At 68.2% G+C, this 55,425-nt stretch carries 53 protein-coding genes and 2 riboswitches (2 of these 55 cut by a window edge); of the genes, 30 read left to right on the top strand and 23 right to left on the bottom strand.

Annotation, left to right across the window (positions count from 1 at the left end; translation table 11 throughout):
• A protein-coding gene (locus tag KW835_RS07500; protein ID WP_218381729.1) for a 3-hydroxyacyl-CoA dehydrogenase crosses the window boundary here: on the bottom strand, positions 1-1,271 show its 5' portion. Its footprint begins 253 nt before the window's first position; the window shows 1,271 of its 1,524 coding nt (coding positions 1-1,271); its start codon is at positions 1,269-1,271; its stop codon lies beyond the left edge, outside the window.
• Between the two features lie 72 nt (positions 1,272-1,343).
• Here KW835_RS07500 and KW835_RS07495 point away from each other — a divergent pair, with 72 nt between their 5' ends.
• Positions 1,344-3,620, top strand: coding sequence for a hypothetical protein (locus KW835_RS07495; RefSeq protein ID WP_339385513.1), 2,277 nt, complete (start codon positions 1,344-1,346; stop codon positions 3,618-3,620).
• A gap of 35 nt (positions 3,621-3,655) precedes the next feature.
• Here the strand turns inward: KW835_RS07495 and thiE are convergent, their stop codons facing one another.
• From thiE to KW835_RS07475, 4 genes are all read right to left on the bottom strand, one after another.
• On the bottom strand, positions 3,656-4,591 hold the full coding sequence (gene thiE / locus KW835_RS07490) for a thiamine phosphate synthase (protein WP_218381728.1): 936 nt from the start codon (positions 4,589-4,591) through the stop codon (positions 3,656-3,658).
• Entirely contained in the window at positions 4,584-5,396 is an 813-nt protein-coding gene (locus KW835_RS07485; RefSeq protein WP_218381727.1) for a thiazole synthase, read from the bottom strand. The genes thiE and KW835_RS07485 overlap by 8 nt, the downstream gene beginning before the upstream one ends.
• Before the next feature lie 232 nt (positions 5,397-5,628).
• Positions 5,629-5,826 (bottom strand): sulfur carrier protein ThiS, encoded by a 198-nt coding sequence (thiS, locus tag KW835_RS07480; RefSeq protein WP_218381726.1) that lies wholly within the window; start codon positions 5,824-5,826, stop codon positions 5,629-5,631.
• Positions 5,823-6,956 (bottom strand): FAD-dependent oxidoreductase, encoded by a 1,134-nt coding sequence (locus KW835_RS07475; RefSeq protein WP_218381725.1) that lies wholly within the window; start codon positions 6,954-6,956, stop codon positions 5,823-5,825. The genes thiS and KW835_RS07475 overlap by 4 nt, the downstream gene beginning before the upstream one ends.
• A gap of 66 nt (positions 6,957-7,022) precedes the next feature.
• Positions 7,023-7,174, bottom strand: a riboswitch (TPP riboswitch).
• Positions 7,175-7,243: 69 nt separating this feature from the next.
• Between KW835_RS07475 and thiD the strand changes: the two genes are divergently transcribed.
• Positions 7,244-8,095, top strand: coding sequence for a bifunctional hydroxymethylpyrimidine kinase/phosphomethylpyrimidine kinase (gene thiD, locus KW835_RS07470; RefSeq protein WP_218381724.1), 852 nt, complete (start codon positions 7,244-7,246; stop codon positions 8,093-8,095).
• 239 nt (positions 8,096-8,334) lie between these two features.
• On the opposite strand, the gene KW835_RS07465 is transcribed toward thiD, so the two are convergent.
• Complete coding sequence (locus KW835_RS07465) at positions 8,335-9,618, bottom strand: cytosine permease (protein WP_218381723.1); 1,284 nt, start codon at positions 9,616-9,618, stop codon at positions 8,335-8,337.
• A gap of 357 nt (positions 9,619-9,975) precedes the next feature.
• Positions 9,976-10,665 (bottom strand): TetR/AcrR family transcriptional regulator, encoded by a 690-nt coding sequence (locus KW835_RS07460; protein WP_218381722.1) that lies wholly within the window; start codon positions 10,663-10,665, stop codon positions 9,976-9,978.
• An 85-nt stretch (positions 10,666-10,750) separates the two neighbouring features.
• Here KW835_RS07460 and KW835_RS07455 point away from each other — a divergent pair, with 85 nt between their 5' ends.
• Positions 10,751-11,773 (top strand): saccharopine dehydrogenase NADP-binding domain-containing protein, encoded by a 1,023-nt coding sequence (locus KW835_RS07455; RefSeq protein WP_218381721.1) that lies wholly within the window; start codon positions 10,751-10,753, stop codon positions 11,771-11,773.
• Between the two features lie 3 nt (positions 11,774-11,776).
• Here KW835_RS07455 and KW835_RS07450 read toward each other — a convergent pair whose 3' ends face one another.
• From KW835_RS07450 to KW835_RS07395, 12 genes are all read right to left on the bottom strand, one after another.
• The gene (locus KW835_RS07450) at positions 11,777-12,658 is read right to left on the bottom strand and encodes a helix-turn-helix domain-containing protein (protein ID WP_218381720.1); all 882 of its coding nucleotides are present in this window, start codon (positions 12,656-12,658) and stop codon (positions 11,777-11,779) included.
• A gap of 15 nt (positions 12,659-12,673) precedes the next feature.
• Positions 12,674-13,030 (bottom strand): nuclear transport factor 2 family protein, encoded by a 357-nt coding sequence (locus KW835_RS07445; RefSeq protein WP_218381719.1) that lies wholly within the window; start codon positions 13,028-13,030, stop codon positions 12,674-12,676.
• A 137-nt stretch (positions 13,031-13,167) separates the two neighbouring features.
• Complete coding sequence (locus KW835_RS07440) at positions 13,168-14,217, bottom strand: NAD(P)/FAD-dependent oxidoreductase (protein WP_218381718.1); 1,050 nt, start codon at positions 14,215-14,217, stop codon at positions 13,168-13,170.
• Positions 14,218-14,347: 130 nt separating this feature from the next.
• Positions 14,348-14,677 carry a ferredoxin FdxA gene (gene fdxA, locus KW835_RS07435; RefSeq protein ID WP_056168144.1) on the bottom strand — a complete coding sequence of 110 codons (330 nt, stop codon included), beginning with the start codon at positions 14,675-14,677 and terminating at the stop codon, positions 14,348-14,350.
• Between the two features lie 113 nt (positions 14,678-14,790).
• Positions 14,791-16,164 (bottom strand): sulfate adenylyltransferase subunit 1, encoded by a 1,374-nt coding sequence (locus KW835_RS07430; protein ID WP_218381717.1) that lies wholly within the window; start codon positions 16,162-16,164, stop codon positions 14,791-14,793.
• Positions 16,164-17,117 carry a sulfate adenylyltransferase subunit CysD gene (cysD, locus tag KW835_RS07425; protein ID WP_218381716.1) on the bottom strand — a complete coding sequence of 318 codons (954 nt, stop codon included), beginning with the start codon at positions 17,115-17,117 and terminating at the stop codon, positions 16,164-16,166. Before cysD ends, KW835_RS07430 begins: the two co-directional genes overlap by 1 nt.
• A gap of 162 nt (positions 17,118-17,279) precedes the next feature.
• The gene (locus tag KW835_RS07420) at positions 17,280-17,903 is read right to left on the bottom strand and encodes a phosphoadenosine phosphosulfate reductase family protein (RefSeq protein WP_218381715.1); all 624 of its coding nucleotides are present in this window, start codon (positions 17,901-17,903) and stop codon (positions 17,280-17,282) included.
• A gap of 42 nt (positions 17,904-17,945) precedes the next feature.
• Positions 17,946-18,335, bottom strand: a complete 390-nt coding sequence (locus KW835_RS07415; protein WP_218381714.1) for a DUF934 domain-containing protein — start codon at positions 18,333-18,335, stop codon at positions 17,946-17,948.
• A gap of 29 nt (positions 18,336-18,364) precedes the next feature.
• Positions 18,365-20,152 (bottom strand): nitrite/sulfite reductase, encoded by a 1,788-nt coding sequence (locus KW835_RS07410; protein ID WP_218381713.1) that lies wholly within the window; start codon positions 20,150-20,152, stop codon positions 18,365-18,367.
• 10 nt (positions 20,153-20,162) lie between these two features.
• Positions 20,163-20,966 carry a sulfite exporter TauE/SafE family protein gene (locus KW835_RS07405; RefSeq protein ID WP_218381712.1) on the bottom strand — a complete coding sequence of 268 codons (804 nt, stop codon included), beginning with the start codon at positions 20,964-20,966 and terminating at the stop codon, positions 20,163-20,165.
• Between the two features lie 158 nt (positions 20,967-21,124).
• A complete protein-coding gene (gene mnmC, locus KW835_RS07400; RefSeq protein WP_218381711.1) occupies positions 21,125-23,164 on the bottom strand; it encodes an FAD-dependent 5-carboxymethylaminomethyl-2-thiouridine(34) oxidoreductase MnmC in 2,040 nt (679 codons plus the stop codon).
• Positions 23,165-23,228: 64 nt separating this feature from the next.
• Entirely contained in the window at positions 23,229-23,501 is a 273-nt protein-coding gene (locus KW835_RS07395) for an oxidative damage protection protein (protein ID WP_218381710.1), read from the bottom strand.
• Positions 23,502-23,669: 168 nt separating this feature from the next.
• Between KW835_RS07395 and KW835_RS07390 the strand changes: the two genes are divergently transcribed.
• The 17 genes from KW835_RS07390 to KW835_RS07310 all read left to right on the top strand — a co-directional run bounded on the left by KW835_RS07390 (position 23,670) and on the right by KW835_RS07310 (position 38,395).
• A complete protein-coding gene (locus KW835_RS07390; RefSeq protein ID WP_218381709.1) occupies positions 23,670-24,695 on the top strand; it encodes a sulfate ABC transporter substrate-binding protein in 1,026 nt (341 codons plus the stop codon).
• 113 nt (positions 24,696-24,808) lie between these two features.
• Positions 24,809-25,399, top strand: a complete 591-nt coding sequence (ssuE, locus tag KW835_RS07385; protein WP_218381708.1) for an NADPH-dependent FMN reductase — start codon at positions 24,809-24,811, stop codon at positions 25,397-25,399.
• A 264-nt stretch (positions 25,400-25,663) separates the two neighbouring features.
• Positions 25,664-26,626 (top strand): sulfonate ABC transporter substrate-binding protein, encoded by a 963-nt coding sequence (locus KW835_RS07380; protein WP_218381865.1) that lies wholly within the window; start codon positions 25,664-25,666, stop codon positions 26,624-26,626.
• Positions 26,627-26,669: 43 nt separating this feature from the next.
• Positions 26,670-27,626, top strand: a complete 957-nt coding sequence (locus KW835_RS07375) for a sulfonate ABC transporter substrate-binding protein (RefSeq protein ID WP_218381707.1) — start codon at positions 26,670-26,672, stop codon at positions 27,624-27,626.
• 176 nt (positions 27,627-27,802) lie between these two features.
• Positions 27,803-28,024 (top strand): hypothetical protein, encoded by a 222-nt coding sequence (locus tag KW835_RS07370; RefSeq protein WP_218381706.1) that lies wholly within the window; start codon positions 27,803-27,805, stop codon positions 28,022-28,024.
• A 35-nt stretch (positions 28,025-28,059) separates the two neighbouring features.
• On the top strand, positions 28,060-29,223 hold the full coding sequence (gene ssuD, locus KW835_RS07365) for an FMNH2-dependent alkanesulfonate monooxygenase (RefSeq protein WP_218381705.1): 1,164 nt from the start codon (positions 28,060-28,062) through the stop codon (positions 29,221-29,223).
• A gap of 23 nt (positions 29,224-29,246) precedes the next feature.
• Positions 29,247-29,621, top strand: coding sequence for a VOC family protein (locus tag KW835_RS07360; RefSeq protein ID WP_218381704.1), 375 nt, complete (start codon positions 29,247-29,249; stop codon positions 29,619-29,621).
• A complete protein-coding gene (gene ssuC / locus KW835_RS07355; RefSeq protein ID WP_218381703.1) occupies positions 29,618-30,490 on the top strand; it encodes an aliphatic sulfonate ABC transporter permease SsuC in 873 nt (290 codons plus the stop codon). Before KW835_RS07360 ends, ssuC begins: the two co-directional genes overlap by 4 nt.
• 45 nt (positions 30,491-30,535) lie before the next feature.
• Complete coding sequence (locus KW835_RS07350) at positions 30,536-31,507, top strand: aliphatic sulfonate ABC transporter substrate-binding protein (RefSeq protein ID WP_218381702.1); 972 nt, start codon at positions 30,536-30,538, stop codon at positions 31,505-31,507.
• 4 nt (positions 31,508-31,511) lie between these two features.
• Positions 31,512-32,324: an ATP-binding cassette domain-containing protein gene (locus KW835_RS07345; RefSeq protein WP_218381701.1), complete on the top strand. Its 813-nt coding sequence runs from the start codon at positions 31,512-31,514 to the stop codon at positions 32,322-32,324.
• Between the two features lie 91 nt (positions 32,325-32,415).
• Positions 32,416-32,631 (top strand): molybdopterin-binding protein, encoded by a 216-nt coding sequence (locus KW835_RS07340; protein WP_218381700.1) that lies wholly within the window; start codon positions 32,416-32,418, stop codon positions 32,629-32,631.
• A gap of 246 nt (positions 32,632-32,877) precedes the next feature.
• Positions 32,878-33,531, top strand: a complete 654-nt coding sequence (locus KW835_RS07335) for a TetR/AcrR family transcriptional regulator (RefSeq protein WP_218381699.1) — start codon at positions 32,878-32,880, stop codon at positions 33,529-33,531.
• Positions 33,532-33,637: 106 nt separating this feature from the next.
• Positions 33,638-34,639, top strand: a complete 1,002-nt coding sequence (locus tag KW835_RS07330) for an NADP-dependent oxidoreductase (protein WP_218381698.1) — start codon at positions 33,638-33,640, stop codon at positions 34,637-34,639.
• 87 nt (positions 34,640-34,726) lie between these two features.
• On the top strand, positions 34,727-35,434 hold the full coding sequence (locus KW835_RS07325; protein ID WP_218381697.1) for an SDR family oxidoreductase: 708 nt from the start codon (positions 34,727-34,729) through the stop codon (positions 35,432-35,434).
• 351 nt (positions 35,435-35,785) lie between these two features.
• Entirely contained in the window at positions 35,786-36,001 is a 216-nt protein-coding gene (locus tag KW835_RS07320; RefSeq protein ID WP_056168199.1) for a molybdopterin-binding protein, read from the top strand.
• Positions 36,002-36,014: 13 nt separating this feature from the next.
• Complete coding sequence (locus tag KW835_RS07315) at positions 36,015-37,055, top strand: Bug family tripartite tricarboxylate transporter substrate binding protein (RefSeq protein WP_218381696.1); 1,041 nt, start codon at positions 36,015-36,017, stop codon at positions 37,053-37,055.
• Positions 37,013-38,395 (top strand): sulfatase, encoded by a 1,383-nt coding sequence (locus KW835_RS07310; RefSeq protein ID WP_218381695.1) that lies wholly within the window; start codon positions 37,013-37,015, stop codon positions 38,393-38,395. Before KW835_RS07315 ends, KW835_RS07310 begins: the two co-directional genes overlap by 43 nt.
• Positions 38,396-38,509: 114 nt before the next feature.
• Here the strand turns inward: KW835_RS07310 and KW835_RS07305 are convergent, their stop codons facing one another.
• The gene (locus KW835_RS07305; RefSeq protein WP_218381694.1) at positions 38,510-38,917 is read right to left on the bottom strand and encodes a Fur family transcriptional regulator; all 408 of its coding nucleotides are present in this window, start codon (positions 38,915-38,917) and stop codon (positions 38,510-38,512) included.
• A 244-nt stretch (positions 38,918-39,161) separates the two neighbouring features.
• On the opposite strand from KW835_RS07305, the gene KW835_RS07300 reads away from it, so the two are divergent.
• The 10 genes from KW835_RS07300 (at position 39,162) to KW835_RS07255 (ending at position 52,992) form a co-directional block, all read left to right on the top strand.
• Positions 39,162-39,872, top strand: coding sequence for an ABC transporter ATP-binding protein (locus KW835_RS07300; protein WP_218381693.1), 711 nt, complete (start codon positions 39,162-39,164; stop codon positions 39,870-39,872).
• Positions 39,869-41,266, top strand: coding sequence for a DUF3526 domain-containing protein (locus KW835_RS07295; RefSeq protein WP_218381692.1), 1,398 nt, complete (start codon positions 39,869-39,871; stop codon positions 41,264-41,266). The genes KW835_RS07300 and KW835_RS07295 overlap by 4 nt, the downstream gene beginning before the upstream one ends.
• 10 nt (positions 41,267-41,276) lie before the next feature.
• Entirely contained in the window at positions 41,277-42,737 is a 1,461-nt protein-coding gene (locus KW835_RS07290; protein ID WP_218381691.1) for an ABC transporter permease subunit, read from the top strand.
• 44 nt (positions 42,738-42,781) lie between these two features.
• Entirely contained in the window at positions 42,782-44,965 is a 2,184-nt protein-coding gene (locus KW835_RS07285) for a TonB-dependent siderophore receptor (RefSeq protein WP_218381690.1), read from the top strand.
• A 19-nt stretch (positions 44,966-44,984) separates the two neighbouring features.
• A riboswitch (cobalamin riboswitch) is annotated at positions 44,985-45,233 on the top strand.
• Positions 45,234-45,306: 73 nt separating this feature from the next.
• The gene (locus tag KW835_RS07280) at positions 45,307-47,505 is read left to right on the top strand and encodes a TonB-dependent siderophore receptor (protein WP_218381689.1); all 2,199 of its coding nucleotides are present in this window, start codon (positions 45,307-45,309) and stop codon (positions 47,503-47,505) included.
• Positions 47,506-47,521: 16 nt separating this feature from the next.
• Complete coding sequence (locus tag KW835_RS07275; protein ID WP_218381688.1) at positions 47,522-48,304, top strand: ABC transporter ATP-binding protein; 783 nt, start codon at positions 47,522-47,524, stop codon at positions 48,302-48,304.
• Positions 48,301-49,287 carry an ABC transporter substrate-binding protein gene (locus KW835_RS07270; RefSeq protein ID WP_255593358.1) on the top strand — a complete coding sequence of 329 codons (987 nt, stop codon included), beginning with the start codon at positions 48,301-48,303 and terminating at the stop codon, positions 49,285-49,287. The genes KW835_RS07275 and KW835_RS07270 overlap by 4 nt, the downstream gene beginning before the upstream one ends.
• Positions 49,284-50,291, top strand: coding sequence for an iron ABC transporter permease (locus tag KW835_RS07265; RefSeq protein ID WP_218381687.1), 1,008 nt, complete (start codon positions 49,284-49,286; stop codon positions 50,289-50,291). The genes KW835_RS07270 and KW835_RS07265 overlap by 4 nt, the downstream gene beginning before the upstream one ends.
• Positions 50,292-50,510: 219 nt before the next feature.
• Positions 50,511-51,488, top strand: coding sequence for a CysB family HTH-type transcriptional regulator (locus tag KW835_RS07260; RefSeq protein WP_218381686.1), 978 nt, complete (start codon positions 50,511-50,513; stop codon positions 51,486-51,488).
• 82 nt (positions 51,489-51,570) lie between these two features.
• Positions 51,571-52,992 (top strand): LLM class flavin-dependent oxidoreductase, encoded by a 1,422-nt coding sequence (locus KW835_RS07255; protein WP_218381685.1) that lies wholly within the window; start codon positions 51,571-51,573, stop codon positions 52,990-52,992.
• A gap of 126 nt (positions 52,993-53,118) precedes the next feature.
• Here KW835_RS07255 and KW835_RS07250 read toward each other — a convergent pair whose 3' ends face one another.
• The 3 genes from KW835_RS07250 to KW835_RS07240 form a co-directional block, all read right to left on the bottom strand.
• A complete protein-coding gene (locus tag KW835_RS07250; protein WP_255593357.1) occupies positions 53,119-53,694 on the bottom strand; it encodes a hypothetical protein in 576 nt (191 codons plus the stop codon).
• Positions 53,695-53,776: 82 nt separating this feature from the next.
• Positions 53,777-55,294, bottom strand: coding sequence for a sensor histidine kinase (locus tag KW835_RS07245; RefSeq protein WP_218381684.1), 1,518 nt, complete (start codon positions 55,292-55,294; stop codon positions 53,777-53,779).
• A gap of 57 nt (positions 55,295-55,351) precedes the next feature.
• Positions 55,352-55,425, bottom strand: partial view of a response regulator transcription factor gene (locus KW835_RS07240; protein WP_218381683.1) — the final stretch only. 613 nt of this gene lie beyond the right edge of the window; 74 of the gene's 687 nt are visible here — the last part of the coding sequence; its start codon lies beyond the right edge, outside the window — the gene reads right to left on this strand; it ends in the stop codon at positions 55,352-55,354.

The following is a 55,425-nucleotide window of genomic DNA, read 5'->3' as shown; positions in this document are numbered from 1 at the left end:
GTGGCCACCACGCGCTGCGTGACAAAGCCGCCGCTGTCGCGGACCACGCTCACGGCCTTGCCGTCGCGGGCGAACAGGGCATGCGCAGCATTGCGGATGTCCACGCGCGTGGCGGGGTTGGTGGCCAGCACGCGGCGCTTGGTGGCGGCATCGTCGATGAGCATGTCGATGCCGATGGTGCGCGCCGGGTCCAGCCGCTCGACCACGGCGACGGTGGTCACGTCAAAGCCCAGCGGGGCCACCAGCGTGATCGCCTGCGGTGAAGGGGACTGGCCGGTTTCGATGTTGGCGCCCAGGTCCTTGAGCAACTGGTACAGCTCGGCCCGCCGCGCAGCGCGGGGCGAGACCCACACGGGGGGGATGTCGGCCACGACGGGCACGGGGGGCTCGGGCGGCACCTGGGCCACGCCATCGGCATACTTATAGAAGCCTTCGCCCACCTTCTTGCCGACAACGCCGCCAGCCAGACGCTGCGCGGTGATCACGCTCGGGCGAAAGCGCGGCTCGTCGTAGTACTGGCGGTAGATGGACTCCATCACCGGGTGCGATACGTCCAGCGCGGTGAGGTCCATGAGCTCGAACGGCCCGAGCTTGAAGCCCACCTGGTCGCGCAGGATGCGGTCGATCGTCGCGAAGTCGGCCACGCCTTCGCCCACGATGCGCAGCGCCTCGGTACCAAAGCCCCGGCCCGCATGGTTCACGATGAAGCCCGGCGTGTCCTGCGCCTGCACGGGGGTGTGGCCCATCTGCTTGGCATAGGCCGCCAGTGCGATGCACACGGCGGCATCGGTCTTGAGTCCGGCAATCACTTCCACCACCTTCATCAGTGGCACGGGATTGAAGAAGTGAAAACCCGCCAGGCGCTCGGGCCGCTGCAGGCCCGCACCGATCGCCGTGACGGACAGCGAAGAGGTGTTGGTGGCCAGCACCGCGTCGCTGCGCACCACGGCTTCGAGCTCGGCAAACAATGTCTTCTTCACATCCAGTCGCTCCACGATGGCTTCCACCACCAGGTCGCAGCCCGCGAGGTCCGCAACCGCCTGCACGGGGTGCAGCCGCGCGGCCAGCGCGCTGGCCTGTTCGGCATCGATGCGGCCCTTGGCCACCAGCTTGGCCCACTGGTCCTGCAGCGCGGCCTGGGCGGCCTGGGCGGCGCCGGGGTTGGCATCGAGCAGGAAAACCTGGCTGCCGGCCTGCGCGGCGATTTGTGCAATGCCCCGACCCATGGCGCCGGTGCCCACGATTCCAACGTTGTCAAACTGAATTTTCATAGCGCCATTATGGCTCTGGCCTTGAGCGGGACTTATGTGCAAGAATGGGCTGCACCATAAATAGAACCTATCGTGAAAATCCGTAACACCATTTTTGGGACCGGGCTGTGGGTGGTAGCTGCTGGCGCCGGGGCACTCTCGCTCGGCGGCAGCCGGGGTGCGGTGGTGTTGGGTGCGCCGGTGGATGTGTCGTTCGATGTGCAGCCCGATGCGGGTTCCGACGTGGCGTCCTCCTGCGTGTCTGCCCAGGTGAGGGCCGGCGATACGCCGATCGGTGATGCGAAGGTGCGCGTCACGCCTCTGCCAGACATGCGGGGGCGGCCCCCCGCCGTGCGGGTGCAGGCCAATATCGCGGTGGACGAGCCGGTGCTGACGGTGGTGCTGGCGGCCGGATGCTCGAGCAAGGTCACGCGGACCTACACATTCCTTTCCGAACTGCCGACCACGGTTGCGCGATCCGGCGGCCCCGTCGATGTTGCCAGACTGGCATCTGCGCTGCCCGGCGCAGCGGATCCCTCACGTGCACCCCCAGGCTTGCCCTCGCAGCGCGCGGCAGCACCCTTGCCCAGCGCCAACGCCCCGACAACTCCCCAGCGCCCCTCGGATGTTCCCGACGAGGGCCGCAGTGGTTCAGCACAGCCCGCGGCTGCCCCGGCGAGCCGGCCTGCGCCGCGCGTTGCCGCTGCGCCACCCCCTGCACGCACCGCGCCTCGCCCGTCTGCTGCGGCTGCACAGGGCAAGGCCGAGACGCCCTTGGCGGCCCAGCGCTCGCGCCTGGTGGTCGAGCCGCTGGAGTTGTGGCTGGACCGCCCCGTGGCGCTGCGCGCCTCGCCAGAGCTGCTGGTCACGCCCTCCGATCAGCCATCGGCACAACGCGCGCAGGCTGCGGCCGTCTGGAAGTCGTTGAACGCACAGCCTGAAGACATCAATCAGGATGCAGACCGCATGAAGGCGCTGGAGGCCGACGTGGCTGCCCTGCGCGCCCAGGCCAGCCGCGACCGCACCAGCGCCACGCAGACGCAGCAGCAACTGGAACAGGCGATGCAAGAGCGCTTCCCCGCCACACTGGTGTACGTGCTGGGCGGGTTGCTGGCGGTTGCATTGCTGCTGGCGGCCTGGGCCTTGTGGCGGCTGCGCTTGGGTTCGGAGAAAGCCATCCGGGCCTGGCGTGATTCCGTAGCCGCCATGGGAGGGCGCGACACGGCGCTGGCCGCACAGGAGCAGGCGTTGGGACTCACCCCCCATCCCGGCGACACTTGGCTGCCGCCGGACACGGCCCCTGCGGCAGTGCCACCGGCGTCGCCCGCCAAGGCTTCGCCGGCACGCCGCAAGGCAGGACTGGGCTCGGGTCTGGCGCCGCTCGTGCCTGATTTTGTCGATACCGCGCCCGGTCCCAAAGTCCAGGCGATTGCTGCCCCCGCAGTGACCGCCACGGCTGCACTGGTGCCTCCGGCTACACCTGCTGCGGCAAGCAAGCCCGCCTTGCACATCGTGAGCCCGGAAGAGCTGTTCGACATCCAGCAGCAGGCCGAATTCTTCATCTCGGTGGGTGAGCACCAGCAGGCCATCGAAGTCCTCAAGAATCACATCGCGGAACGGGGCGATGTCTCGCCGTTGGCTTACCTCGAGCTTCTGCGGCTGTACCACACGCTCAGCCGCGTGGAAGAGTTCTCGCAGCTGCGGACGCAGTTCATGCATTCCTTCAACGCGCAGGTACCCGAGTTCACGGGCTTTCATCGTACCGGGCGCATGCTGTACCACTACACCGATGCGCTCGCCGAGATTGAAGCGCAATGGACATCGTCGTCGGTGCTGGGGCTTCTGGAAGCACTCCTTTTCCGGCGCGACGGCGTCAGCGCGGCTGAGCCCTTCGACATGGCTGCCTACGATGAGTTGCTGCTGTTGCTCGCAATCGCGCAGACCACTCCTGCCAGTGCGCGGGGCGAACCCTCACCGCGCAAGCGAACCACGCCGATGGCGCCCGATCGGGTGGAAACCGTGGTAATGCCCGAGGCCTCGGCCCTGCCTGCCGGAAAGACCGATGACCGGCCGCTCGACTCGCTGGCGGCCAGCCTGGAGTTCGAATTCGACGAGTCGCTGCGCAAGCAGTCCGCTGCAAGCGCCGTGTCCCCATCCCCTGCGCCGCCTGCCTTGGACACGCGTGGGGCACCGCTGGATCTGGACCTCTCCGAGCCGCCCCACCTCACGCTCAGTGACCTGCCGCCCGTGCCAGTGACACCACCCCCCGTCTCCGGTCAGGCAGTGGGCTTTGGCATGGAGAACGACCTGATGGAATTGCGCCTGGAGCTGGAGCAACGGGAATCCAAGACCCACAAGGGCGGGTCCTGAAAGCTGGGTGGGCAGGCAGGTAGGCAGCTGCGTACTTAGGCGCGCGCCGCAGGCTCGACCATGCGAAGCATCAGCCGTGCTGCCGCCGCCTCAGGGTCGTCGGCATTGACGACGGCCCGCACCACGGCGATGGAGCCTACGCCCGTCGCGAGAACCTCCGGGAACTGCTCCGCGCCGATACCGCCGATCGCCACCCGGGGATAGTGGCGCAGCAGACGGGCATACACGCCCAGTCGGCCCACACCCTGTGGCGCGGTGGCCATCTTCTTGAGCGTGGTGGGAAACACAGCGCCCATGGCGATGTAGCTCGGGCCTACCGCGTCGGCCCGCACCATCTCCGCATAGCCGTGCGTGCTCACGCCCAGGCGCAGGCCGGATGCGCGCAGCGCCTGCAGGTCGGCGGGGCTCAGTGCATCCAGGTCTTCCTGACCCAGGTGAATGCCATAGGCGCCTGCTGCGATGGCCGCCTGCCAGTGGTCGTTGATGAACAGCAGCGCAGATGTGCCCTGCACCGCTGCCACCGCCGCACGCACTTCGCGCTCGATGGCGGCCTTGTCGGCGGACTTGTAGCGCAGCTGCACCGTGGGCACGCCCGCGTGGGCCATGCGGCCTACCCATTCGGCGTCGGGCAGCACGGCGTACAGGCCCAGGTCTTGCGGGCACGGGGCGAATGCCTGCGCGCGTGGCACGGGCTGCAGCCGGAAGTCCTGCGGTGCGTCGGGCCACAGTTCGGGCTGGGCAGCGCCGCCGGTGCGCTCGGCGCGGGCCTGCCAGGCCTGTGCCACGCATTCCGCATCGTGGGCGATGAATCCCAGCGCGCTGCAAGCCTGCAGGGCTGCGAGATAGGTCGCGTCCTGGCGGGTGGGGGTAGGGACCGGCTCGGGCGCGAAGCCGGCGAAGGTGGCCGCATGGTGCGCAACGATCTGCTGCGCCAGGTGGCCGGTATCAACGGTTGGGACGGTATCAGGCATGTTGCGCGTGGTGCCAAAAAGGGGTGCCCAGCACCGGCGTGCTGGGCTGGGCCGCCTCTTGTGCGGACATGGCGCCCGCGCGATGGGCCGTGCGGCCCGCGTTCACTGCGTCGGCAAATGCGCCAGCCATGGCCACGGGATCTTGCGCGAGTGCGACGGCCGTGTTCAGCAGCACACCGTCGTAGCCCCATTCCATGACCTGGCAGGCGTGCGATGGCAGGCCGAGACCTGCGTCCACCAGCAGGGGCACGTCAAGGCGTTCGCGCAGCGTCTGCAGCGCGTAGGGGTTCACGGGGCCTCGCCCGGTGCCGATGGGCGCGGCCCAGGGCATCACGGCCTGGCAGCCCACATCCACCAGGCGCTGGCACAGCACCAGGTCTTCGGTGCAGTACGGCAGCACCTGGAAGCCTTCCTTGATGAGGTGCTCGGCCACACCGACCAGGTTGAGCGTGTCGGGCTGCAGGGTGTAGTCGTCGCCGATCAGCTCCAGCTTGATCCACGGCGTGCCGAATACCTCACGCGCCATCTGGGCGGTGGTGATGGCCTCTTGCGCACTGTGGCAACCGGCGGTGTTGGGCAGCACCGGCACGTTGAGCTTGCGCAGCAGCTCCCAGAAGCTGTTGCCGCTTTCGGCCGGGTTGCTGCCCTGGCGGCGCAGCGATGCCGTGACCATGGCCGGCTGCGCGCGCTGCACGGCGGCCTCCAGCACGGCGGGAGAGGGGTAGCGGGAGGTGCCCAGCAGCAGCCGGCTGGCGAACTGCTGGCCGTACAGCACCAGAGGGTCTTGGGGCATCGAAGTGGTCATATGGTTACTATGAATTTGATAGCTGTTGACGCTTGCTGGATGATCGGTAGGGGCCGGTTTTTCTGATTGGCGACGTAGCTCGGACTTCATGTTCCATCATCTGTTCGGGCTGAGCTTGCCGATGCCTTGCACTCTCGGTGCACGCCCTGGCTTCGACAAGCTCAGCCCGAACGGATAGGGTGCGTTGATGCATGTAGCAAATCGGGCCTGTTTGTCTTACGGCGGGTAGAAGTCAGCCCCCGGTCACGGGCGAGATGATTTCCACGCGGTCACCAGCGTGCAGTGCATGGGACGCATAGCGTGTGTTGGGCACGAAGGTGGTGTTCACCGCCACGGCGAAGGGCGGGCGGGCCTCAAGGGCCGCCACGGCGTCCGCCACGGTGGCGCCTTCGGGCAGATCGTGCGGAATCTGGTTGATGGAGATGTTCATGCGAAAGCGCTGGGTGCGGCGGGAGCTGTCGACCCGGGGGCGGGCTCCAGCTGCAGCGCCAGGTCGAAACGTTGCGAAAGCTGCGATTGTCCCGCGTTCAGCACCTCCAGCGTCACATCCAGCATGGCGGGCGCGATCATGAAGCCGTGGCGGTACAGGCCGTTGATCTCCAGCACACCGGGGCGCGGCTGGCGGATGGCGGGCAGGTTGTCGGGCAGGGTGGGGCGGCACTGCGTGGCCATCTCCAGGATGCGGCCTTCGCCAAAGCCCGGGTGCACGGCATAGGCGGCAGACAGCAGCTCCAGCGTGGAGCGGACGCTGGCGGGCGAGAGGTCCTCGGACTCGATCTCGGTGGCGCCGATGACGAACAGGTGGTCTTCCTTGGGCGCGATGTAGATGGGGTAGCGCGGGTGCACCAGCCGCGTGGGGCGCTGCAGTGTCACGTCGGGGGCATGGATGCGTGCCACTTCGCCGCGCACGCCGCGCAGCGCGGCCCACTGGGGCCGGGCGCCCAGGCCGCGGCAGTCGAGCACCCAGTCGGGCTGGCCCGGCTTGCCGGGGGCAAAGGCGTTGGGCGAGCGGGGTGCGTGCCAGTGGGTGCGCACCCCCAGCCGCTGCATCTCCACCACCAGAGCGGCGAGCAGTTGGCGGTTGTCCAGTTGGCCTTCGCCGGGCAGGTACAGTCCCTGCGCAAACCGGTGGGCCAGCGTGGGCTCGGCCTGGGCCAGGCCGGTGGCATCGAGTTTTTGCAGGCTGGGCAGCTCCGGCACGGTGCGCTGGTTGGTCTCCAGCTGGCGGGTCAGGCGCTGGGCTTCGGCGGCATCCTGCCGGTGCCAGACGATGAGCGTGCCCGCCTGCTGAAAAAACACGGGCTCGGCCAGTGGCGCCAGCAGTTGCGGCCAGCGGGTGAGGGCGTGGTGCCCCATGCGCACCACGCCAGGCTCGGTGATGGCCGATTCGGCCAGGGGCGCCAGCATGGCTGCCGCCACGGTGGCGGCCGAGCCTTCGGCGGCCGGGCTGCCGGCGTCGTAGATCTCGACACGGTGCCCCTGGCGGGCCAGCTCCACGGCCAGAAGACGGCCCATGAGGCCTGCGCCCAGGATGGCAAATGAGGAGGGTGAAAGGGGCATGGCGTCGTCGTTCGTCCGTGTGCTGCGCCCCTGCGACAGCAAGGGCCTGGGACAAAACGGGGCTGTGCCGCTTGAAAGGAAACTCCCCACGCCAGCATGACCTGGATCGGGTAGCGGGGCCGTGGCAACCGTGTGCGTTCAGGCCCCAGGGTATTTCTCAGTCCCCCTGCCGGCGCTGCATCGAGCACAGTGCGGGCGGGACACCCCTGTTTCGTCCGGAAAATTCAATTACAGCACATCCCCCTGCCGCCCCTTTTTGATGTGGCGCATAGGCCATAATTTTTGCCATGACATCTTCGACTCAGGCGCCCCACGCGGCGCGGCGCTACGCACGCGTGCTTTCCATTGCCGGCTCGGACAGCGGCGGCGGGGCGGGCATCCAGGCCGACCTCAAGACCTTCAGCGCCCTGGGCTGCTACGGCATGACGGCGATCACCGCCATCACGGCGCAGAACACCTGCGGCGTCACCGGCATCCACGGCATTCCGCCCGAGATGCTCAAGGCCCAGATCGACGCAGTGGTGCAGGACATCGGCGTGGATGCGGTCAAGATCGGCATGCTGCATTCGCCCGAGGTGGTGCGCGTGGTGGCCGACGCCATCCGCACCTACCAATTGCCGCACGTGGTGCTGGACCCGGTCATGGTGGCCACCAGCGGCGACCGGCTGATCGCGCAGGAGACGGTGGGCGTGCTGGTCCAAGAGCTGTTCCCGCTCGCCGAGGTGATCACCCCCAACCTGGACGAGGCCGGCTGGCTGCTGGGCCGCACGATCGAAGGCGTGGATGCGCTGCAGGGCGCGGTGGATGGCCTGCTCGCGCTCGGCGCGCCCGCCGCGCTGCTCAAGGGCGGACACCTGCCCGGCGACTGGGTGGTGGACCTGCTGGGCATGCGCGGCGGCGTGGCGCAGCGGCTGGAGTCCGCGCGCATCGCCACGCACAACGGGCACGGCACGGGCTGCACGCTGTCGTCCGCCATTGCCGCGCACCTGGCGCTGGGCCTGCCCTTGCAGCAAGCCGTGGAGCGTGCCCGCAGCTACATCCTGGGCGCCATTGCCGCTGGTGCCGATGTGCGCACGGGCCGTGGCCACGGGCCGCTGAACCACGGCTATGCGCCGGTGGCGCAGGTCGTGGTTTATTGATTCGGCGTTCTTCAACTTGAACCGTTCACGCTGAGCTTGTCGAAGCGCCGCGCAAGGCTTCGACAAGCTCAGCCCGAACGGTTTGTTCAAGTTAAATAAAAGATGCCGCAGCAATGGGGATGGTGCCGGACTGATGTATGGCTTTTAGGCTGCTACCGCTTGTCCATAAAGCGGTAGAAGCTATAAATTTAGTAGCAACGCCAGGGTGAAGGCGTTGCAGGCTTTGCCAGGGGGGCAGATCACGCGGCGCGCGGCCGCGTGGCCAGCGCCAGCACAAAGCTGAACGCCAGCGCCGGCAGTGCCGACCCGGCCCCGGGTACCACCTGCGGAGCCAGGTGGTACACCGCGATGCCCAGCACCCAGATGGCGACCGGCGCCGCATTCACGCGGCGTGCGTTGGCCAGCAGCGCGGGCGCGTTGGCGCCAAATGCCAGGCGGCCCAGGATCACGCCGAACAGCGGCACGAACACCGAGCTGAGCAGCAGCAGGAAGGGCTCCAGGCTGTGCATGGGCAGCACCAGCGCGAGGGCGGTGCACACGGCCGCCACGCCCAGGCCCCAGCGGCGCACGCTCCAGCGCGGCAGCAGGCTGTGGGCCGACACCGCGCCCGAGTACGTGTCGCCATAGGCGTTGTCCACCTCGTCGATGAGGATCAGCGACAGCGCGATCAGCCCGCCCTGGGCCAGCAGCAGCGCCTGTACCAGGTCCTTGCTGGGCAGCGTCAGCGCCACCAGCACGCCGAGCGTGTAGCACCACATGTTGGCCAGCGCATAGCCCAGCCAGGTACCGCGCAGCGCTGCGCTGCCGCTCTTGCCGTGGCGCGCGTAGTCGGCCACCAGCGGCAGCCACGAGATCGGCATTGCGATCACCAGGTCCAGCGCGGGCAGCACGCCCATGCCGCCTTCGCCCTTGCGCGTCCACAGCGCTTCAAAGCCCTGGGTCTGCGCCAGCGACAAAAACTGCCACGACAGCCACAGCAGCGACAGCACCACCAGCGGCAGCGCCACGCGGGCGATCACCTTGCGCACCAGTTGCACCATCGATCCGCTGATGAGCAGCATCACCACGCCGCCCCACAGCAGTGTGGCCAGCACGGGCCAGTGCGTGCCGGCCATGGCGCCGGACTGCTGGCCGATGGCCACCGTGGCATCGCGCATGACCACCAGCTCGAACGTGCCCCAGCCCACCAGCTGCACGATGTTCAGCAGGATGGGCAGGCTGGCGAACGTGCGGCCGTACACCGCGTGCATCAGTCCGGCGCTGGCCAGGCCGCTATCAGCGCCCAGCTTGGCCACCCAGCCGAGCAGGCCTGCGCCCACGATGGAGCCGCAGACGATGGCGATCAACGCCTCTTGCGTGCCCAGCGCAGGCATCAGGTACGAGCCCACCTGCATGACCAGCAGGCCCACGCCCAGGCTAAACCAGAGCGAGGCATGGTCGTGCCACTGGAAGACACGGCGGTCGGGGGAGACGGGGGCCAGCGCTTCGTTGGTGGCAGCGGGCGCGGCGGTGTGGACAGGCATGGAGAGCTCCGTAGACAGACAGGCGTACAGAGCAGGGGCGGCCCGGGTGGCTGGCGCCCGGCAGCGCAAGGGTGCAGGGCGTGGCGTCGTCGGACTTGGCTTCCCTGCGCGAGGATGATCTCACGCACACCGCCGTCAGACGTTCGGACGGCGGGTGTGCAACAGGTTCAAAGGGTGTGATCTCAGCCCCGCGCTCGGCGGGACACCCCTAGCATTGCCGCCCGAAGGCAGCGGCGCGATTGTGCCACGCGGAAACGGTCGGTTACGACGGCGCGGCAAAGGCGCAGGATGTGGGCGCGGCGCAGGGATTGCCCATCGCACGCGAAGCCCTTCGTGCCCATCAGCCCTTCGATGGCATCAGTCCTTGGCTTGCGCGCCCGCCAGCATGGCCTGCAGTGCGGCACGCAGCACGCCCGTGCCTTCCTCCGCGCTGAGCAAGCCCGCGCTCACGAAGGCGCCGTTGACCAGCACCGCCAGCTGGGCGGCCAGGCGGTCCGGGTCCGCCGCCCCCAGCCGCACGGCGATGGCGCGCAGCTTTTGGCGCAGCGCCTGCATGTGCCGCTGCGATACCAGGCGAGCGGGGTGGTCCTGCTCGGCAAATTCTGCCGCCACGTTGATCTGCGGGCAGCCGCGATAGTTCGAGCGCGCCAGGCGCTCGCCGATCCAGCCCATGTGGGCGTTCAGCTCGCCCGCCGGGTCGTCGCGGAACTGCGCGGCCACACCATCCCAGGTAGCCCAGAAGTCAACATCCTCCCGCTCCAGAAACGCCACGATGAGGTCGTCCTTGGTGGGGAAGTAGCGGTACAGGCTGGTCTTGGCGACCTCGGCCTCCAGCACCACCAGGTCCACCCCCACGGCGCGCACGCCGCGTTCGTAGAACAGCCGGGAGGCCGTGTCCAGGATGCGGCTGCGCACATCGGCGCCGTCGCTGGCCGCGGCCTTGGCAGCGCGTCTCGGTGCTGGAAGGGTGGGGGAGGCTGCGGTGTGGGTGTCCAGCGGCGCGACATCCGGGCCGGACACGGAGTCAGAAATTTTTGCGTTGGGCATGTTGACAATGATACAGACCTGTCTGTAATATTTAAAGAACAGACAGGTCTGTATCTTTTTAAAATCAACCTTATAGAGGACTGCCATGAATCCCACTTATCCCTCTATCGCCGTATTCGGTGCCGCCGGCCATACCGGCCAGTTCGTGGTGCACGAGGCGCTGCGGCGCGGCCTGGCCGTTGTCGCCGTGGGCCGCGACGCGCGCAAGCTGGCCGACACCATGCCGCCGGGCGTGGCCTGCCGCACCGCAGACCTGGCCGATCCGTCCAGCCTGGACCCGGCGTTTGCCGGCTGCGCCGTGGTCATCAATTGCGCCGGGCCGTTCATGGACACCGCGGCACCGGTCGGTGCCGCCGCACTGCGCGCAGGCTGCCACTACCTTGATGTCACAGCCGAGCAGGCCAGCGCCCGGTCCACCCTGGCCGACCTGGATGCACCGGCCCGCGCGGCAGGCCGGGTGGCCATCCCGGCCGCGGCTTTCTACGGCGGCCTGGCCGACCTGCTGGCCACGTCGCTGGCGTCGCCCGGTCCCATCGACGCGATCACGGTCGCCATCGCACTCGACCGCTGGTGGCCCACCGCCGGCACACGCCGCACCGGCGAGCGCAACACCGTGCCCCGCATGGTCGTGAAGAATGGCCGCCTGGAGCCGCTGGTGCCTTCTGCCGATGTGCCGGACTGGACCTTTGTCGCGCCGCTGGGCCGCCAGGCCATGGTGGAGATCCCTTTCAGCGAAGTCATCACGCTGGCGCACCATCTGCCGGTGCAGGGCATCCGCTCGCTGCTCAACCGGTCGGCCCTGCAGGACATCCGCGATGCGGCCACCCCGCCGCCCACCGCGGCGGATGCATCGGGCCGCTCGGCCCAGCAGTTCGAGCTGGTGGTGCAGGTGGAGCAGAACGGCACGGCCCGCACGAGCGGTGTGCGGGGCCAGGACATCTACGCGGTGACCGCGCCCATCGTGATCGCGGTCGCCCTGCGGCTGATGGAGCCCGCGTACCGGCACAGCGGCGCGCTGGCTTTGGCGCAGGCGGTGGACGCGTCGCAGGTGCTGCAGGCGCTGCACGACGCGGCAGCGCTGCAGTGGTGGGGCGCAGGCGCTGCCTGAGCCTCAGACCGCCGGTGCGTGCACCGGCACCGCGTAGTGCATGACCGATTGCTCGGACGTCGGGTGGTACTGTGCACCGTAGATTTCCAGATCGGGCCCGAGGGTGTGCGACCGACCTGCGGACATCAGCCAGCTGCCGTAGATGTAGTTCACCGTCGCGTCCACGTTCTGCGCCGCGCCGCGGTGGGTGAAGCGTGCGTAGGTCGACGCCGGGATCTCCATCGCCGCCATGCCCGGCGGTACATCGCCGGCGCCCTGCACCTCGGTGCAGGCCAGGTAGCGCAGCTGTTCGGTGTGCGGCCCGGCGGGCAGCACCACGCCGTAGCAGACGCCGGGCACAGCGTTCGCGATTTCATGCAGGCGCGGCAGGAACCGGCCCCATAGCGGCGGCAGCTTCTGGCCCAGGTTGTTCTTTTCGGAGTCGATGCCGTAGTAGTCGGTGGGCAGGCCCACCATGCGCATGGCGGGGCGGGCCTCGATCTGCGGCGCCAGCGAGACGTTGTGGCGCAGGTGCGCCAGGTAGCTCTCGTCCAGCCGGATCTTGCGCACGAAGAGCGATCGGTTGCCCATGCGGCGGTACTGTGACGGGGTCAGCCGAAAGCAGTCCTTGAACGCGCGGGTGAAGCTCTCCTGGGTGTCGTAGCCCGCACCCAGCGCAATGTCCAGCACGCTCAGGCGGGTGCCGGCCAGTTGCTCCAGCGCCTTCGCAAAACGGCGCGAGCGGATGTAGGTCTTCAGGGTCTCGTGGGTCAGCGCCTTGAAGATGCGCTGGAAGTGCCACTGGCTCAGGCCTGCGGCCCGCGCCACGTCGGCCAGCTCAATGTCGGATTCGAGGTGGGCTTCGACGTAGTCGATGCCCTCCTGTAGTTGTCGCAGGTGCAGCACGGGCGGGCCTGCGGATCAGGGCGTTTCGAAAAAGCCCGTCATGGCGACCAGGCGGTTGCCGTCGTTGTAGCGCCCGTAGCTCACGCCCTCGCCGATGACCTGGCCGTTGCCGTCCAGCATGTTCCACTTGGCGATGCTTTGCTGGTGGTGGCTGGCGAAGTAGTGCGTCACGAAATGGCCGCCGGGCACCTGGCGGTGAAAATCGTCCATGTAGGCCGTCAGTTGCCCCCAGCCCTGCGTGGCGGCCAGTGGGTCGTCGTAGGTGCAGGCGGGGTCGAGTGACTGCGCGAAGAGGGCATCGCGCTCGGTGGGCGAGTCGGTTTTCCACGACGCGGTGTAGGTGTCCCAGATGGATTGCAGTGGCTGGCTCATGGTGCGGTGCTCCTGTTGGTGGATTGGAGACGCCATCGTGCCGAGCACCTATCCGTCATTTGGACATTTTGTGCTTTTTTCTTCGCTTGCCACAGGCCCGTTGCATCGTGCCAATGATGGCGGGCATGGGCCGCAGGCTATGCGCTGGCGGGCGGCGCTACGGCCACGCCCAGCAGCTGGTGCAGCCGGGGGCTGGTGGTGGTGTACTGCAGCGCCACCTTGTCGCCCTTGAGCGCCTCGGCCGCGCCAAATGCAGCCAGCGTGGCTTCATGAAAGCCGCACAGGATCAGCTTGCGCTTGCCGGGGTAGGTGTTGATGTCGCCCACCGCGTAGATGCCCGGCACGCTGGTGCGGAAGGCCTCGGTATCCACCACCAGCTGCTTGCGGTCCATGGCCAGGCCCCAGTCGGCAATCGGCCCCAGGCGGGGCGAGATGCCGAGCACCGGCACCAGCAGGTCCAGCGCCAGCGCGCGGGTGCTGCCATCTGCATCCACCAGCTGCAGTGCGGCCAGCCGGTCGCCCGCAGTCTCGATGCCCGTGATCTGGGCGGCCTCGACATGGATGCGGCCTGCGTCCCGCAGTTGCTGCAGGCGCTGCAGCAGGGCGTCAGGCGCCTGGAACACATCGCGGCGGTACAGCAGGCTGACCCGCGCCGCCAGTCCTTGCTCGGCCAGCTCCACCGCGATCCCCACGGCAGCCTCTTCGCCCCCGTGCACGACGACATGGCGCACAGCCACCTCGGCGTGGGCCGGCAGGCTCTGGTAGTGCACCTGCGTGCCCACGAACCGCTCGATGCCTTCGACCTTGAGCGCGCGGGGTACAAAGGCGCCGACGCCCGCCGCAATGAACACGCTGCGCGCCAGCAGTTGCGCACCCTGCGAAGTCTCGACCAGCAGCCGCCCGTCATCCTGAACGGACAGCGCGGCCACCAGTGTGTTCAGGTGCCAATGGGTCTGGAAAGGCTCGATCTGCCGCAGCAGCAATGCCGCCAGCTCGCGCCCGGTGCACACCGGAATGCCCGGAATGTCATAGATGGGCTTGTCGCCGTACAGCTCGACGCACTGGCCGCCCGCATGGGGCAGGGCGTCGATCAGGTGGGCGGTGATGCCCTGCAGGCCCAGTTGGAAGACCTGGAACAGGCCCACGGGGCCGGCACCGATGACGACGGCGTCGGTTTCTTGAATCATGGTCGGCACGGCAGGGTGGCAGCGTCAGGCGCCACGTCGAGTTGGATCGACACAAACCGTTCACGCTGAGCTTGTCGAAGCGCGGCGCAAGGCTTCGACAAGCTCAGACCGAACGGTTGGGGGTGAAGGGTCACTTCACCAATTCGTTCACTTTGCCCGGCTTGCCGTTCCATTCGTCCGCGTCGGGCAGGGCGGGCTTGCGCTTGGTGATGCTCTTCCAGCCGTCGGCAAAGGCCAGGTCGGCGTTGATCTTGATGAAGGCGATCTGGTCTGCGGGCAGGTCTTCTTCGGCAAAGATGGCGTTGGCCGGGCACTCGGGGATGCACACGGCGCAATCGATGCACTCATCGGGATCGATGACGAGCATGTTCGGGCCTTCGCGGAAGCAGTCCACAGGGCACACGTCCACACAATCGGTGTACTTGCACTTGATGCAGTTTTCGGAGACGACGTGGGTCATGACAGGTGTTGTGTGGGTCGGTGAAAACCCTCGATTTTAAGGCTTTCACCGACCTTTGGTTACAGGGCCCCTCTCTTGGGAGGGATGTCGGGGCGTTGCGTGCCTGATGTGGATCAGTTCACCAGCACGGCGCCGGCCGTCTTGTGGCTGGCGGTGTCCACCAGGATCAGCGAGCCGAGTACGCGCGCCGTGCCGAATGCAGCTGCCGGAATGGCCTCCTGCAGCACGAGCTGCACATGGCCGATGGCGTTGGGGTCGAGCTGCGTGGCGGCTTCCTCGGCCAGCGTGTTGATGTTGAGCTTGTGCACGACGGCCTTGACCTTCGCTTTGACCCAGCGGTGGCCGTGCAGCGCCCAGTACACGCGGCCGGCGACCAGGGGTTCGTCGTCCATCCAGGCCACGGTGGTGCGCAGTTCGCGGCTGGCGGGCCAGGCGGGTGTGGCGGCCGGGGTGTCGCCGAAGTCGTCGTCCGCCGGCGCGGCGGCAGCGGCCGTGGGCGCGGCCAGGATCCAGTCGCCGCGCGAGACGTCCACCTCGCGGTCCAGGATGATGCCGGCGCTGGTGCCTGCGGGCACATCGGTGGGCCGGCGGGCGTGGTCCAGCACCTGGGCCACGGTGGCCAACTGGCCGCTCGGGAAGACCTGAACGGCGGTGCCGGGCGCAAAGCGGCCTGCGGCCACACGGCCCCAGAACACTCGGCGGCCCTGGCTGGTGTCGGACGAAGAGGAGAACTTCTCGACCCACTGCACCGGGAAGGCGGGGGCCAGCGCCGTGTCGGCGGGTGTGTTGGGCAGCTCTTCGAGCACCTGCAGCAGGGTGGGGCCTTCGTAGCCGCACCAGCCGGGGTGGGCGTCCACCACATTCCAGCCCTTGAGTGCCGACACCGGCACCGTGGCGCGCACGGCAATGCCGGCGGCCTGGGCGAACGCGGCCAGCGCGCCCTGGATGTGCTTCCAGGCGAGGGCGGGGTCTTCCACCGCGTCGAGCTTGTTCACGGCGAACACCAGCGAGTGCACGCGCAGCAGGTGGGCCAGCAGGCTGTGGCGGCGGGTTTGCGGCAGCAAGGCCAGGTCGGCGTTCTTCCAGTCGAGCTTGGTGGCATCGACCAGCACCACGGCAGCGTCGGCGCTGCTGGCGGCCGTGACCATGTTGCGGGTGTACTGCTCGTGGCCGGGGGCATCGCCGATGATGAACTTGCGCTCTTCGGTGGCGAAGTAGCGGTACGCCACGTCGATGGTGATGCCTTGCTCGCGCTCGGCCGAGAGACCGTCGGTCAGCAGGGCCAGGTCGGTCTCGCCTTGGCGCTGCACGCCGGCCAGGTGGTCCTGCAGCACGGCCTTGCTGTCCACCAGCAGGCGGCCGATCAATGTGCTCTTGCCGTCGTCCACCGACCCGCAGGTGATGAATTTCAAGGCGGAAGCATGGTTGTTTTGGGCTGTACCGCTTGTCTGCAAAGCGCTGCTAGCTATCGAATTCATAGTGGTCATCAGAAGTACCCGTCCTTTTTGCGCTTCTCCATCGAAGCGTCGCTCGTCTTGTCGTCCATGCGCGTGGCGCCGCGCTCGCTCACGTCGGCGGCCAGCGTCTCGATGACGATCTCGGCCGGGGTGGCTGCCGTGCTCTCCACCGGGGCGGTGCAGGTGATGTCGCCCACGGTGCGAAAGCGCACGTCACGCGTCTCCACCACATCGCCATCGCGCGGCGGGGTCAGCTCGGTCACGGGCATCAAGAGGCCCTTCCTGTCCACCACCTGGCGCTTGTGGGTGTAGTAGATGCTGGGCAGCGCAATGCTTTCGCGGTCGATGTACTGCCACACGTCCAGTTCGGTCCAGTTGCTGATGGGGAACACGCGGAAGTGTTCATTGGGCTGCAGGCGGGTGTTGAACAGCGTCCACAGCTCGGGCCGCTGGGCCTTGGGCTGCCATTGGCCGAAGCTGTCGCGGTGCGAAAAGATGCGCTCCTTGGCGCGGGCTTTTTCCTCGTCGCGGCGCGCGCCGCCGATCAGCGCGTCGAAGCGGAATTCTTCGATCGCTTCAAGCAGTGTGACGGACTGGTGCACGTTGCGGCTTTCGCCGGGGTGCGACAGGCGCACGGTGCCGCGCGCCATCGAATCTTCCACATTGCGCACGATGAGCTCCGCGCCCAGCTCCTTGGCGCGCAAGTCCCGGAAGTCCGTCACCTCGGGGAAGTTGTGGCCCGTGTCGATCATCAAGAGCGGGTAGGGGATGCGCCCCGCGCCGAAGGCCTTCTCCGCGCACTTGAGCATCACCAGCGAGTCCTTGCCACCCGAAAACAGCAGGGTGGGGCGCTCGAAGGCGGCGGCGACTTCGCGCAGGATGAAGATCGTCTCTTCTTCCAGCGCGTCCAGGTGCGAGTTGTTCAGGTGGTAGCTCATGTCGTTGTTCTGCAGCAGCTGCGCGGCATCGGTGCGGGCGTTCATGGTGGGTTGCTTTCGGTCGTCGATTCAATGTCCGTGGCGTGCGCAACTGGCACGCCCGAGGCCAGGGCACTCGTGGAACCGGCTTTGCCGGGCCACCGGGTGTGTCCCCCTCCCGCGCAGCGAGAGTGGGGGAAGACGCGAAGCGGCTCAGGGGGTGTCATCTCAGTGAGCGATATGCAAACCGCATTCACGGTTGTCTTCGCCCTTGGTCGGATCCACGTAGTCGAAGTTGTTGGGCAGGCCGTGTTTGACGCAGTACTCGTGCAGCTCTTTGGACGACCAGTGCAGCAGCGGCGCGACCTTGATCAGCCCGTCGGGGTTGATGCTGACCGGGTCCATCTGCGCGCGCACGGCGGTGTCGGTGGCGCGCAGCGCGGTGAACCAGACCTTGGGTGCCGTCTCGCGCAGGGCGCGGGCAAAGGGCTCGAGCTTCACTTCTTCGGTGAACGCGGCGTGGCGTGGGTCGTCCAGCGCAGGCGTTGGTCCGTCCACGGCCTCGCGGTGTGCGCGCGAGCGCAGGGGCAGGTAGATCTTGAGGTTCAGGCCCAGCTGTCGGGTCACCTCGTCGGCAAAGCGGTAGGTGGCTTCGGTGTTGTAGCCGTTGTCCATCCAGACCACCGGCACATCAGGGTTCACCGCGGACACCATGTGCAGGATCACCGCCTCGAACGGGCGGAAGTTGGTGGTGACGATGGGGCTCTGGCCCAGGCCCAGTGCCCAGGCGACGAGGCCTTCGGCGTTGCGGCCCAGGTCGGCATTGACGCGTGCGAGATCGAATTGGCTCATGTGGTGTGCTCGTGGGGGTGCGTACCAGCGCTGCGGCCTGGCTCAGGCGGCAGCCTTGTCGGCAAAGAGAGGCTGCGGGTGCACCGCGTCGCCCTGGTAGAAGCCGGGGAACATCTCGAACTGGCGCTGCGCATCGGCCGGGTCCACGCCATCGCGCAGCACGGCCGACGAAAAGCCCGTGCGCTGCATCTGCACCAACTGGTCGATCAGCACGTCGCCCGTGGCGCGGATGTCGCCTGTGAACCCGCGGCGGCGGCGCAGCAAGAAGGCCTGGCTGAACGCGCGGCCATCGGTGAAGTTGGGGAAATGCAGGTCCACGCGCTCGACGCCGTCGAGCGGCAGCGCCAGTGCATCGGCATCGTTGGCCAGCGCCACGGCGCGGGCATCGCCCTCTGCGGGCGGCTGGTGGTCTTGGGAGGCAAGAATTTTCATGGGTCTTATCAGGGCTTGGCGGCTGGCGATCAGGCCGTGGCCAACTCTTCCTTGGCGGGGTGGCGGGCGGTCTTGGCGGCTTCCTTGAAGGGGTCGAGGCCGGTGCGGCGCACGGTGTTCTGGAAGGTCTCGCCGCTTTCGCGCAGGCTGCGGTAGGTGGTCAGCACGGCTTCGATCACGTCGGGCACCTCGGCGGCCGAGAACGACGGTCCGATCACCTTGCCGGCCACTGCGGCGCCCGACAGGTCCGAGCCGTCCGAGCCGCCGAGCGTGACCTGGTACCACTCCTTCCCGTCCTTGTCGACGCCCAGGATGCCGATGTGGCCGCTGTGGTGGTGGCCGCAGCTGTTGATGCAGCCGCTGATGTGCAGGTCGATCTCGCCGATGTCGTCGAGCTCGTCCAGGTCCTGGTAGCGCTGGGTGATGGCCTCTGCGATGGGCAGCGATCGGGCGTTGGCCAGCGCGCAGAAGTCGCCGCCGGGGCAGGCGATCATGTCGGTGAGCAACTGCACGTTGGCGCTGGCCAGGCCCAGGGCCTTGGCCTCTTGCCACAGGTCGAACAGGCGGCTGGCATGCACCCAGGGCAGCACCACGTTCTGGTCGTGCGTCACGCGCGCTTCGCCGGCGGAGTATTTGTCCACCAGGTCGGCCACGGCGATCAGCTGCTCGCTGGTCGCGTCGCCGGGCGACTGGCCGGGGCGCTTGAACGACAGCGTCACGGCGCGCAGCTGCGGGTTCTGGTGTGCATGCACGTTGCGCTGCAGCCAGCGGCCGAAGGCAGTGTGCTCGGCGGCCTGGGCCGTGAGCGATGCCTGCAGCGCCGCGGGGTCCACGTCGGCGATATCGGCCAGCTGGGGTGCCACGAAGCACGCGGCCACGCGATCGAACTCGGCCTGGGGCACGGTGTGCGGGCCGCCGTCGATCTCCACGATCTGGCGGTACTCTTCTTCCACATCGTCGATGTACTGCTGGCCTTCGGACTTGACCAGGATCTTGATGCGGGCCTTGTACTTGTTGTCGCGGCGGCCGTGCTCGTTGTACACGCGCACGATGGCCTCGATGTAATTCATGATCTGGTTCCAAGGCAGGAACTCGCGGATCACCGTGCCGATCACCGGCGTGCGGCCCATGCCGCCGCCCACAAACACCTTGAAGCCGATCTCGCCGGCATCGTTCTTGACCAGGTGCAGGCCCACGTCGTGCCAGCCGGTGGCGGCACGGTCGTCCTTGGCGCCGCTGATGGCGATCTTGAACTTGCGCGGCAGGAAGGCGAACTCGGGGTGCAGCGTGGTCCACTGGCGGATGATTTCCGCGTAGGGGCGCGGGTCCACGATCTCGTCCACGGCCACGCCGGCCAGCGCGTCGGTGGTGGTGTTGCGGATGCAGTTGCCGCTGGTCTGGATGCCGTGCATGTCCACGGTGGCCAGCAGGTCCATCACGTCAGCGCTCTTGGACAGCGGGATCCAGTTGAACTGCACGTTGGTGCGCGTGGTGAAGTGGGCGCAGTTCTTGGGCAGGAAGGTGGTGCCCAGCAGGCCCTGGCCTTCCATGGCGGCCTTGAACACGGCCGCTTCGGGCTCGTCGTACTCGCGGGCGATGGTGGCCAGCACGCGCAGCTGGCGGCTGGCGATCTCGCCGTAGGGCACGGCCACGCGCAGCATGGGGGCGTAGCGCTGCACGTACCAGCCGTTTTGCAGGCGCAGGGGGCGGAAGTCGTCCTCGGCCAGTTTTCCCGCCTGCCAGCGGTTGAGCTGGTCGCGGAACTGGCGGGCGCGCTGCTTGACGAACGTCTTGTCAAAGGGGGTGTATTGATACATCGTGGACCCATCAGATCATTATTAATTTGGCGCCTGCCCAGGCCAGCAGGAGGGACAGCGCGGAGCGAATCAGGCGTTCAGGTGTGCGGGTGACCAGGCGCGAGCCCAGCCAGATGCCCGGCAACGAGCCAGCCAGCAATTGTGCAAGCAAAGGCCAATCCACCGAGCCCAGCGTGGCATGGCCCAGGCCGGCCACCAGCGTCAGCGGCACGGCGTAGGCGATGTCGGCACCGATCACGCGCGGCAGCGGCAGCAGCGGGTAGACCAGCAGCAGCACCGTGACGCCGATGGCGCCAGCGCCCACGGACGTGAAGGTGACCATCGTGCCGATCACGGCGCCCAGCAGCACGGGCAGGACCCAGTGGCGGGGACGGGTTGCATGCTCGGCACCGGCCACACGCTTGGCATGGTCGGCCGCCTGGCGTTCACGCGAGAAGGCCACCACCTTGTACAGCGTGGCCGCAGCGGTGAGCAACAGCGCAAAGCCCAGCGTCGTGGTCATGATGCGCTGGGCCGTGCCGCTGGCGGGGCCCAGGATCTGCAGCGCCCACAGAGACAGCAGCGCGGCCGGGATGCTGCCCGCGCACAGCTGGCCCACCACGCGCCAGGGCACCAGGCGCTGGCGCGCCATGCTGACCGTGCCGCCCATCTTGGTGAAGGCCGCGAACAGCAGGTCGGTGCCGATGGCCAGGTGCGGCTTCACACCGAAGAAAAAGATCAGCACAGGCGTCATCAGCGAGCCACCGCCCACCCCGGTGAGGCCGACGATCAGCCCCACCGCGAAGCCCGCAAAAACAAACGCCAATTCATGCATGGCAGCGAATGTAGGAGGCTCGCTTATGAAAACAAACTATTGTTTTTTCCTTCTAGTATGTCGTTTTTTGTATAAGCAAGGATGGATGCGGGATGTAGCGGGGTGGCGATGCCTCCCTTGACGGGCCGCAGCCGCCCGCTGGCGGCGCGCGCCGTGGCTCAAAGCCGCTCGCTATCCAATGCCCGTGCCAGCTTGGCATCCAGAGGCAGGGGCTCGCCCTGCAGCCGGGCCACCAGCAACTCTGCGCACAGCAACGCCAGCGTGAGACCCCGTGCTCCCATGGCCGTGCAGGCCCAGACGCCAGGAAGGGAGGCCTGGTCGACCGGGCCCACGATGGGCAGGCGATCAGCGGCCGTGCAGCGTACGGCCGCCCAGCACTGGATCGCGGCGGGAGCCTGCGTCGGGATGGCGGTTGCGTCGGGCTGCGGGCCGGACGGCACAACGTTGGCGAAAGCTGGCGCCAGCTGCTCAGCCACCGTGGGCAGCAGAGCCTGCAGCTTGGCCCAATTGGCTGCATGCGCGGCCTGGCGGTCGGCGGGTGACGGGGGCAGGGCGGTGACATCGCGCTCGAAGGTGGAACCCATCACCCAGGCCGTGGAGTGGGCCTTGCCTGCGCTCTCCGGGTTGCCGTTGTCATCACATGCGGGAAACCGGGGCACCAGGTTGCCGTGGCCGTTGACCGGGAACGGCACGGGGGGAGGCGCTGCACCCTCTGCTATCGCCGCCCAGGACACTTGGCCGCGCACCGGCTGCAACTGCCAGTGAGCCGGGAGCAGGTGCGGACTGCCGGAGCCCGCGGCAACGACGACGACAGGGGCTTGCGCGAGCACGCGGCCGTCGGCGTCCAGGGCCTGCCACTGGCGTGAAGTGCCAGTGGCGGCCGCACCCGCCGTGCCGTCCGTACGCGATCGGGCGTGTTCGGGGGGTGGGGCGCCCGCTGGGGCATGTTCCACACATCGCAATTGCGCCACGGCGCATTGCCCCCGCCACTCGATGCCCGGCTGCGCCATCAGTGCCGCCACCAGGCGGGGTGGCCTTACCCATCCGCCCTGGCGGTGCCAGCAGGCGGTGGTGTCCGGGGGCAGGCCGGCGGCCTGCAGCGTGAGGGCCGTTGCAGCCTCGCTCCAGTCGGCTCCGGCTCCATCGGCCCACCCGGCTCCCAGGCCTGGCGTGCCATCGGTGCGGTGCTCCAGTACGCCGCAGGGAGACCAGTCCACGCCGTCCCGCAGAAGCCAGCCTGCCTGCTGGAGTGTTGTGCGCACGCCGCTGCGCGACAGGCGCGACAGCACGCTGTCGTCCGGCGAGACATGGGGCGCGAACACGCCCGCAGGCAGGCCCGATGCACCCGCTGCCGGGGCGTCGGCCTGGTCGAGCACCTGCACCTGCCAGCCGCGCCGCGCCAGGCTGGCGGCCGTGGCCGCACCGGCCAGGCCGCCGCCGACCACGATGCAACGGCCGGGCGGCTGCGGGGCGGGCTCCGCATCCTGGCGAGAGGTGCGCGGCTCCCAGCGCGGGTCGTACACCGCGTGCAGGTTGTCCCGCTTGGGCGGCACGCCGGGCACCCGGGTCACTTCGAACCCGCACTGAGCGAGCGCATCCCGCACGGCACGCGCAATGGTCCAGGTCGCCAGGCGGGTGCCGCGACGGCAGCAGCGCGCCACGGCTTTGAGCGTGTGCAGGTCCCAGATCCCAGGGTTGAGCTGGGGGCTGAAGCCGTCCAGGTAGACCGCATCCACCGTCAGGTTCTGCTGGCGCAGCACCGTCTGCGTGTCGCCCACATACAGGGTGAGCAGCACGCGGCCTTCGTCGAAGCGCAAGCGGTGCACGCCCGGCAGGAGCCCCCACCACTGGCGGTGCAGCTCCTGCGCCAGGGGCGCAAGTTCGGGATGGGATGTGGTGGCCCGCAGCAGGTCGGCCGGGCTCACCGGCCAAGCCTCGGTCGAGACGAAGTGCAGCAGAGTGGGGCGCGCGGGGTCGGCCCGCCAGGCAGCCCAGGTCACCAGGAAGTTCAGGCCGAAGCCGAACCCGGTTTCCAGGATGCGCCACAGCGGCTGACCCGCCCACGCCGCGGGCAGGCCGCAGCCGTGCAGGAAAACGTGGCGGGCCTGGTCCAGGCCGCCTTTTTCACTGTGGTAGCGGTCGCCGAAGCGGGGGCTGTAGGGTGTGCCGTCCGGCAGCCAGTCCACTGGTTCGGACATGAGGCTTGGACGTGTGTGCTGACTGAGTGGTGCGACGGGTGCGAAAGGGTGCGCGGTTCGCTGCTTACTCGCTGGGGGGCACGTAGCCGGCCGCAGCATCTGCGCCGCCGCCGAAGAAATGGTTCTCCATCTGCCGCGCCAGGTACTGGCGGGCACGGGCGTCAGCCAGGTTCAGGCGGTTTTCATTGACCAGCATGGTCTGGTGCTTGAGCCAGCCGGCCCAGGCCTCCTTGCTCACGCTCTCCCAGATGCGCTTGCCCAGTTCGCCCGGGTAGGGGGGGAAGTCGAGGCCTTCGGCTTCCTTGCCGAGCTTGATGCATTGGACGGTGCGTGCCATGGGTTTCCTTGTGTGTTGGTGTGAGAGCAGTAGCGCAGTAGCGAGCTGCTCAGATGATTTGGATATAAAGAACTGAAATCTCAGTAGTTCCAGTTTTGTAGAGGGGATTTCAGAATGCGCTTCATCGGTGATTTGCACCGTCCTGCATTCCAAAAAAGAGGCCCTCCAATGAACTTTCGCCGCGACTTTATCAAGTTTCCCTTTGCCGCCGCCCTGGTGGGCAGTTTGGCCCTGACGGCATTGCCGTCGTTTGCGCAGTCCGTGACGCTGCTCAATGTCTCGTACGACCCGACGCGCGAGCTGTATGTGGATTTCAACCAGGCATTCGCCAAGCACTGGAAAGCCAAGACCGGCCAGGATGTGACCGTCAAGCAAAGCCACGGCGGCTCGGGCAAGCAGGCGCGCTCCATCATCGACGGGCTGGACGCCGACGTGGCCACCTTGGCACTGGCCGGCGACACCGACGCGCTGCATACCAACGGCGGCTGGATCCCCAAGGACTGGCAAAAGCGCCTGCCCCATAACAGCTCGCCCTACACCTCGACCATCGTGCTGGTGGTGCGCCAGGGCAACCCCAAGGGCATCAAGGACTGGGACGACCTCGTCAAGCCCGGCATCAGCGTGATCACGCCCAACCCCAAGACTTCGGGCGGCGCCCGCTGGAACTACCTGGCCGCCTGGGAGTACGCCAAGCGAAAGAACGGCGGCAGCGATGCCAAGGCCAAGGACTTCGTGGCGAAGCTGTACGGCAACGTGCCCGTGCTGGACACCGGCGCACGTGGCTCGACCATCACGTTTGCCCAGCGCAACCAGGGCGACGTGCTGATCGCCTGGGAGAACGAGGCCTACCTGCTGGAGAAGGAATTCGGCACCAAGTTCGACGTGATCGCGCCCTTGATCTCCATCCTGGCCGAGCCCGCCGTGACGGTGGTGGACAAGAACGTGGACAAGAAGGGCACGCGTGCCGTGGCCGAGGCTTACCTGCAGTACCTGTACACCGAAGAAGGCCAGGACATCGCCGGCAAGCATTTCTACCGTCCGGCCGTGTCGGACAAGGCCAAGGCCAAGTACGCCAAGCAGTTTCCCAAACTGAACCTGTTCACCATCAACGACGCGTTCGGTGGCTGGGACAAGGCGGCCAAGGAGCACTTTGCCGACAACGCCAGCTTCGATCAGATCTACACCAAAAAATAGGCTCACCCCGAAGCGGCCTTCGGCCGCCTCCCCTCAAGGGGCGCCACCGCTGGACCGGCAGAGCCGGATCCAGGGTGGCGCTGGTCTGACCGCGCCCTCTGGAATCCCCTCTTATGTCCGCTCTTCTCATCGCCGGCAGCCCCTCCGAGCGTTCCCGCTCCGCCGCCCTGCTGGACGCCGTGGCCCAGCGCCTGTCGGTGCGCGGCGCGCTGGTGGACCGCATTCACATCCGCGACCTGTCGCCCCAGGCGCTGCTGTTGGCCGACTTCGGCCACCCCACCGTGGTGGGCGCTGTCGACCAGGTCGCCCAGGCCAGTGTGCTGGTGGTGGCCACGCCCGTCTACAAGGCCGCCTACAGCGGCGTGCTCAAGGTCTTTCTGGACCTGCTGCCGCAGACGGCGCTCAAGGGCAAGATCGTGCTGCCGCTGGCCACGGGAGGCAGCCCGCACCACATGCTGGCGCTGGACTATGCGCTGCGCCCCGTGCTGCAGTCGCTGGGTGCCAAGAGCATCCTGCCCGGCATCTACGCCACCGACGCCCAGGTCACGCTGACGCCCGAAGGCGCCTACCACGTGAACGAAGACATCGCGTCGCGGCTGGACGACGCCGTGAATGTGCTGGTCACGGAAACCCTGCGCCCCTCGCCCGCCCAGGCCACGCGGTTTGCGCCGGTGCATTTCTCGCAGGTGCGATGTAGCGTCTGACGGGCACCGCCCCCCCGTTTCGCTGCGCTGCGCTGCCTGCATGGCGCGGCGACAGTGCAGGGCAGGGCGGGCCCCCTCATCCCTTTTCCTCATTTTTCTCGATGGGCCTTCCGCGCGCAGCGGCAGGCAGGGCGGAGCACTGCCCGGTTCAGACGCCACTTTTTTGTTTTTCAAAGGACATTCACCATGAGCACACTGACACGCGATGGCGCACAGGAGGGCCGCACCGCCCCCACAGCGAGCTGGCTCTCCGCCCTGCGCAACATGTTCATCGGCTTCGTGGTCTTCACGGCTTTTGTGCTGATCGCAGCCTTCCTGCTGGCGCAACCGGTGCATGCCCAGAGCAAAGGCAAAGGCGAGCTGCGCATCGGCTACCAGAAGTCGGCCAGCCTCTTCGTGCTGCAGAAGGCCACCGGCTCGCTGGAGAAAAAACTCGCGCCCCTGGGTTTCAGTGTGAAGTGGGTGGAGTTCCCTGCAGGTCCCCAACTGCTCGAAGGCCTGAACGTGGGCGCCGTTGACGTGGGCTATGTGGGCGAGGCGCCTCCCATCTTCGGCCAGGCGGCGGGGGCCAAGTTCGTGTACTTCGGTTATGACCCTGCGGCACCGCGCGCCGAAGCCATCCTGGTCACCAAGGACTCGCCCATCAAGTCGGTGGCCGACCTCAAGGGCAAGAAGGTCGCGCTCAACAAGGGCAGCAACGTGCACTACCTGCTGGTCAAGCAGCTTGAAAAGAACGGTCTCAAGTTCACTGACATCACGCCGGTGTACCTGGCCCCCGCGGACGGCCGCGCCGCGTTCGAGAGCAAGAACGTGGACGCCTGGGTGATCTGGGACCCGTTCCAGGCCGCCGCCGAGAAAGCCACTGGGGCCCGCGTGCTCGCCGACGGTGTGGGCGGCGTGGTCAACAACTACCAGTACTACCTGGGCGCGCGCGACTTCGTCAAGAAGAACCCCAAGGTCATCGGGGCACTGTTCGAGGACTCCGTGGCGGAGGGCATCTGGCTCAAGAAGAACCTGCGCCAGGCCGCAGAACTCATCGCGCCGCTGCAGGGCCTGCCGTTGGACGTGGTCGAGCTGGCGCTGCAGCGCTATGAATTCAACGTCAAGCCCATCACGCCCGATGTCGCGGCCGACCAGCAAAAGATCGCCGACACGTTCTTCGAGCTGAAGCTGATCCCCAAGGCCATCAAGGTGAACGAGGCCGTCGTGCTCAATGCGCAGCACTGATGCACCGCTGCCTTTCACGCATTCATTCCCCCAGAAGAACACCATGACGACTTCGATCTCACTGTCCCGCCGCCGCCTCGTCCAGGGTGCGGCCAGCGCTGTGGCGCTGCCGGCTTTCGGCGCGTTGGCGCAAAGCCCGGCGCGTGAATTCCGCATCGGCCACCAGAAAGGTTTCCTGAGTCTGCTCAAGGGCCGCGGCACGCTGGAGAAGCGCCTGGCGCCGCTCGGTGTCTCCATCAAGTGGACCGAGTTCACCGCCGGCCCAGTGCAGCTTGAAGCGTTGAACGTGGGCTCCATCGACTTCGGCGACGTGGGTGAAGCGCCGCCCATCTTTGCTCAGGCCGCAGGTGCCCCGCTGGCCTACGTGGCCGCCACCGTGCCCCGCCCCAAGGCCGAGAGCGTGCTGCTGCCCAAGGGCTCGCCCATCAAGACGGTGGCAGACCTCAAAGGCAAGAAAGTGGCGCTCAACAAGGGCAGCAACGTGCACTACTTCCTGGTCAAGCTGCTGGAAAAGCACGGCCTCAAGTACGCTGACGTGAATGTGGTTTTCCTGCCCCCGGCCGATGCGCGTGCCGCTTTCGAGAAGGGCTCCATCGATGCCTGGGTCATCTGGGACCCGTTTGCTGCGGCGGCTGAAAAAACGCTGGATGCCCGCGTGCTCGCGGACGCGACGGGCGTGGTCGGAAACCGCGCGTATTTCTTCTCGTCGCTGCAGTACGCCGACAAGAACACCGAGGTGCTGCGCATCGCCATCGAAGAACTCAACAAGATCGATATCTGGGCCAAGCTCAACCGCGATCTGCTGGCCGCAGAGCTGGCGCCGTTGTTCGGCATTCCCAAGCCGGTGCTCGATCTGTCCACTGCCCGCTCCGAATACGGCACCGGGCCCGTCACACCTTCCATCCTTGCGGAACAGCAAAAGATCGCCGACACCTTCTTCGATCTGAAGCTCATCCCCAAGCGCATCCAGGTGCGCGATGTGGCGCGGTCGCCGTGGTAGGGAGGTAGGCACCCCCTGAGCCGCTTCGCGTCTTCCCCCTCTCCTTCGGGAGGGGGACGCACCCGGTGGCCTGGCAGAGCCAGATCCACGGGTGCACTGGCCTCGGCCTCGCCCATAGCGAGCGACGTGACCCGGCGGTGCTTTTCGCTTCACACCGATTTTCAAGGAGCCCTGACATGCCCACCGCTTCCGCAAACCCTGTCCACGATGCAGCACGCCGTGTGCTGCGTACCACGGCCAACGCCTGGCGCCTGAAGGCGCCGGCGCGCAGGCCGGTCCGCACGCGCAACCGTGTGCATGCCGGTGTGCGTGCCGATGTGGCGGCTGGGGGTATGCGGGCCTGTCCATTGCGTTTCGGCTTTTCGCTGGCGGGCTACGGCCTGGCCTTCTCCTATTGACTCCCCGACGGCACACGTTCAAGGCACGCGACGATATGAAGATCTACTGGTTCATCCCTACACACGGCGACAGCCGCTACCTTGGCACGGCCAAGGGTGCGCGCCATCTGAGCATCGAGTACCTGCAGCAGGTCGCAGTGGCCGCCGACAGCCTGGGCTACGAAGGCGTGCTCATTCCCACCGGCCGTTCCTGCGAAGACCCGTGGGTGATCGCATCGAGCCTGCTGGCGGTCACCAAGAAGCTCAAGTTCCTGGTGGCGGTACGCCCAGGGCTGCACCAGCCCGCGCTGGCCGCGCGCATGGCCGCCACGTTCGATCGTCTGTCAGGCGGGCGCCTGCTCATCAACCTGGTGACCGGCGGCGACCGCGCCGAGCTGGAGGGCGACGGCGTGTTCCTGGACCACGCCACGCGCTACGAGCAGTCGGCCGAGTTCATCCGCATCTGGCGTGAGATCCTGGCGCGCAGCCATCGGGGCGAGACCTTCGATTACGAGGGCAAGCACCTGTCCGTCAAGGGCGCCAAGCTCTTGTTCCCTCCGCTGCAGACGCCGCACCCGCCGGTGTACTTCGGCGGCTCGTCCGACGCTGCGCACGACCTTGCGGCCGAGCAGGTGGAAACGTATCTGACCTGGGGCGAGCCCCCGGCCGAGGTCGCCAAGAAGGTGGCCGACGTGCGAGCCCGTGCGGCCAGGCACGGCCGCACCGTCAGCTTCGGCATCCGCCTGCACGTCATCGTGCGCGAGACCGAGGCGCAGGCCTGGGCCGCAGCCGAAGCGCTCATCAGCCATGTGGACGACGAAACCGTGGCGCGCGCGCAGTCGGTCTTTGCGCGCATGGACTCCGAAGGCCAGCGCCGCATGGCCGCGCTGCATGCCGGGGGCGTGAAGCGCAGCCGCGCAGACCTGGAGATCAGCCCCAACCTGTGGGCCGGCGTGGGCCTGGTGCGCGGTGGCGCGGGCACCGCCTTGGTGGGCGACCCCGAGACGGTGGCCGCGCGCATCACGGAATACGCGAGCCTGGGCCTCGACCACTTCGTGCTCTCGGGCTATCCGCACCTGGAAGAGGCCTACCGCTTTGCCGAGCTGGTGTTCCCGCTGCTGCCCGTGGGCGTGCGCGAGAAGCTCACCGGCGGCAACCCGCTGGGCCCGTTCGGCGAAACCGTGGCCAACGACTTCGTGCCACGCGCCTCGCAAAGCTGACCGCACCGACGAGGAGCCACACCATGAGCATCCAGTCCATCAACCACGTGCAACTGGCTTTTCCGGCCGGTGCCGAGGCGCCCATCCGGCGCTTTTATGCCAGCCTGCTCGGGCTGCCCGAGGTGCGCCTGCAGGCGGGCAACACGCTGCGCTTTGCCGCGGGCACCCAGCGCATCGACCTGGTGCCCACCGAGCACTGGCAGCCGGCGCCCGCGGTGTCGCACCTGGCATTTGAAGTGCAGGACCTGCCGGCCCTGCGCCACCGCCTGCTGCAGGCCGACCTGCCGCTGGTAGAAAACCGCGCGCTGCCCGGCTACCTGCGCTTTTACGTCAAGGACCCAGCCGGTAACCAGCTGGAGTTCCTGGAACCCGATCACGAACAGGAAACCACCCCATGACCCCAACCCAGACCGTCCGCGAGCTGCAGGTATCGCCCGTGGCCGACTCCGTCGATCTCCCGATCGACAAGCCCGTGCTGCCCGCAGCGCTGTCCCGATTCCTGTCCGGCCTGCTGCAGCGCCTGCTGCCCTGGGCCGTGCCCGTGGGGCTCATCGTGCTGTGGCAGATCGCCTCGTCGCAGGGCTGGCTGTCCACCCGCGTGCTGCCGGCGCCGCTCGAAGTCATCAAGGCCGCGTGGACGCTCACCGTGTCGGGCGAGCTGTGGACCCACGTCAAGGTGAGCGCCGGCCGCGCGCTGGCGGGCCTGGCCATCGGCGGCGGCCTGGGGCTGCTGCTGGGCCTGCTGACCGGCTCGGTGCGCGTGTTCGAGACCTTGCTCGACTCCACCATCCAGATGGTGCGCAACATCCCCGCGCTGGCGCTGATTCCGCTGGTGATCCTGTGGTTCGGCATCGACGAATCGGCCAAGCTGTTCCTCATCAGCGTGTCGGTGTTCTTCCCGATCTACCTCAACACCTTCCACGGCATCCGCAACGTGGACCCGGGCCTGATCGAGATGGGGCGCACCTATGGTCTCGGCCGCTGGCAGCTGTACAAGCAGATCATCCTGCCCGGCGCGCTGTCCAGCATCCTGGTGGGCCTGCGCTTCTCGCTGGGCCTGATGTGGGTGATCCTGATCGTGGCCGAGACCATCTCCGCGCAGGCGGGCATCGGCTACCTCACGATGAATGCGCGGGAGTTTCTGCAGACCGACATCGTGCTGGTCGGCATCCTGCTGTACGCGCTGCTGGGCAAGCTGGCCGACCTGTTCGCCAAGGGCCTGGAGCGCTACTGGCTGCGTTGGCATCCTGGCTACCAGACGCCGTAAGGCGCACTGCAGCCCGACCCTTCATTCCAAGAATTGCGGACCACCATGACCACCTCTTTCAACCTTCACCGGCGCGCCGTGCTGGGTGCCATCGCCGCGTTGTCGAGCGGTTTGGCCGCCGCGCAGGGCAAGCCTGAAACCTTGCAAACACTGCGTATCGGCTTGCAAAAGTCATCCACGCTCACCACCATCCTGCGCACGCGCGGCACGCTGGAGCAGTTGCTCGCGCCGCTCAACGTCAAGGTGACGTGGCACGAGTTCACCAGCGGCCTGCCGCTGCTCGAAGCGCTGAACCTGGGCAACATCGATGTGAGTGCCGACGTGGCCGACACCGTGCCGGTGTTCGCCCAGGCAGCGGGCGCCAACCTCACCTTCGTGGCGCAGGAGTCTCCATCGCCGTCGGCCCAGGCCATCGTGGTGCGCGCCGACTCGCCCATCAAGACCGTGGCCGAGCTCAAGGGCAAGAAGATCGGTTTTGCCAAGGCCGCCGGCGTGCATTTCCTGCTGATCGCTGCGCTGGAAAAGTCGGGCCTGTCGTTCAAGGACATCGAGCCTGCGTACCTGACCCCCGCCGATGGCCGGGCCGCCTTCGAGCGCGGCGCCATCGACGCCTGGGTGGTGTGGGACCCGTTCCTGGCCGCCGTGCAAAAGCAGTCTGCCGTGCGCGTGCTGGCCGACGGGCGCGACCTGGCGTCCTACCAGCGCTACTACCTGGCCGGTACCCCGTTTGCCCAGGCGCGGCCCGACGTGCTGCGCGTGTTCTTCAACGAGCTGCAAAAAGCCGGCGTGTGGGTCAAGCAAAGCCCCAAGGACGCGGCCGCGCTGCTGTCGCCCGTGTGGGGGCTGGACGCGGGCGTGATCGAGCTGGCCAACAGCCGCCGCAGCTACGAGGTGCGGGCGGTGGTGCCCGCGGCGCTCACCGAACAACAACGCATCGCCGATGCCTTCTTTGCCGAAAAGCTGCTGCCCAAGCGCGTGAACGCGCTGGACGTGCCGCTGTTCAAGACCGGAGCCTGACACCATGACCCAGACGACCAACACCCCCGCCGCGCAAGGCGTGCGCCTGGAAGTGCGCGGCGTGGACAAGCGCTATGGCCCGCGCGACGTGCTCAAGAAGACCGAACTCGTGATCGAGCCTGGCCAGTTCGTGGCCATCGTGGGCCGCAGCGGCTGCGGCAAGAGCACGCTGCTGCGCCTGGTGGCGGGGCTCGAATCCGTCTCGGGCGGCGCGATCCGCCTCGATGGCAAGGACGTGGCCGGGCTGAGCGACGACACCCGCATCATGTTCCAGGACTCCCGCCTCTTGCCCTGGAAGCGCGTGGCCGACAACGTGGCCCTGGGCCTGCCGCCCACGCGGCGCGGCGCCGCCGCCGATGTGCTGGCCCGCGTGGGCCTGGGGGACCGCTTGACCGAGTGGCCCGCGCGCCTGTCCGGCGGCCAGCGCCAGCGCGTGGCCCTGGCCCGTGCGCTGGTGCACAACCCGCGCCTGCTGTTGCTCGACGAACCTTTGGGCGCGCTGGATGCGCTGACCCGCATCGAGATGCACCGCCTCATCGAAGGCCTGTGGCGCAGCAGCGGCTTCACCGCACTGCTGGTGACCCACGATGTGCAGGAGGCCGTGGCCCTCGCCGACCGCGTGATCCTGATCGAGGACGGCCAGATCGCGCTGGACCAGCGCATCGACCTGCCGCGTCCCCGGTCGCACGGTGACGCCGCCTTTGCGGCGATCGAAAAACGCATCCTGGACCGCGTGCTGCAAAAGCCCGAGGGCGAGCCCGCGCACGAAGCGCCGTGGCCCGGCGTGCCTGCGCATGGTCTGCGCTGGGCGGTGTAGCCGTTTCTGGCGCCTGCTTGCCTGTCGCTGCTTTCTTTTCTGTCTTCTGTCATTCCTTTCTTTCCCCCACGGCCCCATCCAGGAGAACCCCATGTCCATCCAAGCCATCAACGTCCGCAACCAGTTCAAGGGCAAAGTGCGCGAGATCATTCGCGGCGACGTCGTCTCCGAAGTCGATGTCGAAACCCCCTGGGGCATCGTCACGTCGGTCATCACCACGCGCTCGGTGGACGAGCTGGCTCTGGTCGTCGGCTCCGAAGTGGTCGCGCTGGTCAAATCGACCGAGGTGTCCATCGCCAAGTTGTAAGGTATTTCAAGAAAAATATGCCGCAACCGCTTGCTGGATGAGCGCTGTATGCTACTAAAAGAGTAGCGCCTGCACGCGGACCCCGCAGCGTTGCCCCGCCGGCGCGCACTCCCCAGGCCCTCTCACAGGGCCTGAGTCTTTTGGGGCACGCACCGGTGCATGGGCCTGGCCGGACTGCTGAATTGGACCGTCTGGCGCCCTTGGCCTGGCCAAGCCTCGGGGTTGCGGGATTGACGAAAATTTCGTATGATATGCGTCATGCGAAATTCAACACCCAATGCCAGGTCCGCCGCCAAGGAGGCCACGCACGAACGCATCGTGTCGGTGGCCGCGCGGGCCATCCGCCGCCAGGGCTACCACGGCACGGGTGTGGCGGACATCATGAAAGAGGCGGGCCTCACGCACGGCGCCTTCTACGCACATTTCGAGTCCCGCGAGGCCATGCTGGCCGAGGCAGCCGCCAAGGCCTGCGCCGAATCCACGGCGCTGGCTGCCGGTGCTGCAGGCGGAGCGTCGCCCCACGCGCTGGCCACCTTGCTCTCGGCCTACCTGTCGCGCCAGCATGTCGAGAGCGTCGAGAGGGGCTGCCCGCTGGCCGCCCTGGGCTCGGAGACCCCACGCCAGGCGCCGGAGGTGCGCCGCGTGGCCACCCGGCACATCAAGGAAATGGTCGACCTCATCGCGCGCCAGTCGCCGCAGTGGGGGCAGCCCGCAGCTCATGAACAGGCGCTGGTCACCATGGCCACCATGGTGGGCGCCCTGGTGCTGGCCCGCGCGGTGGACGAGCCCGCGCTGTCCGACAGCCTGCTCGAGGCCGCGCTCAAGCACCTGACGCAGCTGACGAATTCGACGCACGCTGCAGACGCGGCGCCTGCCACGCCGCCCGGCGCGCCCGGCTGACTGTCCCAGCGGTGCGCTTTTTTTTGCCTTTACATATGACGATCATCATGTGAAATTGCTTGCGATCTGCACTGCCTTGCGTTGCGCCCTTCACCCAGGAAGCCCCATGAAAGCCTTTGTCCTCGACCGCTACGCCAAGCAGGGCCCACTGCGGCACGCCGATGTCCCCGCGCCGGACCTGCGCGACGACGAGGTGCTGGTGGCGGTGCATGCCGCCGGCGTGAACCTGCTCGACGCCAAGATCCGCAGCGGCGAGTTCAAGCTCATCCTGCCGTACGCCATGCCGCTGGTGCTAGGGCACGACGTGGCGGGCGTGGTGGTGCGGGTGGGGCCGCGCGTGCAGCAGTTCCAGCCGGGCGACGAGGTCTACGCCCGGGCAGACGATTTCCGCATCGGCAGCTTTGCAGAACTGATCGCCGTCAAGGCATCGTCGCTGGCACTCAAGCCCCGGGGCCTGACGATGGAAGAGGCCGCATCGATCCCGCTGGTGGGGCTCACGGCCTGGCAGGCGCTGGTGGAAAAGGCGCAGTTGCGAAAAGACCAGAAGGTCTTCATCCAGGCCGGGTCGGGCGGCGTGGGCACCTTTGCCATCCAGCTGGCCAAGCACCTGGGCGCCACCGTCGCCACCACGGCCAGCGCAGGCAATGCGGCGCTGGTCCACAGCCTGGGCGCCGATGTCGTCATCGACTACAAGACGCAGGACTTCGAAGAGGTGCTGCGCGACTACGACGTCGTGCTGCACAGCCAGGACGGCAAGGCGCTGGCGAAGTCGCTGCGCGTGCTCAAGCCGGGAGGCCAGGTGATTTCCATATCCGGCCCGCCCGACCCGGCATTCGGCCAGACGCTCAGAGCGCCCGGTTTGGTGCGGCTGGTGATGCGCCTGCTGAGCGCCGGCACCCGGCGCCGCGCCAAGGCGCTGGGCGTGGGCTATTCGTTCCTCTTCATGCGGGCGCACGGCGCGCAGCTGCAGGAGATCACGCGCCTTGTCGAAGCGGGCGCCATCCGCCCGGTGGTCGACAAAGTCTTTCCGTTCAGCGCCACCAACGACGCCCTGGCGTATGTGGAATCGGGCCGTGCCAAGGGCAAGGTCGTCATCCAGGTGGTGTGAGCAGCAGGCCGCTGCACATCCTTTTTCTCACGCCGTCAGTCCCCACCCAACCTCCCATCCGTTCCACCTGTCCCTCTGGAGATTTCCATGAAGATCGAAAACGCTGTCGTCCTCATCACCGGTGCCAACCGCGGCATCGGCCTGGCATTTGCCCGCGAGCTGCTCGCCCGCGGCGCACGCAAGGTCTACGCCGGTGCGCGCGACCCCGCCACCGTTACGCCCCAGCCGGGGGTGCAGGCCCTGCGCCTGGATGTCAACAACCCGGCCGACGTGGCCGCTGCAGCGGCTGAGGCGCACGATGTGACGCTGGTCATCAACAACGCCGGCATCGCCCAGCCTGGGGGCTTCATGGCCGCCGACAGCGAAGAGGTGGCCCGCCGCATCTTCGACACCAACTTCTTTGCCGTGCTGCGCGTGAGCAAGGCCTTTGCGCCCATCCTCGCGGCCAATGGCGGTGGGGCTCTGCTCAATGTGCTGTCGGTGGCGTCGTGGGTCAACGGCGGCGAGCTGGCGGCGTATTCGGCCAGCAAGTCGGCCGCATGGTCGCTGACCAACGCACTGCGCCACGAACTGGCGGCGCAAAAGACGCAGGTGCTGGGCCTGCACATGGCCTATGTCGATACCGACCTGACGCGCGGCTTCGACGTCCCCAAGTCGAGCCCCGAGCAGATCGTGCAGCGCGCGCTGGACGGCCTGGCGGCAGGCGCGGACGAAGTGCTGGCCGATGAGCTCACGCAGCACGTCAAGCTGTCGATGACGGCCACGCGGCCGAGCTACCTGCCGCAGCCCGCCTGAGACATCGGCGACTTCCCCGGCTGAACCGGCCGCTTCCATTCGCCCCGCCAGATCGAAAGGTCTGGCGGGGCGGCTGCGTTGTGCAGCGGCCATCGGGTGGTGCGGCCCGAGCAACGGTGCACCCCCAGGGCACGTGCTTATGCCGTGGCGGCTGCAACTCATGCCCCACACATCTAAGTCAAAGCTTATGAGTAATGACCATTTATTCGTATAAGAAACTTAATTTACATTGCTTCTGGTTGTTTAGTTTGTGGGTGCGCGGCAGGTGGCCCGGTGCGACAGATCGTTGTCGACACGTGCCAACCGCCCCAGCACCCGCCCATTTTTTCCCCATCTTCCAGGAGCCTTTCCATGTCCATCCAAGCCATCAACGTCCGCAACCAGTTCAAGGGCAAAGTGCGCGAGATCATTCGCGGCGACGTCGTCTCCGAAGTCGATGTCGAAACCCCCTGGGGCATCGTCACGTCGGTCATCACCACCCGCTCGGTCGACGACCTGGCCCTGGTCGTGGGCTCCGATGTGGTGGCCCTGGTGAAGTCCACCGAAGTCTCCATCGCCAAGCTCTGACCCGGAAGCAGCCATGACCGAGACACGGACTTCGCCATCGTCGACTGCGTTTTCGCGCCAGCGGCGCACGCTGCTGGGCCGCGCTGCGGCCAGCGTGTGCGCGCTGGCCTGCGGCGTGGCCACTGCCCCGGCGGCCTGGGCCCAGGCAACGGCCGTGCCCGAGTCATCGCGCATCCTGGTCGGCTTCGGCGCGGGTGGCGGCATCGACCTGCTGGCCCGCGTGCTGGCCGAGCGCATTCCCGCGCACCTGGGCGGCAAGCACAACATCATCGTGGACAACCGGCCCGGCGCCGGCGGCCAGATCGCCGCGCAGGCGCTGCTGTCGGCGCCTGCAGATGGCAGCACTTTTCTGATCGCCCCGCTGATCACGCCGGTGCTGTCGCAGATCGTCTACAAGAAGCCGGGCTACGACCCGGCCAAGGATTTCACGCCAGTGGGGCTGCTCGCGCACTTCCAGTTCGCGCTGGCCGTGCCGGCCAACCACCCAGCGCGCAACGTGGCCGAGTTCGTGGCCTGGCTCAAGGCCCACCCCGACCGCGCCAACTTCGGCAGCCCGGCGGCGGGCAGCCTGCCGCATTTCTTCGGACTGCTGCTGGGCGGCGCGGCGCAGATCGACATCGTGCACATCGCCTACAAGGGCGGCGGGCCCATGCTGTCGGACCTGGCGGGCGGGCAGATCAGCTCGGCCATCCAGACCACCACTGAGCTGCTGCCGCTGCACAAGCAGGGCAAGATCCGCATCCTGGGCACCTTCTCGGAGAAGCGCACACGCGAACTGCCCGATGTGCCCACCTTCGCCGAGTCCGGCTACCCCAAGGCCGTGGGCAGCGGCTGGTACAGCCTGTGGGCGCGCAGCGGCACGCCGGCAGCCACCGTCACCGCTTTCAACCGTGCGCTCAACAAGGCGCTGGCAGATCCGGTGGTCAAGGCACGGCTCGACGAGATCGCACTCGACCCGGACCCGCGCACGCCGCAAGCCCTGGAGCAACTGCGCGTGGCCGAGATCGCCAAATGGCGGCCGGTGATCGAGTCGTCCGGGTTCTGGGCGGATTGACCGTGGCCCAGGCTCCCAACATCGTTTTCATCCTGGCCGACGACCTGGGCTGGGCGGACCTGGGCGTCTACGGCGCCACGGACTTCGCCACGCCGCACCTGGACCGCCTGGCCGGGCAGGGCGTGCGCTTCACGCAGGCCTACGCCAATTCGGCCGTGTGTTCGGCCACGCGCATCGCGCTCATCACCGGCCGCTACCAGTACCGGCTGCGCGCGGGGCTCGAAGAGCCCATCGCCTTGCGCGACACCGGCCTGGGCCTGCCGCCGGAGCACCCCACGCTGCCGTCGCTGCTCAAAGCCGCGGGCTACGACACGGCACTCATCGGCAAGTGGCACCTGGGCCTGCCGCCGCAGTACGGGCCGCTGCAAAGTGGCTACGACCGCTTCTTCGGCAACCTGCACGGTGCCATCGACTACTTCACCCACAAGCCGGGCGTGGGCGACGACGTGGCGCGCGACCTGTGGGAGAACGAGATGCCCGTGGAGCGCGCCGGCTACTACACCCAGGTGCTGGCCGACGAGGCCACGGCGTACATCAACGCCCGCGCAGTGCAGGGTGCCGACGAGCGCAAGCCGTTCTTCCTGTCGCTGCACTTCACCGCGCCGCACTGGCCCTGGGAGGGGCCGGGCGACGAGGCCGTGGCGCACCAGATCAAGAGCCTGTTCCACTACGACGGCGGCAGCCTACGCAAATACGGCGAGATCGTCGAGGCGCTCGATGCCGCCGTGGGCCAGGTGCTTGCGGCACTCCATGATGTGGGCGCGGGCGACAACACCATCGTCGTCTTCACCAGCGACAACGGCGGCGAGCGCTTCTCCAAGACCTGGCCCTTCACCGGCCAGAAGACCGAGCTGCTCGAAGGCGGCCTGCGCGTGCCCACGCTCTTGCGCTGGCCTGCGCGCATCGCGCCGCAGGTGCAGCACCAGGTCACCGCATCGATGGACTGGCTGCCCACGCTGCTGGCGGCCGCTGGCGTGTCGCCGCATGCCGATTACCCGAGCGATGGCGAGAACATCCTGCCGGTATTGGAGGGTTCAGCGCCCGCGCACCCGCGCACGCTGTACTGGCGCTACAAGGCGCAGGCCCAGCGCGCGGTGCGCGAAGGCAACTGGAAGTACCTCAAGGTCAACGACAACGAGTTCCTGTTCGACGTGGCTGCGGATGAGCGCGAACGCGCCAACCTGCGCGACCTCGAGCCCGAGGTCTTCGCGCGCCTGAAGACGCAGTGGGCCGCGTGGGACGCGCAGTTCCTGCCCATCGCCGACGACGTCTACACCCATGGTGTGACGCCCGACATCCAGGCCGACCACTACGTGCCGCACCGGCTCACGCGAGGGTAGCCACAGGTCGCCGCGCAACCTCACGGGCTGCGGCGGTGCCAGAAGATAAGGCGAGCCACGGCTCGCCCTTTTGCGTCCTGATCGGCAACCCGATACGCGCCTGCCGCCTGCCGTCTACTGCCTACCGCTTGGGGCACGCGCCCGCGCGGGCACGGGCGCGCAGTCCGCGCACCGTCCGTACAGCGTCAGCTCGTGCCGCTCCACAGTGAACCCCTTGGGCGCCAGGTTGTGCAGATCGCCGGGGCACTCGTGCACGTCGAACACCCGCAAACACACGGTGCATTGAAAGTGATGGTGGTGGTCGTGCGCGGAGGACTCGTACCGAGGACTCTCGCCCGGCAGGTTGACCACCTGCACCGACCCATCTTCCACCAGCGCCTTGATGTTGCGATAGACGGTCGCCAGCCCCAGGCCCTGCACGCTCTCTCGCGCACTGTCCAGCACCTCCTGCGGCGTCAGGGGGCGGTGCGCGTCCGCGATGGCGGCATGGATGGCTGTGCGTTGCTTGGTGGATCGTTCCATCGGAAAGGATGAGTGGCGTGCGGCGGTAGTGCGCGAATTATCGGTGAACGCATTCCCCGCAGCCCGTCGTGAGAGGCGGGTGCTTCCATCGGTGCGCAACTGCATTCACGTCTTTTTGATATCGATAATGCATTATCATTAAAAACTCATCTGGAGCTGACAGAACGTTGTCCGTCGCTTGCCGGCGCAACGGTGTGCCCCAGCAAACCCGCCTGTTTCCCGTGTCCGACTGGAGGATCTCCCCGTGCTCGAAGCCATCGGCCTGACCAAACGCTACGGCGATTACACCGCCTTGCACCCGCTCGACCTGCACATCCGGCCGGGCGAGATCTATTGCCTGCTGGGCGCCAACGGCGCGGGCAAGACGACCACCGTCAACCTGTTCCTCAATTTCATCGACCCCGACGGAGGGCAGGCGCTGATCCACGGTGTAGACGTGACGCGCGAGCCTGTGGCCACCAAGCAGTACCTGGCCTTCATCCCCGAGCAGGTGAACCTGTACGGCACGCTGACCGGGCTGGAGAACCTGCGCTACTTCGCGGCGCTGGCTCTCGGCGAGCCGCCGCCGCGCACGCGCTTGCTGGAGCTGATGGCTCAGGTGGGGCTCGATGCTGGCGCGGCCGACAAGCGGGTGGCCGCGTATTCCAAAGGCATGCGCCAGAAGATCTGGATCGCCGTCGCACTGGCCAAGGACGCCAAGGCGCTGCTGCTGGACGAGCCCACCTCGGGGCTCGATCCGCATGCCGCGGCCGAGTTCACCACGCTGCTGCAGCGCGCCAGTGACGCGGGCGTGGCCATCCTGGCCACCACGCACGACCTGTTCCACGCCAAGCAGACGGCCACGCGCATCGGCATCATGAAGCGGGGGCGCCTGGTCGAGAGCCTGGACAGCCAGCAGATCAGCGACACCGACCTGCAGGCCCTGTACCTGCGGCACATGCGGGGGGGGCAATGATCTGGCTGATTGCCTTCAAGGACCTGCGCGAGCGGCTGCGCGACGGGCGGCTGTACTGGGCCGGCGGCATCGTCATGCTGCTGCTGTTCACCGCGCTGGCGGTGGGCTGGGGCCACCAGAAGGAGGCACGCGCTGAGCAGGCCGCGGCCCAGAACTCCGACTACCAGGACTGGCTCAAGCAGGGCGCACGCCACCCGCACGATGCAGCGCACCAGGGCATGCACGCCTTCAAGCCCGACGCGGCGCTGGCGCTGCTGGACCCTGGCATCAACCCCTACATCGGCAGCACCGTGTGGCTGCAGGCGCACCGGCAAAGCGAGGTGAAGTTCCGCCCCGCGCAGGACGCCACCGGCCTGCAGCGCTTCGGCGACCTCTCGGTGGGCTGGATCCTGCAGGTGCTGGGCCCCCTGCTGGTGGTGGTGCTGGGCTTCAACGCGTTCGCGGGCGAGCGCGAGCAGGGCATCCTGCGCCAGACGCTGAGCCTGGGTGTGCCGCCGCTGCGCCTGCTGTGGGGCAAGGCGGCCGCTTTGGGCCTGGGCCTGGCGGGCCTGCTGCTGCCGGCCGCGTTGATCGCGGCGGCGGTGGTGGCCTTGTCGGCCGCCAGTGGCGAGCGCGGCGACGCCTTGCTGCGCTTTGCGGGCCTGGCGCTGGGCTATGCGCTGTACCTGGCGATCTTCGTGTTCATCACGCTCGGGGTGTCGGCCGCATCGCGCACCTCGCGCGTGGCCATCACCGTGCTGCTGGCGCTGTGGATCGCCAACACCGTGGTGGCGCCGCGCGTGATGTCCGAGCTGTCGCGCGCCGTGTTCCCCAGCCCGACGCGGCTCGAGTTCAACCAGGCGCTGGATGCCGACCGCAAGGCGACTTCCGACAAGGTCTGGATGCAGGCCTTTGGCACCACCGAGCGCTGGAGCCGCGATGTACCGCTGAACAAATGGGGCATTGCGCTCAAGCTCGACGATCAGTCCAGCTACGCCGTGTACGACCGCCACTTCGGCCGGCTGTGGGACACCTGGGAGAACCAGCAGGCGGTCCAGGAAGTCGGTGGCCTGCTGATGCCGCTGCTGGCCATCCGCACCTTCTCCACCGCCATGGCGGGCACCGACTTTGTGCACCACCGTGACTTCACCACAGCTGCGGAGCGGCACCGCCGCGTCATCCAGGACATCGTGAGCCAGGACCTGGTGGAGCACGCCGACCCACTGGGCCACCAGCACTTCGCCTACCAGGCCAGCCCGTCGCTGTGGGCGCGCGTGCCGGCTTTTGAATACCACGCGCCCTCCGTGGGCTGGGCGCTGGTCCGCAGCGGTGCGAGCCTGGCGGTGCTGTGCGTCAGCCTGCTGCTTGCCGTCGCATTCGCCTGGGCTGCCGTGGCGCGCCAGCGGGCGCTGTAAGGAAAACCCCGTGCAAGCATTTCAGTTCCAACGATTTCGCATGGTCGCCCGGCAGGAGCTGCGCCTGCTGCTCAAGGAGCGCAGCCTCTGGTGGGTGGGCGGCCTGTTCCTGCTGCTCATCGGCTATGCGCTCTTCAACGGCGTGCTGCAGACCACGCAGCGCGACAGCGCGCAGGCGGCCCTGGTGGCGGCCGATGCGCAGGCGCGCGCTGGCCAACTGGCGCAGCTCCAGCGCATCATGGCGGGCACCGAAACCCCCACGCCGTTCGGCAACCCGGCCAACCCCGCCAACATGGCCGGCGGGCTGGGCGCGCACTACGCCGTCATGCCCAGCGCCGCGCTGGCGCCGGTGGCCCTGGGGCAGACCGACCTGTTCCCGTCGCAGTTCAAGGTCACGCACCAGAGCAAGGTCAACTTCCTGCACAACAACGACATCGAGAACCCCTGGCACCTGCTCAGTGGGCACTTCGACCTGGCGTTCGTGGTGGTGTACCTGCTGCCGCTGCTGATCTTCGCGCTGAGCTACAACCTGCTGTCCGGCGAGAAGGAAGACGGCACCCTGCGCCTGCTGCTCTCGCAGCCGCTGGCCTTGCCGACGCTGATTGCCGGCAAGATCGCGGTGCGCGCCGCGGTGCTGCTGGGCGCCGCCGTGCTGGTGCCGCTGGCCGTGCTGCTGGTGGCCCGCCCGCATGCGCTGGCCATGCCCGGCGCCACGCTGTGGTGGGCGCTGGTGGTGGGGGCGTATGCGCTCTTCTGGTTCACCGCGGTGGTGGCGGTCAACGCCTTCGGCCGGTCTTCGGCCACCAATGCGATGGTGCTCATCATCGGCTGGGTGGTACTGGTGCTGGTGGTGCCGGTGCTGCTGAACATCGCGGTCACGCACATCAGCCCAGCGCCGTCGCGCGCAGAGCTGGCCACCCGCACCCGCGTGGTCACCGCGCAGGCCATGTCGCAGAACGCCGCACTGCTGGCCACCGACTACGAGCATGTGGACAAGCCCGACGTGCTGGTGCCCAAGGACGGCCGCCTGGCCATGAGCGGGCGGGCCATGGCCAACTACCGCATCCAGCGCCAGGTGGACGACACGCTGCAGCCCGAGCTGGACCGCTTCGATGCGCAGCAGGCGCAGCAACAGGCACTGGTGGCGCGCTGGAGCGCCGTGTCGCCTGCGGCCGTGGCGTACGAGGGCATCACCGCGCTGGCGGGCACGGGGCACAGCCGCAACGCCTGGTTCATGGCGCAGATCACGGCCTACCACCAGGCGTGGAAGGACTTCTTCTTTCCCCGCATCGACGGCGGTCTGGCCATTACCGAGGCGGACTTCGCGCACATCCCCGCCTTTGCATGGCGCGACGAAGCGCCCGGCACCGTGCAGGCCCAGGCCGCGCGGGCCGTGCTGCAGCTGCTGCTGCCCACGCTTGTTCTGCTGGGCGTAGCGCTCTGGCGGCTGCGCCGCTACCGCGTCGTCTAGCGCATCCATCCAACACCGAACAACAAACCCGAGAGGACCATTCCATGACCCCCTTCACCCGCACCACCGTGGCGCTGGCGGTGGCTGCTGCCACGCACGCCAGTTGGGCACAGACGCCAGAGCCCGACCGCGAGTTGCCCGCGGTCAGCATCGTGGGCGGGCAGGACCGCGACAGCCTGCAGCTGGACCAGCGGAGCACCAGCGCATCGCGCCTGGGCCTCACGCTGCGCGAAACCCCCGCGTCGGTGGAGATCCTTTCGCAGGACGTGATCCAGGAGCGCGGCGCACGCACTTTGAGCGAGGCGCTGCGCGGTGCGGCCGGCATGGCGGGCGGGGGCACGCCTGCGGCACCCACCACGCTGTCGATGCGCGGTTTCACCAATGTGCTGTACCTGTACGACGGCATGCGCATGTCCGGCGCGGGCGTGACCAACCGGGTGCAGGACACCTGGAATTACGAGCGCATCGAGGTGCTCAAGGGCCCGGCGTCAGTGCTGCAGGGTGACAGCGCCATCGGCGGCATCGTCAACTTCCAGACCAAGCGGCCCGACCGCGGCAACACCGGGCGCGAGGCCCTGCTGTCCTACGGCAGCTACGGCTCCACCCGGGCGGCGGTGGGCCTGGGCGGCGCCGTGGGCGAGACGGGCGCCTACCGCATCGACTACAGCCGCAACGACACCCGCGTGGGCACCATCGACCGCAACAGCGAAAGGCTCGAGCACCTGACCACCGGCGTGTCGTTCGAGCTGGCGCGCGCCACCCGGCTGGATGTGTCGTTCGACTATTCGCGCGACGAAGGCCACGCCTACTGGGGCACGCCGCTCATCCCCCGCAATCTGTCCACCGAGCCCACCAGCGTGGTCAGCACGCCCGACGGCCGCGTGGTGGACCGCCGCATCGCGCGCAACAACTACAACATCCTGGACGACAAGAACCAGTCCGAGGCCTACTGGCTGCGCGCCCGCATCACCCACCGCCTGACACCCGAGTGGATGCTGCGCAACGAGCTCACGGCCAACCAGGTCGACCGCCTGTGGCGCAATTCCGAGAGCGCGGTGTTCACCGCCCCCGCGTCCATCACGCGCGACCAGACCACCATCGCGCACGACCAGCGCTACCTGTCCAACCGGCTGGATGCCGCGCACGCAGGGCGTCTGGCGGGCCTGGAGAACAGGTTCGTGGTGGGCGGCGAGATCAGCAAGACCGACTTCGACAACACGCGGCGCTTTTCCAACGGCTCGGCGGCCACTGCTACCAGCCTGCGCGTGCCGTTGTTCGACCCGGCCGTGGGCACCTACAACGACGACCCGGCGCTGATGGCGGGCGGTGGCAACCGCACCAACTTCACCTCGGACGTGCGCAGCACCTCGGTGTTTGCCGAAGACTCGCTCAAGCTCACCCCGGCCTGGACGCTGGTGGGCGGCCTGCGCCACGACCGCGTGGATGTGGACCGCAGCGTGGCCGACCTCAACCTGGGCACGTTCAGCGCCTTTGGCACGCAGTATTCGTCCAACTCCGCGCGGCTGGGCACGGTGTTCGACCTCAGCGCGTCATCGTCCGTCTACGCGCAGTACACCAACGCCACCATTCCGGTGGGCTCGCTCTTCCTGCTGTCGGCGGGCAATGCGGCGTTTCCACAGTCGAAGGGCCAGCAGTGGGAGGTGGGCTTCAAGCAGAGCCTCGCTGGTGTGGAATGGACGGCGGCCGCCTATCACATCGCGCTCGACAACGTGCTCTCGCGCGACCCGAACAACGCCAACGTCACCATTAATAACGGCCGGCAGTCGTCGCGCGGGGTCGAGTTGGCCGCTGCCTGGCGCGCGACGAAGCAGCTCACGCTGTCGGGCAACGTGGCGGCGCTGGATGCGCGCTTCGACACGCTGACCGAGGCGGGCGGCGTATCGCGCGTGGGCAACACGCCGCCCAACGTGCCCGAGCGCATCGTGAACCTGTTCGCCAACTACCGGTTCAAGGATCTGCCGCTCGATCTGTTCCTGTCCATCAACCACACCGGCAAGATGTACACCGACAACGCCAACCAGATCCGCATCAACGGCCACACCACGGCCGACATGGCTGCCAGCTGGCGCATCCAGCCGGTGCTGCTGACCTTCCGTGTGCGCAACCTCACCGACAAGCTCTACGCCAGCTTCGCAGGCCGGGCCACCAGCCAGGTGCTGATCGCGCCGCAGCGCACCTTCGAGCTGTCGGCCCGGTATGACTTCTGACGCGAGGGCTGCACCGTGCCCCTAGAATCGCCCCGTTGGTGCTCGCAGCATGGTTCGCATGCCGCAGTTCAACGGGAAGCAGGGAAGCACCACCGAACAGGAACGTGCCGCGCCTGCGCTGCCCCCGCAACGGTCAACGGATGGGTCGCCACCTCGGCTGCCCGCTCCCCTTACGCACAGCCACTGGACTGCCTTGAACAAGCACCTGGGAAGGCTTTGGGGGATTCTTCCGCCAGCCCGGATACCGGCCAACAAGTGGGTGGTGCTCTCAGGGAGCGCTGCCGTGACGCTCAAGCGCTGGCGGGAGGCCGGCGCCGGGCCTATCTGTTTTCCATCATCGTATGAGCCACTCATTTCATCCCCTGCGGATGGCCGCGCTGCCGTTGGCCTTGGCCGCTGCTTTCCCTTTGCATGCCCAGACCGCAGGCACCTTGCCCGATGTCGTCGTGAAGGAATCCGCCACGCCCGGCCCACTGCTCGATCAGCGCACCGACAGCGCATCGCGCCTGGGCCTCACGGTGCGCGAGACACCTGCGTCCATCGACATGGTGCCGCGCGAGGTGCTGGCCGAGCGCGGCCTGCGCACGGTGACCGAAGCCGCACAGGCCGCAGTCGGGGTGACGGCCGGGGACTTTCCGGCAGAGCCCAGCGCGTTCTCGATGCGCGGCTTTGCCAACAGCCAGATCAACACGCTGTACAACGGCATCAAGATCGGCCCGCCCAACATGACATCGCGCGTGATGGACGCGGCCAACCTGGAGCGCATCGAGTTCTTGAAGGGCGCGGCATCGCTGATGTCGGGCGAGGGCGCCGTGGGCGGCGCCGTCAACTTCGTCACCCGCGCGCCGCACCGCGGCGCGGTGCAGAGCGAAGTGACCGGCGCGGTCGGCTCGTTCGGCGAGCGGCGCGTGGCCTTCGGCTCGGGCGGCACCACGGCCTGGAAGGACCTGGACTACCGCATCGACGTGAGCGGCTCGAACAGCGACGGCTTCGTCCACGACACCGGCCAGCGCAACCGCCACATCTCGGGCGGGCTCGACTGGCACGTGGCGCCGGGCGTCAAGCTCTTCGTGGCCGGCGAGGCCAAGCGCGACAACGGCAGCAGCTACTGGGGCACGCCGCTGGTGTCGGCCGATGCCCCGGGCATCCAGCCGGTGGGCGGTGTGGTGTCGGGCACCTATACCTCCAACTACAACGGCACCAACCTGGGCCCGGTGGCCATCGACCGCCGCACGCTGCGCACCAACTACAACGTGCAGGACAACCGCAACGAGGCCCGCGAGACCTGGCTACGCGCGGGCGCCGCCTGGCGCATCGACAGCGCCTTCACGCTGCGCACCCAGTTCTACCGCTACACCGCCGACCGCACCTGGTTCAACAACGAGATCGCCGCGTTCAACGCCACCACGGGCCTGGTGGACCGCGAGCGATTCTTCCTCGCGCACGACCAGACCTCGGTGGGCAACAAGACCGAGCTGCAGTGGGACAGCCAGGTGGCGGGCCGCGACAACCGCCTGGTGGCGGCGTTCGAGTACAGCGACCTCGACTTCATCCGCCCCGGTGCGGCCAACTTCCCCGGCGACAGCGTGAGTCTGGTGAACCCTGCGCGCGGCACCTACGGCCCGCTCACGCAGCAGCGGCAGACCACCGGCATCCGCAACACCGTGCTGGCGCTGGAAGACCGCCTCAAGCTCACGCCCACCGTGGCGCTGATTGGCGGCGTACGGCACGAGTCCATCGAGCTGTCGCGCACCTCCGCCAACGCCCAGGGCGTGCAGCGCAACGGTTTCCCGTTCGACAAGACCTGGCACCCCACCACCGGGCGTGTGGGCTTCACCTGGGAGGCTGCGGCGGGGACCACCGTGTACGGCCAGTACGGCACGGGCGCCGATGTGGCGGCCAACAACATCTTCCTGCTCAGCGGCACGCAGCCGCTGGACCTCACCCGCACCCGCAACGCCGAGGTAGGCGTGAAGCAGGGCTTCTGGCAGGACCGTGGCGAGTGGACCTTCGCGCTGTACGACACCAAACGGCGCAACGTGTACGCGGGGCAGGGTGGCCAGACGCTGGCGCGGGCCGGCGCCCTGCAGTCGCGCGGTGCCGAGGCCTCGGTCGCGCTGCGGCCCGATGCGCAGTGGAGCGTGTGGGGCAACCTGGCGCTCAACCGGGCGCGCTACCAGGACTACGCGTTGGCTGGCGGCGGGTCGCTGTCGGGCAACACGCCACCGAACGCGCCGCGCGTGGTGGCCAATGCCGGCGTGGGCTACCGCTTCGTCGCGGGCGTGCCGATGCAGCTGTCGGCCTCGGTGCGGCATGTGGGCGAGCGCTTTCACAGCGACGCCAACACCGTGCGGCTGGCCGCCTATACCGCGCTGGATGCCGCTCTGACGGTGGACGTGGCGCGCGGCGTGCAGTTCACGCTGCGCGGGCGCAACCTGGCCAACAAGGTGTATGCGGCCTGGTCGGACCCGTTCTACCCGGACCAGATCCTGCTGGGCGCGCCGCGCAGCGTCGAGCTGGCCCTGCGCTGGACGCTCTGAGCGCTCCGAGGTCGTCATGAGCTTGCCCACCCCCGTGCTGCAACTGGAGGGCGCCGCGTTCCGCGCGGCGGATGGCTGCGATCTGCTCGCGCCCATCGACGCCAGCGTTTCACTCGGCGAATGCGTGGCCCTGGTGGGCCCCAACGGTGCCGGCAAAAGCACCCTGCTCAAGCTGCTGTGCGCGCGCCTGGCGCCCACGGCGGGCCGGGTGCGCGTGCAAGGGCACGACCTGTCTGGTTGGCCTGCGCCAGAGCGGGCGCGACACATCGCCGTGCTGGCCCAGGCCGACACGGTGGGCCTGGGCCTGAGAGTGCGCGACTATGTGGCGATGGGCCGACTGCCGCACCAGCACCGCGTGGGGCGTCATGAACATGCCCGCCTGGTGGACGCCGCGCTTCACACCTGCCGTACCGACGCTCTGGCCGCGCGCAGGCTGGCCACCCTGTCGGGCGGCGAGCGCCAGCGCGCGCACCTGGCCCGGGCGCTGGCGCAGGAGCCCGCGCTGCTGCTGCTGGACGAACCCACCAACCACCTCGACCTGTCCGCACGCGCCGACCTGCTGGCGCTGGTGCGCGGCCTGGGCATTACCGTGGTGGCGGCGCTGCACGAACTGGGCCTGGTGCCGTCCTTCGCCGACCGGGTGTGGATGCTGCAGGCCGGCCGCCTGGTGGCCGACGGCCCGCCGGGCGAGGCGCTGAGCGCGCAGCGCGTGTCCGATGTGTTCGGCATGGAGCTGGTGCACACGCGGCACCCACGGCATGGTGGCACGCTGTGGTCGTTCGAGAGGGAGGCCGCATGAAGGTAATGACGATGGCGCTGCTGCGGATTCTTTCTTTGACCCTGTCGCTGTTCCTTGCGTGCGGGGGGCCGGCCGCTGGGGCTGGCGCTGTGGCGGGATTCCCGGTCACGGTGGCCAACTGCGGTGAAACGCTGCGCTTTGATGCCCCGCCGCAGCGCCTGGTGGTGCACGACCTCAACATGACCGAGATGGCGCTGGCCCTGGGCCTGCGCCCGCAACTGGTGGGCGTGACGGGCATCACCGGCTGGTACAAGTCCGATGCATCGCTGCGCGAGACCTTGGGCGGCGTGCCCGAGCTTGCGCCCAAGTACCCCACGCTCGAAAACCTGCTCGCTGCCCGGCCCGATCTTTTCTTTGCTGGCTGGTACTACGGCATGCAGCCCGGGGGCGAGGTCACGCCCGCCACGCTGGCGCGCCACGGCATCAAGACCCTGGTGCTCACCGAAAGCTGCTCGCACGCGCTGCGCGACAAGCCCCGCGCCACCCTGGACCTGCTCTACGGCGACATGCTGCGCCTGGGTGCCGTGTTCGGCCGCCGCGATGCCGCCGAGCGTCTGGTGTCGCAATGGCAGGCGCGTGTGCGGGCCGCTGCACAGCCCGCGTTGCCGGCCGCGCCGCGCGTGTTCGTCTACGACAGCGGCGAAGACAAGCCCTTCACTGCCGGGCGCGCCGCCATGCCTACCGCGCTGATCGATGCCGCGGGCGGCCGCAACGTGATGGACGGCCTGCCCATGAGCTGGGGCACCGCATCCTGGGAGGCGGTGGCCGCCACCAACCCGCAGTTCATCGTGCTGCTGGACTACCAGAACGGCCAGGGTCCGGAGCACCTGCAGCAGGTCTTGCGGGCGCACCCCGCGATGCGGCTCACCGACGCGGTGCGCAACAGCCGATTCATCCTGCTGCGCTATGCAGAGCTCACGCCCGGTCCGGCCAACATCGGCGCCATCGAGAAGATCGCCCGCGCACTGCGGGCCGTGCCATGACGCTGCCGCGCTGGATGCTGCCGCTGGTCGCCGTGGCCGCGCTGTTGGCGCTGGCCGTGTTGGCGCTGACGATGGGCAGCACCCCTGTCGCATGGCACGAGGCCGTGGCCGCGCTGGCACTCCCATGGGGCGGCGCGCCAACAGCCGACATGGCCCAGGCCATCGTCCGCGACCTGCGCCTGCCGCGCGTGCTGCTGGCCTTGCTGGTGGGCGCCACGCTCGCCATGGTGGGCGGCTTGCTGCAGACAGCCACGCGCAACGACCTGGCTGACCCATTCCTGTTCGGCCTGTCGTCGGGCGCATCGGTGGGCGCGGTGGCGGTGCTGGCCTGGGCAGGCGACTCGCTTGGCCCGTGGACGCTGCCGCTGGCGAGTTTCGCCGGGGCCATGGTGGCTGCGGCGGCCGTGCTGCTGCTGGTGCGCCGCACCGTGGGGCAGGGGCCTGCGCAGACTGTGCTGGCGGGCCTGTCGGTGTCGTTTCTCTTTGGCGCGGTCACGCATGCCATGGTGTTTGCAGGCGATCAGCGCGCGGCGCATGCCGTGGTGTTCTGGTCGATGGGGGGCCTGGGTCTGGCCCGCTGGGACAACCTGTGGCTTGCGCTCGCCGGCATGCTGGTGGTGGCGGTCTTCGTGGCCCGGCGGCATCGCGCGCTCGATGCCCTGCTGGCGGGCGATGACACGGCGCACAGTCTGGGCCTGGCACCGGAGCGCCTGCGGGTGCAGGTCTTCGTGGTCTCGGCGGTGGCGGCCGCTTGCTGCGTGGCGCTGACGGGGGTGATCGGTTTCGTCGGCCTGATGGTGCCGCACCTGGCGCGGCGTTTCATGGGGCCGCTGCACGCCGCGTTCGTTCCGTTCGCGGCCTTGCTGGGCGCAGCGTTGCTGCTGGTCAGCGACCTGCTGGCCCGTACGGCGCTGGGGGCGCAGGAGTTGCCCGTGGGCATCGTCACTGCCGGCCTGGGCGCAGTGTTCGTGATGCTGTGGCTGCGGCGCGCCACAGTGCGCTGACGCTGGCTTCGAGCCGGGGCGGCAAAAGCCGCACTCACCACAGACATTTTGGTCGGAAAGTTATGTCTATATATTGTTTATTGTTTTAAATTTGATATTTTAAGATTGATGGGTTATTAAACCGCGCCATCTGTCTGTGACCCTCTTTGCCCACCCTATACCCAGCCTGGCTATCCACGCCTTACACGCACCTGCATCTCCCACTCCCAGAGGCTGGCCATGAACTTCCAGCAACTGCGCTCCGTGCGCGAAGCCGTCCGCCGGGGCTTCAACCTGACCGAGGTGGCCAACATGCTGCACACCTCGCAGCCGGGCGTCAGCCGCCAGATCCGCGAGCTGGAGGAGGAGCTGGGTGTCGAGATCTTCGTGCGCGCCGGCAAGCGCCTTACCGGCCTCACGCCGCCGGGCGAGGCGCTGCTGCCCACGGTGGAGCGGCTGCTGCTCGAAGCCGACAACCTCAGGCGTGCCGGCCAGGACTTCAGCGCCAGCGCACAAGGGCGCCTGTCGGTGGCGGCCACGCACTCGCAGGCGCGCTATGCCCTGCCCCAGGTGGTGCGCGACTTCCGGGCGATGTTCCCGCAGGTGTCGCTGCACCTGCACCAGGGCTCGCCCCGCCAGGTGGCGGAAATGCTGATGTCCGGCGAGGCCGACATCGGCGTGGCCACCGAGGCGCTGGCGGGCTACGACGGGCTGGTCACGCTGCCGTGCTACCGCTGGACGCACAGCATCGTGGTGCCGCCGGGCCACCCTCTGTTGGACCTGGACGGGCCCGTGACGTTGGAGCAACTGGCCGGGCACCCCATCATCACGTACGAACTGGGCTACACCGGCCGCGCGCACATCGACGAGGCCTTTGCGCGCGAGGGCATCGCGCCCGACATCGTGCTCACCGCCATGGACGCCGACGTGATCAAAACCTACGTGGAGCTGGGCATGGGCGTGGGCATCGTCGCGTCCATCGCGGTGGATGCCGAGCGCGACCGCCACCTGCGCCTGATCGACGCGGGCCATCTGTTCGAGGTGAACCTCACGCGCCTGGGGCTGCGGCGGGGGGCCTGGCTGCGGGGCTATGCCTACCACTTCATCGAGAGCTTCGTGCCCACGCTGACCCGCGACGCGGTGCAGAAGGCGGTGCAGCAAAGCGCTCACGGCCTGGGGCAGGGCGGGGGCGATGCGGCGGGGCATACCGATATCTGAATTTCTTCGTTGGCGCGGCGGGCCGAGGTTTCTACGCTGAGGGGTTTGTGACCTGCCTTCGGGCCTCTGCTTCGGGACCACCATGACCTCATCTTCCGCACCCGCCACATCGGCGCCACGCGCGCCGCGCACCCTTCAACTCGGCCTGGTGCTGCACGGCGTGGGGGCCGGCTGGGGCGACTGGCGCCACCCGGATGCCGTGACCGACGCCAGCACCAATTTCGCGTTCTACAAGGCGCAGGCGCAGCTGGCCGAGCAGGCGCGGTTCACGTTCCTGTTCGTGGCCGACAGCGTGCACATCACGCCGCGCTCCAGCCCCCACTACCTCAACCGTTTCGAGCCCATCACCATCCTGTCGGCGCTGGCGGCCGCCACGTCGCACATCGGCCTGGTGGCCACGCTCACGGCCAGCTATAGCGAGCCATTCACCGTGGCGCGGCAGTTCGCCTCGCTCGACCACATCAGCGGCGGGCGCGCGGGCTGGAATGTGGTCACGTCCTGGCTGGACGGCAGCGCCCGCAACTACAGCCGCCAGGAGCACTATGCCCACGATGTGCGCTACCGCCTGGCGGGCGAGCACCTGGACGTGGTGCAGGGCCTGTGGGACTCGTGGGAGGACGATGCCCTGGTGCACGACAAGTCCACCGGCCAGTTCTTCGACGACGGCAAGCTGCACAAGCTGGACCACCAGGGCGAGTTCTTTGCGGTGGAAGGGCCGCTCAACATCGCCCGTTCGCGCCAGGGCCAGCCCGTGATCTTTCAGGCGGGCGCCTCGCACGACGGCAAGGCGTTTGCGGCGCAGCGGGCCGACGCCATCTTCTTTCACGCCGATACCTTCGAGGAAGCACAGGCCTACTACCGGGACGTGAAGGGCCGCGTACGGGCCGAGGGGCGCAACCCCGACGGGGTGTTTCTGCTGCCTGGCTTTCGGCCCATCGTCGGCCGCACGGAGCAGGAGGCGGAGCAGCGCTACGAAGAGCTGGCTGGGCTCGTGCCCATCGAGAACGCCATCGCCGCACTGGCGCGCCCGTTCAGCGACCACGACTTCTCGCAGTACCCGCTGGACGAACCCTTCCCGGACCTGGGCGACCTGGGCCGCAACAGCCAGCAAAGCGCGAGCGACCGTATCAAGCAGCACGCCAGGGAGCACCAGCTGACGCTGCGCGAGGTGGCGCTGTGGCATGCCCGGCCCAAGCGCACCTTCGTCGGAACGGCGGAGCAGGTCGCCGACGAAATCCAGCGCTGGTTCGAGGGCGGCGCAGCCGATGGATTCAACTTCTTCGAGGCGCTGCCCAACACCTCGCTCAAGGCCTTTGTCGAGCTGGCCGTGCCGGTGCTTCAGGCGCGTGGTCTGCTGCGCACCGAGTATGCGGATGACACCCTGCGCGGCAACCTGGGTCTGCCGGTGCCGGAGAACCGCCACACGGTGCGCCGCCGTGCCGCGCTGGCCGTGGCACCCGCTGCGGCCCGTGCAGCCTGCGCCGAAGATGCGGTCACCGCGTGAAGGGCTTGAAATACCGATGAAAGTGCCGTCGACGCTTATCTGTATTGCGCAAATAGCTATAGTTTTGGTAGCATTTTCCCGTGTCTTCAGTGCCTGATGAAGGGGTGCCCACCGAGTCGCGCTGCATCAGCGCGGCAGGCAACCCGCCAGGCCTTTGTCTGCCGCCACATCGGCCAGCGCCAACGGCGTGCTCTCATCGTTCTGCGAAGGCACCTTGGTCAGCCGCAGGCCATTGTTCCAGCGCCACTTCTGTCCGTCGAAACTGTAGATGAAAGTGTGGGTGCGGTTCGAACGCAGGTGCGCGGGTGTCAATGTGATGGCGCTTGCCTCGGTCTGCGATCCGGCACTGGCCTGGGCCACGTTGTCCTTGACCACGATCTTGCCCACGTACGGCGTAATGGGCGAATCGGTGCGGGTGACCTCGCGCTGCACCTGCGCGGGGCTGTAGCCGGTCTGGGTCCATTGGCGCGGGCTGCCTGTCTCACCGGGGCTGCTTTCCTGTACCAATGGCACCCGAGCTGCCAGCGACCGGGTGCAGGCTGCCACCAGGGTGTCGAATTCCGCCTCGGCCGCGCTGGAGCCCGCAGGCACAGGCTGGGTGGTGCCAGCGTTGCCGGCGGTTCTGTCGCAGGCCTGCAGCACCAACGCCGCAGCCATCACGGCAAGGCAGAGCCCGGCGCGCTGCAGGCGGTGGGCAGTCATGAAAGGGGAGCGCAGGGGTAGGGTCGGAGGCTTTTGCACCGTCCCATTGTGGCGTTGCAGCCGGGCTGCGTCTTGATGTGCGTCAAGCCTGTGGTCCGGCGCGGCCGTGCGGGGGTGGCGAAGGCGGGGCCAGCGGCAGCCAGACGCTGGCGGCCAGGCCCGAGCCAACGGCACCACCAGGGTCACGCAGGGTGCCCGCCTGTGCGTCGTCCAGCGTCAGCCTACCGCCCATCAGCTGCGCATATCGCGCCACGATCGACAGGCCCAGCCCCGCGCCCTGGCCGAGCAGCAGGCCGGGCGCACCCTGAGCCCAGCGCTGCTGCAACCGGCCGGCCAGGTCGGGACCCACACCGGGGCCGTTGTCGGACACGCACAGCACGGCATGCGTGGCATCGGCGCGCAGGGCGACCGTGATGCGCGCAGGGTTGCCGCGCCCATAGCGCAGGGCGTTGTCCAGCAGGTTGTTCAGGATGCCCTCGACCAGCGCCAGGTTGGCCTGCACGTGCACCGCGTGCTCCAGCCCTTCGGCGCCCAGGTCCACGCCCAGCGCGTCCGCGCGCGGCAGAAAGCGCAGCAGGGTGTCGCGCACCGCGGCGTCCAGCGCCAGGGGCTGCAGGGTGAGAGCGATGCCGCCTTCGGTGGCGCGCGCCAGCGCGAGCAGCTGGTCCACCGTGCGGCTGGCGCGCTGTTCGGCCTGCGCAATGCCCTCCAGTTCGGTGCGCCACACGGCCGGGTCGGCATGCCCCAGCGCATGGGTTGCCTGGGTGCGTATGCCGGCCAGTGGCGTGCGCAGCTCGTGCGCGACGTTGCCCGCAAATTCGCGCTGGGCGTGCAGGCTCTGCTGCACCCGTGCCAGCAGGCCGTCGAGCGCCTCGCCCAGGCGCTGCACGTCGCGCGTGGCGGCATCGTGCGTGAGGGCGGCGGGCAGCGGCCGCAGGTCGGCGGCGTCGCGGCGGTCCACGGCGTCCTGCAGGTCGCTCAGCGGCTTGAGGTCGCGTTCGATGCCGCGCAGCAGCCACGACCCCAGCGCCACCAGAAGCCACAGCTGCGCCAGGCCTGAATACACCAGCAGCCGGCGCAGCAGCTGCGTGCGCTCGGCGGTGGTCTGCGCCATCACCACGGTGAAGGGCTGCGGCCCGTCGATGCGCAGGCTCACGCGCCGTAGCTCCCGGCCGTCGCGTTGCAACTGCGAGAAGGTGTGCGTGCTGCCCGCCGGGACGCCGTCGGGGGCCAGGTCCGCCTCGCCCGCCACCAGCGCACCGCCGTCGCCGTACACCGCGAACCACACGGTCTCGCTCTGGTCGAAGCGCAGCAGCCCCACCTCGCGCTGTGTGAGGTCCAGCTGCAGCGGTGCAGCACCGGGTGCCGCGTCGCCGCCGCGCACATGCGCTGCCAGTGCGTGGGCATCGTCCAGCAATGCGCGGTCAAAGGCCTCGGCCACGAAATGGTTGCCCACCCCCAGCACCACGGTGCTGCCCAGCCCCCAGATCAGCACCAGCGACAGCAGCACATGGCGCCCGATGCGCTCGCGCAGTGCGGGGCGCGGGCGACCCGCCGCCGTTTCAGTGGGGCTTGGCACCGCGCACCACCTGCAATGCATGAGACCGGCGCGACGCGGGCGGGGGGAAGGCCCGCAGGGCCCCAGAGGGGCGATGCCTCATTCTTCCTCCAGCACGTAGCCCAGCCCGCGCAGCGTGCGGATGCCAGCGCCGCTGCCCGCGATCTTGCGGC

The sequence above is a fragment of the Acidovorax sp. sic0104 genome (assembly GCF_019219095.1).
Classification (GTDB): domain Bacteria; phylum Pseudomonadota; class Gammaproteobacteria; order Burkholderiales; family Burkholderiaceae_C; genus Acidovorax.
This window is presented reverse-complemented; position numbering and strand designations above follow the sequence as displayed.

What these genes read in the sequence shown, in the direction of transcription:
- thiE (WP_218381728.1), bottom strand. Translation starts at nt 4,591, where the DNA reads ATGCCTGATACCGTCCCAACCGTTGATACCGGCCACCTGGCGCAGCAG.
- KW835_RS07485 (WP_218381727.1), bottom strand. Translation starts at nt 5,396, where the DNA reads ATGACCACTTCGATGCCCCAAGACCCTCTGGTGCTGTACGGCCAGCAG.
- thiS (WP_218381726.1), bottom strand. Translation starts at nt 5,826, where the DNA reads ATGAACATCTCCATCAACCAGATTCCGCACGATCTGCCCGAAGGCGCC.
- KW835_RS07475 (WP_218381725.1), bottom strand. Translation starts at nt 6,956, where the DNA reads ATGCCCCTTTCACCCTCCTCATTTGCCATCCTGGGCGCAGGCCTCATG.
- thiD (WP_218381724.1), top strand. Translation starts at nt 7,244, where the DNA reads ATGACATCTTCGACTCAGGCGCCCCACGCGGCGCGGCGCTACGCACGC.
- KW835_RS07465 (WP_218381723.1), bottom strand. Translation starts at nt 9,618, where the DNA reads ATGCCTGTCCACACCGCCGCGCCCGCTGCCACCAACGAAGCGCTGGCC.
- KW835_RS07460 (WP_218381722.1), bottom strand. Translation starts at nt 10,665, where the DNA reads ATGCCCAACGCAAAAATTTCTGACTCCGTGTCCGGCCCGGATGTCGCG.
- KW835_RS07455 (WP_218381721.1), top strand. Translation starts at nt 10,751, where the DNA reads ATGAATCCCACTTATCCCTCTATCGCCGTATTCGGTGCCGCCGGCCAT.
- KW835_RS07445 (WP_218381719.1), bottom strand. Translation starts at nt 13,030, where the DNA reads ATGAGCCAGCCACTGCAATCCATCTGGGACACCTACACCGCGTCGTGG.
- KW835_RS07440 (WP_218381718.1), bottom strand. Translation starts at nt 14,217, where the DNA reads ATGATTCAAGAAACCGACGCCGTCGTCATCGGTGCCGGCCCCGTGGGC.
- fdxA (WP_056168144.1), bottom strand. Translation starts at nt 14,677, where the DNA reads ATGACCCACGTCGTCTCCGAAAACTGCATCAAGTGCAAGTACACCGAT.
- KW835_RS07430 (WP_218381717.1), bottom strand. Translation starts at nt 16,164, where the DNA reads ATGACCACTATGAATTCGATAGCTAGCAGCGCTTTGCAGACAAGCGGT.
- cysD (WP_218381716.1), bottom strand. Translation starts at nt 17,117, where the DNA reads ATGAACGCCCGCACCGATGCCGCGCAGCTGCTGCAGAACAACGACATG.
- KW835_RS07420 (WP_218381715.1), bottom strand. Translation starts at nt 17,903, where the DNA reads ATGAGCCAATTCGATCTCGCACGCGTCAATGCCGACCTGGGCCGCAAC.
- KW835_RS07415 (WP_218381714.1), bottom strand. Translation starts at nt 18,335, where the DNA reads ATGAAAATTCTTGCCTCCCAAGACCACCAGCCGCCCGCAGAGGGCGAT.
- KW835_RS07410 (WP_218381713.1), bottom strand. Translation starts at nt 20,152, where the DNA reads ATGTATCAATACACCCCCTTTGACAAGACGTTCGTCAAGCAGCGCGCC.
- KW835_RS07405 (WP_218381712.1), bottom strand. Translation starts at nt 20,966, where the DNA reads ATGCATGAATTGGCGTTTGTTTTTGCGGGCTTCGCGGTGGGGCTGATC.
- mnmC (WP_218381711.1), bottom strand. Translation starts at nt 23,164, where the DNA reads ATGTCCGAACCAGTGGACTGGCTGCCGGACGGCACACCCTACAGCCCC.
- KW835_RS07395 (WP_218381710.1), bottom strand. Translation starts at nt 23,501, where the DNA reads ATGGCACGCACCGTCCAATGCATCAAGCTCGGCAAGGAAGCCGAAGGC.
- KW835_RS07390 (WP_218381709.1), top strand. Translation starts at nt 23,670, where the DNA reads ATGAACTTTCGCCGCGACTTTATCAAGTTTCCCTTTGCCGCCGCCCTG.
- ssuE (WP_218381708.1), top strand. Translation starts at nt 24,809, where the DNA reads ATGTCCGCTCTTCTCATCGCCGGCAGCCCCTCCGAGCGTTCCCGCTCC.
- KW835_RS07380 (WP_218381865.1), top strand. Translation starts at nt 25,664, where the DNA reads ATGTTCATCGGCTTCGTGGTCTTCACGGCTTTTGTGCTGATCGCAGCC.
- KW835_RS07375 (WP_218381707.1), top strand. Translation starts at nt 26,670, where the DNA reads ATGACGACTTCGATCTCACTGTCCCGCCGCCGCCTCGTCCAGGGTGCG.
- KW835_RS07370 (WP_218381706.1), top strand. Translation starts at nt 27,803, where the DNA reads ATGCCCACCGCTTCCGCAAACCCTGTCCACGATGCAGCACGCCGTGTG.
- ssuD (WP_218381705.1), top strand. Translation starts at nt 28,060, where the DNA reads ATGAAGATCTACTGGTTCATCCCTACACACGGCGACAGCCGCTACCTT.
- KW835_RS07360 (WP_218381704.1), top strand. Translation starts at nt 29,247, where the DNA reads ATGAGCATCCAGTCCATCAACCACGTGCAACTGGCTTTTCCGGCCGGT.
- ssuC (WP_218381703.1), top strand. Translation starts at nt 29,618, where the DNA reads ATGACCCCAACCCAGACCGTCCGCGAGCTGCAGGTATCGCCCGTGGCC.
- KW835_RS07350 (WP_218381702.1), top strand. Translation starts at nt 30,536, where the DNA reads ATGACCACCTCTTTCAACCTTCACCGGCGCGCCGTGCTGGGTGCCATC.
- KW835_RS07345 (WP_218381701.1), top strand. Translation starts at nt 31,512, where the DNA reads ATGACCCAGACGACCAACACCCCCGCCGCGCAAGGCGTGCGCCTGGAA.
- KW835_RS07340 (WP_218381700.1), top strand. Translation starts at nt 32,416, where the DNA reads ATGTCCATCCAAGCCATCAACGTCCGCAACCAGTTCAAGGGCAAAGTG.
- KW835_RS07335 (WP_218381699.1), top strand. Translation starts at nt 32,878, where the DNA reads ATGATATGCGTCATGCGAAATTCAACACCCAATGCCAGGTCCGCCGCC.
- KW835_RS07330 (WP_218381698.1), top strand. Translation starts at nt 33,638, where the DNA reads ATGAAAGCCTTTGTCCTCGACCGCTACGCCAAGCAGGGCCCACTGCGG.
- KW835_RS07325 (WP_218381697.1), top strand. Translation starts at nt 34,727, where the DNA reads ATGAAGATCGAAAACGCTGTCGTCCTCATCACCGGTGCCAACCGCGGC.
- KW835_RS07320 (WP_056168199.1), top strand. Translation starts at nt 35,786, where the DNA reads ATGTCCATCCAAGCCATCAACGTCCGCAACCAGTTCAAGGGCAAAGTG.
- KW835_RS07315 (WP_218381696.1), top strand. Translation starts at nt 36,015, where the DNA reads ATGACCGAGACACGGACTTCGCCATCGTCGACTGCGTTTTCGCGCCAG.
- KW835_RS07310 (WP_218381695.1), top strand. Translation starts at nt 37,013, where the DNA reads ATGGCGGCCGGTGATCGAGTCGTCCGGGTTCTGGGCGGATTGACCGTG.
- KW835_RS07305 (WP_218381694.1), bottom strand. Translation starts at nt 38,917, where the DNA reads ATGGAACGATCCACCAAGCAACGCACAGCCATCCATGCCGCCATCGCG.
- KW835_RS07295 (WP_218381692.1), top strand. Translation starts at nt 39,869, where the DNA reads ATGATCTGGCTGATTGCCTTCAAGGACCTGCGCGAGCGGCTGCGCGAC.
- KW835_RS07285 (WP_218381690.1), top strand. Translation starts at nt 42,782, where the DNA reads ATGACCCCCTTCACCCGCACCACCGTGGCGCTGGCGGTGGCTGCTGCC.
- KW835_RS07280 (WP_218381689.1), top strand. Translation starts at nt 45,307, where the DNA reads ATGAGCCACTCATTTCATCCCCTGCGGATGGCCGCGCTGCCGTTGGCC.
- KW835_RS07275 (WP_218381688.1), top strand. Translation starts at nt 47,522, where the DNA reads ATGAGCTTGCCCACCCCCGTGCTGCAACTGGAGGGCGCCGCGTTCCGC.
- KW835_RS07270 (WP_255593358.1), top strand. Translation starts at nt 48,301, where the DNA reads ATGAAGGTAATGACGATGGCGCTGCTGCGGATTCTTTCTTTGACCCTG.
- KW835_RS07265 (WP_218381687.1), top strand. Translation starts at nt 49,284, where the DNA reads ATGACGCTGCCGCGCTGGATGCTGCCGCTGGTCGCCGTGGCCGCGCTG.
- KW835_RS07260 (WP_218381686.1), top strand. Translation starts at nt 50,511, where the DNA reads ATGAACTTCCAGCAACTGCGCTCCGTGCGCGAAGCCGTCCGCCGGGGC.
- KW835_RS07255 (WP_218381685.1), top strand. Translation starts at nt 51,571, where the DNA reads ATGACCTCATCTTCCGCACCCGCCACATCGGCGCCACGCGCGCCGCGC.
- KW835_RS07250 (WP_255593357.1), bottom strand. Translation starts at nt 53,694, where the DNA reads ATGACTGCCCACCGCCTGCAGCGCGCCGGGCTCTGCCTTGCCGTGATG.
- KW835_RS07245 (WP_218381684.1), bottom strand. Translation starts at nt 55,294, where the DNA reads ATGCATTGCAGGTGGTGCGCGGTGCCAAGCCCCACTGAAACGGCGGCG.